The organism is Micromonospora sp. LOL_023 (assembly GCF_048060115.1).
Lineage (GTDB): Bacteria > Actinomycetota > Actinomycetes > Mycobacteriales > Micromonosporaceae > Micromonospora_E.
Genome location: NZ_JBHMIM010000047.1, coordinates 1 through 57,671 on the forward strand (window position 1 = coordinate 1; position 57,671 = coordinate 57,671).

Annotated in this window: 46 protein-coding genes and 4 pseudogenes (1 of these 50 running past the window's edge); 27 read left to right on the top strand and 23 right to left on the bottom strand. The window is 70.9% G+C overall.

Translation table 11 applies throughout. The features are described 5' to 3' along the window. Positions 1–882 (top strand): NAD-dependent epimerase/dehydratase family protein (locus ACFHVL_RS22815; RefSeq protein ID WP_416630471.1); only part of this gene is annotated, 882 nt, incomplete at its 5' end. 37 nt (positions 883–919) lie between these two features. Further along, complete coding sequence (locus tag ACFHVL_RS22820; RefSeq protein WP_416630472.1) at positions 920–1,780, top strand: SGNH/GDSL hydrolase family protein; 861 nt, start codon at positions 920–922, stop codon at positions 1,778–1,780. Between the two features lie 39 nt (positions 1,781–1,819). On the opposite strand, the gene ACFHVL_RS22825 is transcribed toward ACFHVL_RS22820, so the two are convergent. After that, positions 1,820–2,596: a peptidase M23 gene (locus tag ACFHVL_RS22825; RefSeq protein WP_416630473.1), complete on the bottom strand. Its 777-nt coding sequence runs from the start codon at positions 2,594–2,596 to the stop codon at positions 1,820–1,822. Positions 2,597–3,213: 617 nt separating this feature from the next. Here ACFHVL_RS22825 and ACFHVL_RS22830 point away from each other — a divergent pair. Beyond that, positions 3,214–4,137: a proteasome assembly chaperone family protein gene (locus ACFHVL_RS22830; RefSeq protein WP_416630474.1), complete on the top strand. Its 924-nt coding sequence runs from the start codon at positions 3,214–3,216 to the stop codon at positions 4,135–4,137. A 102-nt stretch (positions 4,138–4,239) separates the two neighbouring features. Continuing rightward, positions 4,240–5,007 carry an exodeoxyribonuclease III gene (locus ACFHVL_RS22835; RefSeq protein ID WP_416630475.1) on the top strand — a complete coding sequence of 256 codons (768 nt, stop codon included), beginning with the start codon at positions 4,240–4,242 and terminating at the stop codon, positions 5,005–5,007. Between the two features lie 76 nt (positions 5,008–5,083). Here ACFHVL_RS22835 and gndA read toward each other — a convergent pair whose 3' ends face one another. From gndA to ACFHVL_RS22850, 3 genes are all read right to left on the bottom strand, one after another. After that, positions 5,084–6,517, bottom strand: coding sequence for an NADP-dependent phosphogluconate dehydrogenase (gene gndA, locus ACFHVL_RS22840; protein ID WP_416630476.1), 1,434 nt, complete (start codon positions 6,515–6,517; stop codon positions 5,084–5,086). Between the two features lie 304 nt (positions 6,518–6,821). Then, positions 6,822–7,439, bottom strand: a complete 618-nt coding sequence (locus ACFHVL_RS22845) for a class F sortase (RefSeq protein ID WP_416630477.1) — start codon at positions 7,437–7,439, stop codon at positions 6,822–6,824. A gap of 21 nt (positions 7,440–7,460) precedes the next feature. Next, positions 7,461–7,973 carry a hypothetical protein gene (locus ACFHVL_RS22850; protein WP_416630478.1) on the bottom strand — a complete coding sequence of 171 codons (513 nt, stop codon included), beginning with the start codon at positions 7,971–7,973 and terminating at the stop codon, positions 7,461–7,463. 99 nt (positions 7,974–8,072) lie between these two features. On the opposite strand from ACFHVL_RS22850, the gene trmB reads away from it, so the two are divergent. Together trmB and ACFHVL_RS22860 are read left to right on the top strand one after the other, a co-directional pair. Next, on the top strand, positions 8,073–8,738 hold the full coding sequence (gene trmB / locus ACFHVL_RS22855) for a tRNA (guanosine(46)-N7)-methyltransferase TrmB (RefSeq protein WP_416630479.1): 666 nt from the start codon (positions 8,073–8,075) through the stop codon (positions 8,736–8,738). Positions 8,739–8,847: 109 nt separating this feature from the next. Next, a complete protein-coding gene (locus tag ACFHVL_RS22860; RefSeq protein ID WP_416630480.1) occupies positions 8,848–11,364 on the top strand; it encodes a DEAD/DEAH box helicase in 2,517 nt (838 codons plus the stop codon). A 7-nt stretch (positions 11,365–11,371) separates the two neighbouring features. Here the strand turns inward: ACFHVL_RS22860 and ACFHVL_RS22865 are convergent, their stop codons facing one another. Further along, positions 11,372–11,737 (bottom strand): hypothetical protein, encoded by a 366-nt coding sequence (locus tag ACFHVL_RS22865; RefSeq protein WP_416630481.1) that lies wholly within the window; start codon positions 11,735–11,737, stop codon positions 11,372–11,374. A gap of 156 nt (positions 11,738–11,893) precedes the next feature. On the opposite strand from ACFHVL_RS22865, the gene ACFHVL_RS22870 reads away from it, so the two are divergent. Both ACFHVL_RS22870 and ACFHVL_RS22875 read left to right on the top strand, forming a co-directional pair. Then, positions 11,894–12,679 carry a helix-turn-helix domain-containing protein gene (locus tag ACFHVL_RS22870; RefSeq protein ID WP_416630482.1) on the top strand — a complete coding sequence of 262 codons (786 nt, stop codon included), beginning with the start codon at positions 11,894–11,896 and terminating at the stop codon, positions 12,677–12,679. Next, complete coding sequence (locus tag ACFHVL_RS22875) at positions 12,670–12,891, top strand: DUF397 domain-containing protein (RefSeq protein WP_416630483.1); 222 nt, start codon at positions 12,670–12,672, stop codon at positions 12,889–12,891. The genes ACFHVL_RS22870 and ACFHVL_RS22875 overlap by 10 nt, the downstream gene beginning before the upstream one ends. Positions 12,892–12,962: 71 nt before the next feature. Here the strand turns inward: ACFHVL_RS22875 and ACFHVL_RS22880 are convergent, their stop codons facing one another. The 4 genes and pseudogenes from ACFHVL_RS22880 to ACFHVL_RS22895 form a co-directional block, all read right to left on the bottom strand. Then, a complete protein-coding gene (locus tag ACFHVL_RS22880; RefSeq protein WP_416630522.1) occupies positions 12,963–13,481 on the bottom strand; it encodes a hypothetical protein in 519 nt (172 codons plus the stop codon). A gap of 115 nt (positions 13,482–13,596) precedes the next feature. Continuing rightward, positions 13,597–14,115, bottom strand: a pseudogene (locus tag ACFHVL_RS22885) (pyridoxamine 5'-phosphate oxidase family protein); the annotation flags it as partial. Between the two features lie 26 nt (positions 14,116–14,141). Then, positions 14,142–14,696 carry a TetR-like C-terminal domain-containing protein gene (locus tag ACFHVL_RS22890; protein WP_416630484.1) on the bottom strand — a complete coding sequence of 185 codons (555 nt, stop codon included), beginning with the start codon at positions 14,694–14,696 and terminating at the stop codon, positions 14,142–14,144. Beyond that, positions 14,689–15,522, bottom strand: coding sequence for an alpha/beta fold hydrolase (locus tag ACFHVL_RS22895; protein ID WP_416630485.1), 834 nt, complete (start codon positions 15,520–15,522; stop codon positions 14,689–14,691). The genes ACFHVL_RS22890 and ACFHVL_RS22895 overlap by 8 nt, the downstream gene beginning before the upstream one ends. A 189-nt stretch (positions 15,523–15,711) precedes the next feature. Here ACFHVL_RS22895 and ACFHVL_RS22900 point away from each other — a divergent pair, with 189 nt between their 5' ends. Together ACFHVL_RS22900 and ACFHVL_RS22905 are read left to right on the top strand one after the other, a co-directional pair. Continuing rightward, positions 15,712–16,392, top strand: coding sequence for a hypothetical protein (locus ACFHVL_RS22900; protein ID WP_416630519.1), 681 nt, complete (start codon positions 15,712–15,714; stop codon positions 16,390–16,392). A 55-nt stretch (positions 16,393–16,447) separates the two neighbouring features. Next, positions 16,448–17,278, top strand: coding sequence for an RluA family pseudouridine synthase (locus ACFHVL_RS22905; protein ID WP_416630486.1), 831 nt, complete (start codon positions 16,448–16,450; stop codon positions 17,276–17,278). Positions 17,279–17,315: 37 nt separating this feature from the next. Here ACFHVL_RS22905 and ACFHVL_RS22910 read toward each other — a convergent pair whose 3' ends face one another. From ACFHVL_RS22910 to ACFHVL_RS22925, 4 genes and pseudogenes are all read right to left on the bottom strand, one after another. Further along, positions 17,316–18,002, bottom strand: a complete 687-nt coding sequence (locus tag ACFHVL_RS22910; RefSeq protein ID WP_416630487.1) for a hypothetical protein — start codon at positions 18,000–18,002, stop codon at positions 17,316–17,318. Positions 18,003–18,276: 274 nt separating this feature from the next. Beyond that, complete coding sequence (locus tag ACFHVL_RS22915; protein ID WP_416630488.1) at positions 18,277–18,903, bottom strand: histidine phosphatase family protein; 627 nt, start codon at positions 18,901–18,903, stop codon at positions 18,277–18,279. Positions 18,904–19,057: 154 nt separating this feature from the next. Continuing rightward, positions 19,058–19,258, bottom strand: a complete 201-nt coding sequence (locus tag ACFHVL_RS22920; RefSeq protein ID WP_416630489.1) for a DUF397 domain-containing protein — start codon at positions 19,256–19,258, stop codon at positions 19,058–19,060. Beyond that, a pseudogene (locus ACFHVL_RS22925) lies at positions 19,218–19,938 on the bottom strand (Scr1 family TA system antitoxin-like transcriptional regulator). Before ACFHVL_RS22925 ends, ACFHVL_RS22920 begins: the two are co-directional and overlap by 41 nt. On the opposite strand from ACFHVL_RS22925, the gene ACFHVL_RS22930 reads away from it, so the two are divergent. Together ACFHVL_RS22930 and ACFHVL_RS22935 are read left to right on the top strand one after the other, a co-directional pair. Beyond that, complete coding sequence (locus ACFHVL_RS22930) at positions 19,889–20,182, top strand: hypothetical protein (RefSeq protein ID WP_416630523.1); 294 nt, start codon at positions 19,889–19,891, stop codon at positions 20,180–20,182. The pseudogene ACFHVL_RS22925 and the gene ACFHVL_RS22930 overlap by 50 nt on opposite strands. Positions 20,183–20,397: 215 nt before the next feature. Beyond that, positions 20,398–21,138, top strand: a pseudogene (locus ACFHVL_RS22935) (class I SAM-dependent methyltransferase); the annotation flags it as partial. Positions 21,139–21,621: 483 nt separating this feature from the next. Here the strand turns inward: ACFHVL_RS22935 and ACFHVL_RS22940 are convergent. Further along, positions 21,622–22,101, bottom strand: a complete 480-nt coding sequence (locus ACFHVL_RS22940; RefSeq protein ID WP_416630490.1) for a hypothetical protein — start codon at positions 22,099–22,101, stop codon at positions 21,622–21,624. Between the two features lie 1,405 nt (positions 22,102–23,506). Here ACFHVL_RS22940 and hrpA point away from each other — a divergent pair. Further along, entirely contained in the window at positions 23,507–27,481 is a 3,975-nt protein-coding gene (gene hrpA / locus ACFHVL_RS22945; protein WP_416630520.1) for an ATP-dependent RNA helicase HrpA, read from the top strand. Positions 27,482–27,492: 11 nt separating this feature from the next. Here hrpA and ACFHVL_RS22950 read toward each other — a convergent pair whose 3' ends face one another. Further along, a complete protein-coding gene (locus ACFHVL_RS22950; protein ID WP_416630491.1) occupies positions 27,493–28,665 on the bottom strand; it encodes a hypothetical protein in 1,173 nt (390 codons plus the stop codon). 307 nt (positions 28,666–28,972) lie between these two features. On the opposite strand from ACFHVL_RS22950, the gene ACFHVL_RS22955 reads away from it, so the two are divergent. Next, on the top strand, positions 28,973–29,524 hold the full coding sequence (locus tag ACFHVL_RS22955) for a hypothetical protein (protein WP_416630492.1): 552 nt from the start codon (positions 28,973–28,975) through the stop codon (positions 29,522–29,524). Here ACFHVL_RS22955 and ACFHVL_RS22960 read toward each other — a convergent pair. Next, positions 29,500–31,833, bottom strand: coding sequence for a putative bifunctional diguanylate cyclase/phosphodiesterase (locus ACFHVL_RS22960; RefSeq protein WP_416630493.1), 2,334 nt, complete (start codon positions 31,831–31,833; stop codon positions 29,500–29,502). The genes ACFHVL_RS22955 and ACFHVL_RS22960 overlap by 25 nt on opposite strands. A gap of 190 nt (positions 31,834–32,023) precedes the next feature. On the opposite strand from ACFHVL_RS22960, the gene ACFHVL_RS22965 reads away from it, so the two are divergent. From ACFHVL_RS22965 to ACFHVL_RS22980, 4 genes are all read left to right on the top strand, one after another. Further along, positions 32,024–32,932: an acyltransferase family protein gene (locus tag ACFHVL_RS22965; RefSeq protein ID WP_416630494.1), complete on the top strand. Its 909-nt coding sequence runs from the start codon at positions 32,024–32,026 to the stop codon at positions 32,930–32,932. 2 nt (positions 32,933–32,934) lie between these two features. After that, a complete protein-coding gene (locus ACFHVL_RS22970) occupies positions 32,935–33,183 on the top strand; it encodes a hypothetical protein (protein ID WP_416630495.1) in 249 nt (82 codons plus the stop codon). A 40-nt stretch (positions 33,184–33,223) separates the two neighbouring features. After that, on the top strand, positions 33,224–33,622 hold the full coding sequence (locus tag ACFHVL_RS22975; RefSeq protein WP_416630496.1) for a PaaI family thioesterase: 399 nt from the start codon (positions 33,224–33,226) through the stop codon (positions 33,620–33,622). 95 nt (positions 33,623–33,717) lie between these two features. Continuing rightward, complete coding sequence (locus ACFHVL_RS22980) at positions 33,718–34,050, top strand: zinc ribbon domain-containing protein (protein ID WP_416630497.1); 333 nt, start codon at positions 33,718–33,720, stop codon at positions 34,048–34,050. A 29-nt stretch (positions 34,051–34,079) separates the two neighbouring features. Here ACFHVL_RS22980 and ACFHVL_RS22985 read toward each other — a convergent pair whose 3' ends face one another. Further along, positions 34,080–35,594, bottom strand: coding sequence for a deoxyguanosinetriphosphate triphosphohydrolase family protein (locus ACFHVL_RS22985; RefSeq protein WP_416630498.1), 1,515 nt, complete (start codon positions 35,592–35,594; stop codon positions 34,080–34,082). A 214-nt stretch (positions 35,595–35,808) separates the two neighbouring features. Here ACFHVL_RS22985 and ACFHVL_RS22990 point away from each other — a divergent pair, with 214 nt between their 5' ends. After that, a complete protein-coding gene (locus ACFHVL_RS22990; RefSeq protein WP_416630499.1) occupies positions 35,809–36,498 on the top strand; it encodes a GOLPH3/VPS74 family protein in 690 nt (229 codons plus the stop codon). Positions 36,499–36,649: 151 nt separating this feature from the next. Beyond that, the gene (locus ACFHVL_RS22995; RefSeq protein WP_416630500.1) at positions 36,650–39,058 is read left to right on the top strand and encodes a Tex family protein; all 2,409 of its coding nucleotides are present in this window, start codon (positions 36,650–36,652) and stop codon (positions 39,056–39,058) included. Positions 39,059–39,112: 54 nt separating this feature from the next. On the opposite strand, the gene ACFHVL_RS23000 is transcribed toward ACFHVL_RS22995, so the two are convergent. Next, positions 39,113–40,246 (bottom strand): hypothetical protein, encoded by a 1,134-nt coding sequence (locus ACFHVL_RS23000; RefSeq protein ID WP_416630501.1) that lies wholly within the window; start codon positions 40,244–40,246, stop codon positions 39,113–39,115. Between the two features lie 202 nt (positions 40,247–40,448). On the opposite strand from ACFHVL_RS23000, the gene ACFHVL_RS23005 reads away from it, so the two are divergent. Genes ACFHVL_RS23005 through ACFHVL_RS23015 form a run of 3 tightly spaced genes read left to right on the top strand, consistent with a single transcriptional unit; the run spans position 40,449 to position 43,203 of the window. After that, positions 40,449–41,168, top strand: coding sequence for a response regulator transcription factor (locus ACFHVL_RS23005; protein ID WP_416630502.1), 720 nt, complete (start codon positions 40,449–40,451; stop codon positions 41,166–41,168). Next, positions 41,161–42,606, top strand: coding sequence for a sensor histidine kinase (locus ACFHVL_RS23010; protein ID WP_416630503.1), 1,446 nt, complete (start codon positions 41,161–41,163; stop codon positions 42,604–42,606). Before ACFHVL_RS23005 ends, ACFHVL_RS23010 begins: the two co-directional genes overlap by 8 nt. A 51-nt stretch (positions 42,607–42,657) precedes the next feature. Continuing rightward, a complete protein-coding gene (locus tag ACFHVL_RS23015) occupies positions 42,658–43,203 on the top strand; it encodes a hypothetical protein (RefSeq protein ID WP_416630504.1) in 546 nt (181 codons plus the stop codon). 133 nt (positions 43,204–43,336) lie between these two features. Here ACFHVL_RS23015 and ACFHVL_RS23020 read toward each other — a convergent pair whose 3' ends face one another. From ACFHVL_RS23020 to ACFHVL_RS23030, 3 genes are read right to left on the bottom strand one after another with little or no spacing between them, the layout of a single operon-like run. Continuing rightward, positions 43,337–44,590: a hypothetical protein gene (locus ACFHVL_RS23020; protein ID WP_416630505.1), complete on the bottom strand. Its 1,254-nt coding sequence runs from the start codon at positions 44,588–44,590 to the stop codon at positions 43,337–43,339. Next, positions 44,587–44,790: a hypothetical protein gene (locus ACFHVL_RS23025; protein ID WP_416630506.1), complete on the bottom strand. Its 204-nt coding sequence runs from the start codon at positions 44,788–44,790 to the stop codon at positions 44,587–44,589. The genes ACFHVL_RS23020 and ACFHVL_RS23025 overlap by 4 nt, the downstream gene beginning before the upstream one ends. A 38-nt stretch (positions 44,791–44,828) precedes the next feature. Further along, complete coding sequence (locus tag ACFHVL_RS23030) at positions 44,829–45,305, bottom strand: hypothetical protein (RefSeq protein ID WP_416630507.1); 477 nt, start codon at positions 45,303–45,305, stop codon at positions 44,829–44,831. A gap of 109 nt (positions 45,306–45,414) precedes the next feature. Between ACFHVL_RS23030 and ACFHVL_RS23035 the strand changes: the two are divergent. Next, positions 45,415–46,558 (top strand): annotated as a pseudogene (locus ACFHVL_RS23035) (serine hydrolase domain-containing protein). 102 nt (positions 46,559–46,660) lie between these two features. On the opposite strand, the gene ACFHVL_RS23040 reads toward ACFHVL_RS23035, so the two are convergent. Continuing rightward, positions 46,661–48,217 (bottom strand): pectate lyase family protein, encoded by a 1,557-nt coding sequence (locus tag ACFHVL_RS23040; RefSeq protein WP_416630508.1) that lies wholly within the window; start codon positions 48,215–48,217, stop codon positions 46,661–46,663. Positions 48,218–48,481: 264 nt separating this feature from the next. Here ACFHVL_RS23040 and ACFHVL_RS23045 point away from each other — a divergent pair, with 264 nt between their 5' ends. After that, a complete protein-coding gene (locus ACFHVL_RS23045) occupies positions 48,482–51,415 on the top strand; it encodes an AAA family ATPase (RefSeq protein WP_416630509.1) in 2,934 nt (977 codons plus the stop codon). 345 nt (positions 51,416–51,760) lie between these two features. Then, complete coding sequence (locus tag ACFHVL_RS23050; protein WP_416630510.1) at positions 51,761–56,383, top strand: S8 family serine peptidase; 4,623 nt, start codon at positions 51,761–51,763, stop codon at positions 56,381–56,383. Between the two features lie 398 nt (positions 56,384–56,781). Here the strand turns inward: ACFHVL_RS23050 and ACFHVL_RS23055 are convergent, their stop codons facing one another. Further along, on the bottom strand, positions 56,782–57,294 hold the full coding sequence (locus tag ACFHVL_RS23055) for a hypothetical protein (protein WP_416630511.1): 513 nt from the start codon (positions 57,292–57,294) through the stop codon (positions 56,782–56,784). A 297-nt stretch (positions 57,295–57,591) separates the two neighbouring features. Here ACFHVL_RS23055 and ACFHVL_RS23060 point away from each other — a divergent pair, with 297 nt between their 5' ends. Next, a protein-coding gene (locus ACFHVL_RS23060; RefSeq protein ID WP_416630512.1) for an aldo/keto reductase crosses the window boundary here: on the top strand, positions 57,592–57,671 show its 5' portion. Its footprint extends 889 nt past the window's final position; the window shows 80 of its 969 coding nt (coding positions 1–80); the start codon lies at positions 57,592–57,594; its stop codon lies off the right edge, out of view.

Here is a 57,671-nt window from a genome sequence, read left to right on the forward strand (position 1 = left end):
GCGGGCGCCGCGGTCGTGTCGGTAGGTCGCCGGCCCGGGCCGATCGGGCGGCACGTGCCGTGGGACGCCGGCCGGGAGCTGCCCGACCTGCGGGGCGTCGACGCGGTGCTGCACCTGGCGGCGGCGGTCGGCGACCCGGCGCCCGCACCGGCGGCGGAGGCGGCGTACCACGCGGTGAACGTCGCCGGCACGGTCCGGCTGCTCACGGCGGCGGCCGACCGGCCGGTGGTCTGGGTGAGCACTGCCAGCGTCTACCGACCGGGCGGTGGGCCGACGCCGGTCCGCGAGGACCACCCGACCGACCGTCAACGCACGGTGTACGGGCGGACCAAGGCCGCCGGGGAGCGGCTGGCGTTGGCCGGCGGCGCGGTGGTGCTGCGGCCACGGGCGGTGTACGGGGCCGGGGACCGGCAGCTGCTGCCCCGGCTGCTGGCGGCCGTCCGGCGGGGGCGGGTGCCGCTGCCCGGCGCCGACGTGACGATGAGTATGACGGCGGTGGAGAACCTGGCCGACGCCTGTCTGGCGGCGCTCGACTGGCCGGCGGGGCCGTACAACGTCGCGGACGCGACGCCGTACTCGCGGGACGCGGTGGTCACCGGGGTGTTGGCGGCGCTGGGCCGACCGGCCCGGCCGCTACGGGTGCCGGTGCCGGTGGCGGTGGGCGCGGCGGCGGTGGCCGGGGTGGCCGCCCGGCTCGGCGTGCCGGGCACCGGCCGGTTGACCCGGTACGCGGTGGAGCAGCTGGCGTATCCGACGGTGCTGGACCTGTCCCGGACGTACGCCTGCGGTTGGCGGCCGGGCCGCACCTTGCCGGATTTCCTGGCGGAGCTCACGGCCGAGGTGACCCGAGGTCTGCCGCCGCGTCCACCCCAGAACATATAGTCATCCAGTAGTCACTCGATGCCACCGAGGAGGTGTGATGGCTCGACGATGGATGGCCGGTGCCGCCGCGATCTGCGCGTTGGTGGCCCTTGCCTGCGAGGCCGGCGAGGGTGGCGACCCACCCGGCGGGACGTCGCCGCCGGCACCGCCGACCGGCGACCTGCCGTCGTCGATGGCGGCGCTGGGCGACTCGATCACCGCCGGATACGGCTCCTGCCTCGTGCTGACCACCTGCCATCGCAACTCGTGGTCCACAGGAGATGGTTTCCGGGTGGAGAGCCTGTACCGGCGGATCTCCGACGTCAACGAGGCGATGAGCGGACAGGGACACAACTTCGCCGTGCCCGGTGCCCGAGCGGCGGCACTGGCCGACCAGGCGGCGTCGGCGGTCGACGTCTCAGCGGCGTACGTGACGGTCCTGGTCGGCGCCAACGACGCCTGTCGGGCGACGCCACAGGAGATGACCCCGGTGGCCACGTTCCGCGACGACGTCGACCGGGCGCTGTGGGTGCTACGCGACGGGCTGCCGCAAGCGGAGATCCTCGTCCTGAGCATTCCCGACCTCTACCGGCTCTGGGAGTTGGGCCACGACGAGCAACGGGTGGTGCGGGTCTGGGACCGGGGGGTGTGCCCCTCGATGCTGGCCGACGCGGGATCGACCGATCCGGCGGCGGCGCAGCGGCGTTCGTCGGTGCGCGAGCGGGTGGTGGCGTACAACGCCGAGTTGGCCGACGCCTGTCGGGCGTACGGCAACCGCTGCCGGTACGACGACGGCGCCGTGTACGGCACCGAGTTCACCCTGGATCAGTTGAACCCGTTGGACTATTTCCACCCGGACGCGGGCGGGCAGGACATGTTGGCCGAGTTGGCGTACGCCGCCAGCGGCCTGGCCGGGTGACCAGGCCGCCGACGGCGGTCGGCGCGGTGGGACCGGCGGTCAGCGGGCCGCCAGGATCTCGGTGACCACGGCATCGGCGGCTGACTCGTGCTTGGCGTAGTGCTCCGGGTAGGCAGAGACCTGCACGGCCTGAGCAGCCTCGGCCAGCCGCAGTTGTTCCCAGCCGGGCACCCGTTGCAGGGCCAGGTAGAACTGGGTCGCCGAGTAGGTGGGGTCCATCAGGTCGGCGACCGCGCCCCAGCCGGTGCTGGTCCGTTGCTGGAACAGCCCGACCGAGTCGTGGTCCCAGCCGGTGCCCTGGTGCGGGAAGTTCTTGGATTCCGGCAGCACCTCGCTGGCCCGGTTGAGCAGGGTGGACTCCTGCATCGCGGTGGCCACCGCGATCACCATCGCCTCGCGGGGCATCTGCAGGGTCAGACCGGCGTCGACGATCATCGTGGCGTTGTCCATCTGCACCTGGGACATTCCGGCCACCGGCTCGATGATGGGCGCCGGCTCTTCGGTGGGAGTGGCCGGCTCCTCGGCCACGTCCGGGTCGACGGCGGCCGCGGACCCGGTGGCGGTCGGGTCGGGTTGGGCGGCGGTCGGGTCGGGTTGGGCGGCGGTCGGGTCGGCGCGCTCGGCGCGGGAGGCACCGTCGAGCGCGTCGGCCCGCCGGAGCAGGTCCGCCTGAGCTGGCGGATTCGCGCTGCCGACGGCGGTGGAGCCCTCGGTCGACTCGACGGCGGCCACGACGCCGAGGGCACAGACGACGGCGAAGGCGAGCCCGAGGCGGGCCCCCGGGCGATTACGCAGGGTCGCGCCCAGGGCCGTCATGGTTCCACGGGCAGGTACGGGGTACCAGGAAGCGGGTAGCCGGTCGCGAAGCCGTCCCCACCCGGCGGTGGCCTGGGTCGCACCGGTTGGCGTGGTGTCGGAGGCGACATCAACCGAACGGCTATCGCGATCCAGGGTGGCGTCCTCGTTCCTTGTGGTGTGGTCATCAGGCATTCGACGAGGCTAGGCAGGCCAATGCGCGATCACCTAGAGTGATTTTGTGATGGGGACCACATTGTGGAGCCCAGTAATCGGTCAGGCTCGGAGGGGTGTCGACTTCGCCGGAACATGCGGATAAATGACAAATATCGGTAATGTAGCTGGCAATGGTTGGCCGAAGGCGATTACCTCGCGAAATCCGGGCACCGATGGGCGCCCCCGCTCCGGTCCCCCATTCGACGAAGCCCGCCAGCCGATCCACCGAACACCCCATCCCCCGGACGACTGGCACCCCGGCAACCCATTGACTCTGTGCAGTCATCTGCTGACTCTGAGTCACTATGGGGTGGAGATGGATCCGTGCCCGGGAACCGGAATGCGGGGGCATGGGGCTAGCGTTGCCGCAAACAGGGACGCTGTCCCACGCCGTACCGTTTCTTGTAAGGAGGTTGCGTCCGGTGCTCGACCCACACGAGCTCTACGACGTCGTCGATGAGGTTCCCGAGCTCGGCCAGCCGGTGCTCATCCAGGCGATGACCGGATTCGTCGACGCCGGCAACGCGACCCGACTCGCCCGCGAACACCTGCTCGCCTCCCTCGAACACGAGGTGGTGGCGACCTTCGACGTCGACCAGCTGCTCGACTACCGGTCACGCCGACCGGTCATGCTGTTCGTCGAGGACCACTGGGAGCACTACGAGGAACCCCGGCTCGAAATCCACCTGATGCGCGACGACGCCGGCACTCCCTTCCTGCTCCTCGGTGGGCCCGAGCCGGACCTGCAGTGGGAGCGGTTCACCGCCGCCGTGAGCGCGGTGATCGGCCGTCTCGACGTCGGGATGACCATCGGGCTGAACGCCATCCCGATGGCCGTTCCACACACCCGGCCGACCGGGATCACCGCACACGCCAGCCGCCGCGAGCTCATCAACGGCTACGAGCCCTGGCTGCAACGCGTGCAGGTCCCCGGCAGCGCCGGCCACCTGCTGGAGTACCGCCTCGGCCAGCAGGGCAACGACGCCGTCGGGTTCGCCGCACACGTGCCGCACTACGTGGCCCAGGCTGAGTACCCTGCCGCCACCGAGATGCTGCTCAACTCCGTTTCCCGCACCACCGGGCTCCTGCTGCCCACCGAGCAACTACACAGCGCGGCGGAATCGGTCCGCGAGGACATCGACCGGCAGGTGGCCCAGACAGAGGAGGCCGTCTCGCTGGTCAGCGCGCTGGAGGAGCAGTACGACACGTTCGCCCGCGGCCGCGGCAACCCCAACCTGCTCGCCGAGGCACGCGGGCCGCTGCCCACCGCCGACGAACTCGGTGCCGAGCTGGAACGGTTCCTCGCCGAGCAGACCCGCCCCGGCGACCTGCCCGGCCCCGGCTGAGCGACCCGCCGACCCTGCCCGGCCCCGGCTGAGCGACCCGCCGACCCTGCCCGGCCCCGGCCGAGCCGTCGACCCTGGTCGGCGTTGTGGGACCCTGACCGGGTGCGGATCGCCACCTGGAACGTCAACTCGGTCAAGGCCCGGCTCCCCCGGCTACTCGACTGGCTGGCCGACACCACCCCGGACGTGGTCTGCCTGCAGGAGATCAAATGCACGGCGGCCGCGTTCCCGAGCGCTGAGGTCGGCGAGTTCGGCTACGCGGTAGCGGCGCACGGCGACGGCCGGTGGAACGGCGTCGCGGTGCTCTCCCGGGTCGGCCTCGACGACGTACGCGCCGGCTTCGACAACGAACCGGGCTTCCCGCTGCCGGAGACCCGGGCCATCTCGGCGACCTGCGCCGGGGTCCGAATCTGGTCGGTGTACGTGCCGAACGGGCGCAGCCTCGACTCCGCGCACTACCCGTACAAGTTGGCGTGGCTGGCCCGGCTGCGCGACGCCCTGGCCGCCGAGTCCGCCCCGGAGCTCCTGGTATGCGGCGACTTCAACGTCGCACCGACCGACGCCGACGTCTGGGACCCGGCCGTGTTCGCCGGCTCCACCCACGTCACCCTGGACGAACGGGCCGCGCTGGCCGAGCTGCTCGCGCTCGGCCTGGTCGACGTGGTGCCGCAGCCGATGAAGGGGCCGCACCCGTACACCTACTGGGACTACCGGGCCGGCATGTTCCCCAAGAACAAGGGCATGCGGATCGATCTCGTCTACGCCAGCGCCGCCGTCGACCGCCGGGTCCGGGCGGCGTACGTGGACCGCGACGCCCGCAAGGGCCCAGGCCCGTCCGACCACGCCCCGGTCGTCGTCGACCTGGACTGAGCTCCGGGCCCGTCTGCGGCAGATCGCCGGGTGCCCCTCACACGAGGGGCACCCGGCGATCTGCCGACCAACGCGATCAGCTGGACGCGACCTCCCTGCGGTCACCGGCCCACAGCACGTGGAAGCTGCCCTCGGCGTCGACCCGGCGGTAGGTGTGCGCGCCGAAGAAGTCCCGCTGACCCTGGATGAGCGCGGCCGGCAGTCGCGGCGCGCGCAGCCCGTCGTAGTAGGCCAACGCGGAGGCGAATCCGGGTGCCGGCACGCCGAGCTGCGCGGAGGTGGCGACCACCCGGCGCCAGCCCTGCTGGGCACCGGCCAACGCCTCGGCGAAGTAGCCGTCGGTCAGCAGCGTCGGCAACTGCGGCGCCTCGGCGTACGCGGCCCGGATCTTGTCCAGGAACGCGGCCCGGATGATGCAGCCACCACGCCAGATTCGCGCCACCGCACCGAGGTCGATGTTCCAGTCGTACTCGGCACTGCCGGCCTGGATCTGGTGGAAACCCTGCGCGTACGCGACGATCTTCGACGCGTACAGCGCCTGCTCCACGTCGGCGATCAGCTCGTCGGCCGAGCCGGACCAGCTCTCCACCGGCCCGGGCAGGTTGGCGGCGGCGGCCCGGATGTCGGCGTGGCCGGACAACGCACGGGCGAACACCGCCTCGGAGATGCCGCTGACCGGCACGCCGAGGTCGAGTGCCCCCTGCACGGTCCACCGGCCGGTGCCCTTCTGGCCGGCCCGGTCGAGCACCACGTCGACGAACGGCTTGCCGGTGGTGGCGTCGGTGTGGCCCAGCACCTCGGCGGTGATCTCGATCAGGTACGACGAGAGCCGGCCGGAGTTCCAGCTGCGGAACACGTCGGCGATCTGCGCCGGGGTCAGCCCGCCGGCGCGGCGCAGCAGGTCGTACGCCTCCCCGATCAGCTGCATGTCGGCGTACTCGATGCCGTTGTGCACCATCTTGACGAAGTGGCCGGCGCCGTCCGGACCGATCCGCACACAGCACGGCGCGCCGTCGACCTTGGCGGAGATGTCCTCCAGCAGCGGGCCGAGAGCCGCGTACGACTCCTCCGACCCGCCCGGCATGATGCTTGGCCCGAGCAGGGCGCCTTCCTCACCGCCGGAGACTCCGGTGCCGACGAAGTGCAGGCCACGCTCGCGGAGTTCGGCTTCCCGCCGGCGGGTGTCCAGGAAGTGCGCGTTGCCGCCGTCGATGATCATGTCGTCCGGCTCCAGCAGAGGCGCGAACTCGTTGATCACGGCATCGGTCGCGGCACCCGCGTTGACCATGATGACCACGCGACGAGGGCGCTCCAGCGACGCCACGAACTCCGCCGAACTCTCCGCCGGCAGGAAGCTGCCCTCGTGGCCGAACTCGGCCATCATTTCCTTGGTACGCCCGATGGACCGGTTGTGGACCGCCACCACGTGGCCGTGCCGCGCCAGGTTGCGTGCCAGGTTGCGGCCCATCACCCCCAGACCGGTGACCCCGATCTGCGCCGTCTGGCTCATGATTCCTCCTCGGTGCTGCTGGTGTGCTGCTCATCTTTCCGCCTTCGCCGACGGCGGGACACCCCGGGGCGGCCGGCGAGTAGTGGAGGCTCGTCCCGCACGAGCCGCCCCGGGTGCGACCGGGGTGGGCAACAGCCGGCCAGCGCCCACCACGGCGGTCACCAAGCCCAGAGCTCCGACGCGGAGTCGAACCGGTACGCGAGCGGAGTCTCGGCGGTGACGTGGTGAGGTACGGCAGCGGCGCGGCAACGGTTCACCGCCACGCCACGCCGTCCTACCCGGTCGGTCGACGGCTGCTGGCCGCTCAGGTGTCGCGCACCTCGATCAGGGAGGCGAACACCACGATGTTGTCCGCGTACCCGATGCCGTCGCCGAGCCACCGACCGCCGCAGGTGATCAACCGAAGGCCGGGCCGGGCGTAGTCGCCGTACACCCGCTCGACCGGAAGCGCTTCCTTGTCGAAGTGCTCGACCGAGTTGACCTCGAACACCGCGACCGCCCGGTCCCGCCGGGTCACCTCCACGGTCGCGCCCGGCTCGATGTCGGCCAGGCCGTGGAAGACCGACGGCCCGTCGCGGGTGTCCGCGTGCCCGACGATGATCGCCGGCCCGAACTGCCCCGGCGTCGGCCCCCGGTCGTACCAGCCGGCCTGGTTGTGCCGGTGCAGCGGCGGCACGGCGATCGACCCGTCGTCGGCCACCCCGACCGAGTGCACCGGTGCCCGGACCTCCAGCGACGGGATGGCGATGCGGATCGGCCTGCTCGGCTCCAACACCGGGAACTCCCGTGGCGGCGGGTTGTTGCCGCCGGCCAGCAGGTCACGCCAACCGCCGTCGCCGCTCGCCCCGATCGCGAACACGCCGAACAGCACCAGGACCACCGCGGCCGGCCCGGTCCAGCTCCGGCCACCGCCCTTCGCCACGCCCGCGCTCCCCTCGCCCGGTCAGGACACGCGGCGGCGGCGCAGCGTGACCACGCCCAGCACGGCGCCAGCGACCAGCGCGGCCGCACCGACCCCGGCCAGCAGGCCCTCCGCGTCTGGCCCACCGGAGCCCAATCCGCCGGCGGTGCCACCGAACCCGGTGGCCGGCCCGCGGCTCGGCCGGTTCGGGTCGAGCACGTACAACGTGGTGGTGGTGGACCGGTCGTCGGGGCAGGTCAACCGCACCCGGTACCTGCCGGCTTCCGTCCCGGCCGGCACGGTCACCGCCGCGGTGAGCTCATCGAACTGTGGACGCACCTCGACCGTGCCGAACGCGTCGGACTCGACGGTGGCCGGCGCGGTGTTGTCGGTGCAGCTGGCCCGGATCCCCACCAGGTAGCCGGACTCCACCGTGCTCGGATTGAGATCGACGAACACGTCGGCGGCCTGGGCCGGGGTGGCGACGAGCACGGCACCGGCGACCGCGACGGTCAGGCCCGCCCCGGCAGCGGCCAGTGAACGGCGTACGGACATCGGTCATCATCCTTCCCGCAACGCTGCGGGGATTCTCTCACTCCGCTGCGCTCGATGACACCCCGGACACCCACGGTGTCGGATATAGGCTGCTGCGGCGTGAGCATCCGTACGTACCATCCGCGCGGTGGCCGACTCAGTGGCCGGCACCACGACGCCCTCGACCGGCTGTACGACGCGTACGCGCTGGCCGTCGCCGAACTGCCGACGCCGCTGGACCTGGCAGCGGCCTTCGGCCGCACCGCGCCCGTCGTACTCGAGATCGGTTTCGGCATGGGCGACGCCACCGCCGCGATGGCGGCGGCCGACCCCGGCCGCGACTATCTCGTCGTGGAGGTACACACCCCCGGCGTCGCCAACCTGCTCTCCCTGCTCGAACGCGACGGCCTGGCCAACGTACGGGTGGCCGTCGGCGACGCCCTCGACCTGGCCCGTCGCTGCCTGCCCGAGCAGAGCCTGGACGCGGTGCACGCGTTCTTCCCCGACCCGTGGCCGAAGTCGCGCCACCACAAGCGGCGGCTGATCCAGCCTGCCCACGTGGCGCTGCTGCGCTCCCGGCTGCGTCGGGGCGGGCGGCTGCACTGCGCCACCGACTGGGCACCGTACGCCAGGGTGATGCTGGAGGTGCTGACCGCCGACCCGGAGCTGATCAACACACACGACGGGTACGCGCCCCGGCCGGCGTACCGACCGGAGACGAAGTTCGAACGGCGCGGGATCCGCGCCGGCCGCCCGGCGATCGACCTGATCTTCGAACGCCGCTGACGCGACAGGGCCGGTATTCGAACGCCGCTGACGCGACGACGCGGATGCTCGTACGGTGGGTGACCCCGCGTTGGCGGCCGGCGACCGGGACGGGCACGATGGGACGACCATGACGCAGACCGCCTCCACCCTCACCGACCTGTTGCCCGGCAACGCCGACCCGGACGCCCTCTACGAGGTCTTCACCGAATGGGCCGCCGGGCGCGGGTTGGAGCTGTACCCGCACCAGGACGAGGCACTCATGGAGATCGTCTCCGGGGCGAACGTCATCCTGAACACCCCCACCGGGTCCGGCAAGAGCCTGGTCGCCACCGCCGCCCACTTCGCCGCCCTCGCCGACGACCGGGTCACCTTCTACACCGCGCCGATCAAGGCGCTGGTGTCGGAGAAGTTCTTCGCGCTCTGCGACATCTTCGGTGCCTCCGAGGTCGGCATGCTCACCGGGGACGCCAGCGTCAACGCGGACGCGCCGATCATCTGCTGCACCGCCGAGGTGCTGGCCAACATCGCGCTGCGCGACGGTGCCGGTGCCGACGTCGGCCAGGTCGTGATGGACGAGTTCCACTTCTACGCCGAGCCGGACCGGGGCTGGGCCTGGCAGGTGCCGCTGATCGAGCTGCCGCAGGCCCAGTTCGTGCTGATGTCGGCGACCCTCGGCGACGTCACCCGGTTCGTCGACGACCTGACCCGGCGTACCGGCCGGTCCACCGCCGTCGTCTCGTCGGCGCAGCGGCCGGTCCCGCTGATGTTCTCGTACGCGATGACCCCGTTGCACGAGACCCTCGAAGAGCTGCTCAGCACCCACCAGGCACCGGTGTACGTGGTCCACTTCACCCAGGCGGCGGCGTTGGAACGCGCCCAGGCGCTGATGAGCATCAACGTGTGCAGCCGGGCGGAGAAGGACGCGATCGCCGCCGCGATCGGCAACTTCCGGTTCACCTCCGGCTTCGGGCGCACCCTGTCCCGATTGGTCCGCCATGGCATCGGGGTGCACCACGCCGGCATGCTGCCCAAGTACCGGCGGCTGGTGGAGACCCTCGCCCAGGCCGGACTTCTCAAGGTCATCTGCGGCACCGACACTCTCGGGGTGGGGATCAACGTGCCGATCCGCACGGTGCTGTTCACCGGGTTGTCCAAGTACGACGGGGTGCGTACCCGGCTGCTCAAGGCCCGCGAGTTCCACCAGATCGCCGGGCGGGCCGGCCGGGCCGGCTTCGACACCATCGGCACCGTGATGGTGCAGGCCCCGGAGCACGTCATCGACAACGAGAAGGCTCTGGCCAAGGCCGGCGACGACCCGAAGAAGCGCCGCAAGGTGGTCCGTAAGAAGCCGCCGGAGGGCTCCATCGGCTGGGGCAAGCCGACCTTCGAACGTCTGGTCGACGCCGACCCGGAGCCGCTGACCTCCAGTTTCCAGGTCAGCCACGCCATGCTGCTCAACGTGATCAGCCGGCCGGGTGACGCGTTCGCCGCGATGCGCCATCTGCTGACCGACAACCACGAGGAACCGGCCGCGCAGCGCCGGCACATCCGTCGGGCGATCGCCATCTACCGGGCGTTGCGTGCCGGCGGGGTGGTCGAGCAGCTGGCCGAGCCGGACGCCGAGGGACGCCGGGTCCGACTCACCGTCGACCTGCAGCTGAACTTCGCGCTCAACCAGCCGCTGTCGCCGTTCGCGCTGGCCGCGATCGAGCTGCTGGACGTCGAGGCGCCGACGTACGCCCTGGACGTGCTGTCGATCATCGAGGCGACGTTGGACAACCCCCGGCAGATCCTCTCCGCGCAGCAGCACAAGGCGCGCGGCGAGGCCGTCGCGCAGATGAAGGCCGACGGCATCGAGTACGAGGCCCGGCTCGAACTGCTCGACTCGGTCACCTATCCGAAGCCCCTCGCCGAGTTGCTGGAGATGGCCTACGAGACGTACCGGCGGGGACACCCGTGGGTGGCCGACCACGAGTTGGCGCCGAAGTCGGTGGTCCGCGACATGTACGAACGCGCGATGACGTTCACCGAGTACGTCAGCTTCTACGGGCTGTCCCGGTCGGAAGGTCTGGTGCTGCGCTACCTGGCCGACGCGTACAAGGCGCTGGGTCAGACGGTGCCCGACGACGCCAAGACCGAGGATCTGATCGACCTCATCGAGTGGCTGGGTGAGCTGGTCCGCCAGGTCGACTCCAGCCTGATCGACGAGTGGGAGCGGCTGCGCAACCCGACCGATCCGGACGCCCCGGTGGTGGCCGACGACCGGCCGCCGGCGGTCACCGGCAACCTGCGGGCGTTCCGGGTGCTGGTCCGCAACGCCATGTTCCGGCGGGTGGAGTTGGCCGCGCTGCGCCGACACGCCGAGCTGGGTGAGCTGGACGCCGGGTCGGGGTGGGACGCCGACGCCTGGGCCGATGCCCTGGACGAGTACTTCGCCGAGCACGACGAGATCGGCACCGGCCCGGACGCGCGTGGGCCGGCGCTATTGATGATCACCCAGGAGCGGGAGCGTTGGCTGGTGCGGCAGACGTTCGCCGACCCGGCCGCCGATCACGACTGGGGCATCAGCGCCGAGGTCGATCTCGCCGCCTCCGACGAGGCCGGTGCCGCCGTCCTGCGGGTCACCGACGTCGGCCAACTCTGACTGCCAATCAGCCCTGCTGCGGATCGGTGCCGTCCGGTTCCGGCAGGCGGCTGTCCGGCCACAGCCCGGCGTATTCCAGGACTGAGCGAATTCGCCGCGCCCGGACCGGATCCCAACGGTCGAGGATCGCGATCGACTTCGTGAACGATTCACACATCGCCACCGCGCCGCAGACCCGGCATTCGCCGGTCAGGTCCGGCAGATGCGTGGTGACGATCTCCCGCGCCCGGCGCACCACCGCTTCCCCTGGGATCCGTCTTGCCAGCGGCTGGCGGTTCGGGGCCGGCTCAACCTGACGGCCCCCAGCCGGGGTGCCGATCGAGGTGTAGCGGGCCAGTCTCGGCGTACCGCCGATCCCGTCGTTTCTGATCATCACGTCCTCCATAAATGGCGTCGCACCCTCCCCGTCTTCCACCCTGGACCGTGGAACGCCACCAGCGGAAGATGGTCGGCGACCCGGTGTAGCCAAACGGTGATGCATCCAAGATCGGGCCATCAACCGCGGCAAATTGAGGGATGTGAAGGTATTGTGAGTGGAAGTGAATATCTGGTAGGGGAACTGCGCCGACTCCGGGAGATGCTCACTCTCACCCAGGAGGCCTGGGGCGAACGCGTACACTTCTCGACATCACACGTCGGTTCGATAGAACGCGGCGAACGACCCGCCCTACCCGACTACCTGACCGCAGTCGACAAATCCTTCGGCACCGCATTCGTGAAATTCTATCGCGAATTCGTCGTCGGTGAGCGGGCCCCGGTCTGGTATCGGCCGTTCATCGACCACGAGGGCAAGGCAACCCTGATCCGGACGTTCCAGCCGCTGGCCCTGCCGGGACTACTGCAGACCGAGGCCTACGCGCGGGCCATCCTGTTGGCGTACGGCGTCCGAGGCGAAGCCCTCGATGTCGCGCTGGCCACCCGACTCGGTCGCCAGGAGATCCTCTACCGCCAGCCCGAGCCCTGCCAACTGGTCGCCGTCATCGACGAGAGTGTGCTGCACCGCCGGGTCGGCGACCCGGCGATCATGCGCGAGCAGTTGACGGCGGTCGTCGCCGCCTGCGAGCACCCGAACATCCGGGTCCAGGTGGTGCCGGCCGACGCCGGGGCCTACCCGGGGCTGGACGGGCCGTTCGTGATCGCCACCGTCGACGGCCGATCCGTCGGCTACCTGGAGGGGTACCTACAGGGCCGAGTCGTCGAAAATCCGGACGACGCGGCCAGTCTTGAACGTACCTGGGAGAGCATCCGCGACTACGCTCTATCTGGCCCGCAGAGCCTAGATCTGATCATGAGGACGGCTGAGACATGGACTTGAGCACCGCGCCCCGGTGGCACAAGAGCACGCACAGCGACAGCACAAGCTGCGTGGAGGTCGCCGACAACCTGCCTGGGCGGGTGCTGGTCCGGGACACCAAGGACCGCGAAGGCGGCACCCTGACCTTCGCACCGGCAGCCTGGTCGGCCTTCCTCGACCTGGCGACGACCGACCGGACGCACGCTAGCCGCGCCGCCACCGGATCACAGTGATCAGTTGCTGTAAAACCGGCCGACACGCCGGTAGCTGCCCGGCAGAACATCAACTGATCATGGCGGTCACCTCACTGAGTCCGCCCGGCGATCGGGACAGACGTCTCGGCGGCAAGAACCACATCGGCCGGGCCCAGCGGGGTGACCAGCAACCTCCGCTCGTCCGACGCTGCCACCGCACCCGCGACGATGAACACCCCGTCGTGGACCCCAACGCGGACGGCCACGCCTCCCGGCGACCGCACCGAGACCGCACGAGCGTCGGGCGGGGGAACTGTCCCGAGGTACGCCTCGAACACCTCGGCGACGGTAAACTGATCACCCCTGCCGCCGGCGCCGATGCCGGCCTCGTGCTGCCCGGCGATCAGGCTCTGCACGTACCAGCCGCCCGGTTTCACCCACAGCCGCAACTCGCGGTCGCCGCCGAGGTCGACGGTGTCAGCGAGGACGTGGCCGGCGGGCGGGCGCCACGGATCGATCGGCCCCGGGATGTCGCGCGGCACCAGGCTGACGACCACCGCCAGCGCCACCGCGACCGCGGCGAGTCCGCCGACGGAACGGATATTGCCCCGGATCACCGCGCGCTCCACCCACCGATTCTCCCAGCCGGCACCAGCCCGGTCCACAGTGCCGCAGTCGGCGCGTGGGCTCCGACTGGAGTTGCCGGAGCTGCTTTGCTGTCTCCTCCGAAGAGGCGGCGAGGGCTTCGGCCTCTGGCAGCTTCCACACCTGTCGTGCGGCGAATCCCTCGCGCCGAAGCCAGTGCTCGGTATAGACGATGCGATCCGGTTCGATGACCACAAGGGTGTCAGGTGGCGGGTCGTCAAGCGGCCGGCCCTGCTCGGCGTGCTCGTTCTCCCAGCGGAACGCCGCCCAGTAGTGGGATCGTTCGACGTGATCGGGAGAGAGCACCCTGGCCTTGCCGAACAATTGGGCTCCGCGGCTGCTGGCCAGCCCGACCAGCGGGGCGAAGATGCCCACAGAGACTCGCGGGTCGGCTACGATGTTGCGCAGCTTCGGCGACTGGGGCGCGGCGGTGAACATGACCGCGAAGTCCAAGGGGTAGTAGCGCACGGGCGTGGCCAACGGCCCATCGCGCCCAGTGGTGGCCAGCACACACATGTTCTGCCCGGACAGCAGGTTGAGAATGCGCTCCTCCAGACGATCCTGAGGCAGCCGGCGGGTCGACTTGGGCTCTGCGAGCCAGGGATTGGTCAGGGGCATGCGAACTCCACGGACTGGCAGGCGGGTCAGGTGCGGCGTAGGCCACGGTCGAAGAAGTCGATCATCCAGGCGAAGCTCTCGTCGACATCCGCCGCCAGCTGAAAGCCGTTCGACTGCTCGAGGGTGGCAAAGCCGTGCAGCGCGCTGCGCAGCGTACGCAGGGCGTGCGTCTGCTCGGCCGGGTCGATCCGGTAGCCGTGTAGGACCGCCGACAGCGACTCCAGCACCCGCGCGCTGGACGCTTCGAACTCGGCGTCGTGCGCCGCGCCCACGGTGGCCGCGTACCGGCCCGGCTGGTCGGTCGCGTAGGAGCGGATCACCCAGGCGGCGGCGGTCAGCGCGTCTCGGCCGGCGACGCCCTGCAGGGCGTCACGCAGCGCGTCCCCCAGCTCGGTCATTGCCAACGCCGCGATGCCCTGCCGCAGCTCGGCAAGTCCGTCGACGTGCTTGTACAGCGAGGGGGTGCGCACCCCGAGCCGCTCGGCCAGCAGGGCCATGGTCAGCGCGGCGAGGCCTCGCTCGTCGGCCGCCGCGGCGGCGGCCGCGATCACCGTCGCCCGATCGAGGCCGGCCCTAGGCACGAACGGCCTCGGCGATGAACGGGAGCATCAGCGCCGTCAGCTGCTCGGGGAACTGGGTGTGCGGATAGTGTCCGGCTCCGTCGATCATCGCCACCGTACCCAGGCCGTCGGGGAGCGCGGCGGCGATCGCCTCGCCCTCGGCGCGCGGGTCGGCCCAGTCCGGGTCGAGCGTTCCTTCGACGATCAGCACCGGGCAGCGGATGTTGCCGAGCTGGGCACCGGCGTCGGCGGGGCTGGACTGGCCCATCTTCTGCAGCACCTTCATCCGACCGGGCTGCCGCAGGCGGGCCTCGGTCTGGGCCAGCTGCTCGGCCCAGTCGGCCGGCCGGTGCCCGGGGAAGGCGACGTCGAGGTAGCTGAGCCACTGCTTGACGCTGCCGAACATACCGGCGCCCAGCAGTCGGCTCATGCCCTGCCGGTACCGCTTGACCCGCAGGTCACCAAGGCCGATCGACTGTTTGCGGGTGAACGGCGCGAGCTCGACGACGGCGGCGATCGACTCGGGCGCGGTGGCCGCGGCGATGGTGGCCGCCCCACCGGAGATCGAGTGCCCGACCAGCACGGCGGGACCGCCCAGGCGCCGGATCAGCGCGACCAGGTCGCCTGCGATGTCGGTGCGGGAGTACGACGGCCAGTCGACGCTGGACTCGCCGGTGCCCCGCAGGTCGGTGGCGGCGACCCGGTAGCCGGCCGCGACCAGCTGCGGGACGACGAAACGGTACGCCGCGCGACTCTCGCCCATGCCGGGTGCGAGGACCACGAGCGGGCCGTCGCCGGTCACCTCGTAGGCGATTCGCCCGCCGTCGACGGACAGGTACTCGGTCATCGGAACCCCCAGATTTAGCTAACTTTTATAGCCCTTAGGCTAACAGCATTAGCCGACTTCGTCAACCGGAGCGGCGACGACACCAAGCACCAGTCGTCGCCGCAGAGTGATCAAAGACTAGGCGTAGCGTGACTTCTCGATTAGAATGGGTGTACTAATCCGGCTCCTGACCTGGGAAGGAACGCCGTGATCGCACCCCCTCCTGCCACCGCTTCGACCTCCACCGCAGCTCAGCCCAACCCCGCTCCGGTCCCCTACGCCACCCTGCTCGGTTTCACCCGGTATGTCGGGCAGTCCGGGCCGGCCAAGGCCACCTTCGTCGGCGGGCTACGCCGCCAGCGGGTCAGCCGCTCCGGCTTCAACCCGCACGGTCAGCTGGTGAAGGCGCTCAAGGCGGACATCCGGTTCCGGACCGGCGGCAGTCACCTCGCCGCCGTCGTCGGGCAGGTCACCCAGCGCTGGCAGCCGCTGTACGCGACCCTGGTCCCCGGCGCCCAGCGGTACCTGGCCTCGTTGGGCGAGCTGTCCCAGGTGGAGCTGGCGCAGACCCACGACGCGCTCGGCATGATCGGCAACCTGCCGGTCAAGGTCAACCCGCACTTCGGCCTGCGGTACGCCGACGGCCACGCCGAAGCCGTCCGGATCCACTTCGACGAGCAGCCACCCAACCCGGAGGCGCTCACCGCGACCCTGCACCTGATGGCCCGGCACATGGACCAGGTGCTACCGCACGCCGAGCCGGTCCTGGTCGACCTGCGGCGCGGCGCAGCCTTCCGCCGGCCCGACGTCACGTCCCGCCCCGACCAGGTGGAGCGCTGGCTGGCCGGCGAGGCCGCCGCCTTCACCGCCATCTGGTCCACCTCCGCCTGATCCCAGCGGGTGCGCCGGGGGTACGCCGCCGCACGCGGCGTATCCTCGGCGACCGGTGAACCTCTGGTCCGAGCTGCGCGCCGGCGCCGTCCTGTTCGAGGACGACGCCGCTCTGGTGCTGAACAAGCCCCCCGGCATCTCGGTGATGGGCGAACGACACGGCACCGACCTGGTCCGCCTCGCCGAGGAGTCAGGCGAGCCGGTGTTCCCGGTGCACCGCATCGACAAGAACACCTCCGGGGCGATCCTGTTCGCCAAGGAGCTGCGCCACCACGGCGACCTCACCCGGCAGTTCAACCGACGTACGGTCGAGAAGGTCTATCTGGCCGTGGTCACCGCGGACGCCGACGCCGCACCGCTTCCGCCGGCCGGCGTCATCGACCTGCCGCTGAGCGTGGGCCGCAAGAACCGGGTCCGGGTGGCCGGCAACCGTGCCGACATCGGCTTCGACGCCGCCGGCCGGTGGTCGCTCACCGCCGGCACCGAATTCGGCCACGTCAAGAGCTACCCGTCGCAGAGCCGGTTCACCGCCGTCGTCGCCGCCGGGTCCGACGCGGCCGACACCCCATCCGGTACGCCGGCAGCCGACGCCACGCACCGGCTGCTCGCCGTCGCACCGCTCACCGGCCGACGTCACCAGATCCGGGTGCACCTGGCCTGGATCGGGCACCCGATCGTCGGCGACCCACTGTTCGACCGGGCCGCCGCCGCCAACGGGTTGCGGACGTATCTGCACGCGTGGCGGCTCGGCTTCGACACCGCCGACGGCAAGCGGGTCGACGTGACGGCCGCCCCCGACGCCGACTTCTGGCAGCCGCTGCCCGGTGGCGCACCCACCCCATCGGAGCTGGACCAGGCACACCAACAGCTACGCCCTGCGGCCTGACAACCCTGAGTGGGACGGTCACGACGCTACCCGTCGGTCACGGCCACAACGTCGGGGGTGGGCCGAATGCGCGACGGCTGGCCCGCACTGCCAGTGCGGCGAGGGCGGCGTTGGCGCCACCACCGATCACCGCCCCGATTCCGAACGGTGCCACCCGACCGAGCACGATGATGCCCTGCCTGGTCCCGTACTTCGTGATGAAGTGTCTCCCCAAGACCTTGTTGATCTGACGCAACGACTCTGCAGGCACCTTGGCGACCACGTGACGTCCCCAGTGTTGCCCGGTACGCTCGGCGACCTTGGTGATTGTGGCGGAACCACTGCCGCCGAGCATTATTCCCATCACGATCGTTCGGCGGCGCTCAAGCTCGTCGATGGGGACTCCGTGAACCTCGGCGATCGAAAGTGCGAAGAGTGCACTCAGTTCGAGAGATGAGACGACTTCACCTGCCGACAGCGCAAGTGCGACTCCCGTGCCGACGCCGGGCGCGGCCGCTGTTCCGCCAACCGCAGCGCCCGTCCCGGTCAGGGCGCTGACGTACATCCGTTCCAGACTACGGATCACCTGTGCCGGTGTTGCCTCAGGGTTCCGCTGACGGGCCCGGGCAATGTTCTTGCGCACCAGCGGACCCTGGAAATCGATCGCCTTGTTCAGCAGGTCAAGGACTCGCGACCCGGGTAAGACAGCTGCCGATTCCGGGTTGTCGTGGGCACCAGTCGTCATGCCTTGGGCTCCTCAGGTCACCACGCCCCGGCTCAGTCTCCTGGGCAACCAGCTCAGCGACTGAGCCGTCTGCGGCATTGCCGGTGCGAGCAGCGTCCACCTGGGATCGCCGTCAGCCACGCTACGACGCGGCGCGCGACCAACGCCAGTCCTTCCTAGATGTCCAAACCAGACAGACCACTCTGCGATAGCCGCCACGTCTCCTCACTACCACCGGCCGACTCTCGGTCTACGGCTGCCTGCTCGGCTGGCCCGAACGCCGAGTGGTCCGGTCTCAGGCCAGATGGCCGAGGTCGTTGAGTTGGACGATCGCCCGGTTGTGGAAATAGTCGTCCTCGCGCAGCACGGTGACGCCTCCGGGCGAGAAGCGGAAACCAACCTGGCCCGCCGCGTCGATGGGCATACCGATCCACGCCGCGAGCAGGAACGTGGCTGTCCCGCCGTGGGTCACCACGACCTGATGCGCCACCGCCGAACGTAGGATGCGGTCCAGCGCGGCGTAGGCCCGCACCGCCAGCTCCCACTTCGTCTCCGCGCCGGGTACGCCCTCGTCGTGACGCATCCGCTCACCGGCGGCGGGCGGCGGTATGAAGCGTTCGTCCAGCCACGCCTGCGGACGCCCGCCTGCCTCGCCGTACGACTTCTCCCGCAGGTCGGCGTCGAGTAGCACACCGACCCCGAGCTGCTTTCCGACCACCTCGGCGGTCCGCCGGGCCCGCAGCAGATCCGACGAGAACACCTCGACCGCGGCATCGGCGGGCAGTCGGGCGGCCAGGGCATCCGCGATCCGCCCGGCGTGCACCAGACCGCGACCGGTCAGGTCGGAGTCGAACCACCCGCCGACCAGTCCGTCGGCATGGTGCGTCGCCTCCGGATGCGTGACGACGTGCAAAATCCGCACCTGTGCGCCTTCCCTGACCCTGAGCTCCGCCCCGACCGCACGCACCGCTGTCGGCTCGCCCGCAGGGGGAGGTATCCGTTCTACTGTGATCCCCCAGCGGGATCAAAATCCCCCTGGGGGATCACAGTAGAACAGACATCGGTGCCCACGGTTGTCAGGCGGCAGGGGTGGGGCGCTTGGCCGAGGCGACGAAGCTGGACCAGGCCGACGGGGCGAAGGTCAGCGTCACGCCGGCGCGGTCCTTTGTGTCCCGGACGAGAACCCGGCCGGGAAGGTTGTCGGCGACCTCGACACAGGCACCGCCGTTGCTGCTGCTACGGGTGGAGGTGCGCCACACTGGCTCGCTCATGTTCATCGATCACTCTCAGGATGAGGTCACGGGACTGGTCACAGGGTAGTGCCCGCGCGCAGATCTTCTCCCACGTGATCAGCAGGTGCTGGAGCTTGTCTGCGGTCTCGCAGACCCGCCCCGCCATCTGGTCGTCAATGTACGCGGCGGTCACGCCGTCCGGCATGGTCGCCAACACGAATGATCCGGCCAGCCCGCAAAGCGGACTCGCCCATGATCGCCGTCAACGGCACCGGGTACGGGTTCGCCCGCTCCAGCGCGGCTGTCTGCCGCTCCATGCGCTCCCGAGTCATCTCCGCCACCTGCACCTCGGGATGCGTGCCAGCAGAGATGACCTCCCGGGCGTACGCCTCGGTCTGCAGCAGCCCCGGGATCAGCGAATGCTCGAACCACCGCAGCTGCACCGCGCGGGCCTCGTTCAACCGCCACGGGCGCATCCACGGGGCGACCGCCTCGTCCCGCGCCCGCTCGGCCAACTCGCGCAGCTCGGCGCCGGTGCCGAGCACCTGGTCCAGGCTGATCGCCAGGTCATCCGGTGGCAGCGACCGGCCCGTCTCGTAGTGGCCGATCTGGGACCCGGTCACGTGCACCTGTGAGCCAAGGCATCCGAATCGCACTCTCCATCGAGGGGGAACAGTGCCTAGAAACGACGGAATCGGCGGGACGCCCCGGCTCGCCCGGTACACCTCGATCGGTACGCCACGCAACGTAGACCCGACCCCGAACCGGCCTCCGCTGCCGAGGCGTACCCCTGGGCAGACGGACCCCGACCGAGACTGGCCGTTTCAACTCACCGGCGTCCGGCCCCGGTCCCGGGCGCTGGAGGCGGCGGTCCGGCAGGCCAACGACACCGCCCGTACCCACATTCCGACCGGTTATCCGAGCGACAACGCAGGCAACGACCAGGGCGACGACGTGGACGACGAGTGACCGGCCTTCCATAGACACCCCGGGGTGCTCCGCTCCCCCGCTCGCCGCGATCGGCCCACGGCGCACCCTACCCAGCCCCCGTCCGGGAGGGTCCGCCACGACGGCCGGTCCAGCGCGGCCGACCGGCCGCATTCCCCGCCCGGGAAGCACCACGAATGGGCGGGCGACGGAGCACCCCGGGGCCGATCCCAGCCGGTAGCGTCAGTGACATGTCTGGCACGCAGTTGTACGACTCCATTGGGGTCGGGTACACCGTGACACGGCGGACTGAGCCGCGGATCGCCACGCAGGTCTGGGCCGCGCTCGGCGATGCGCGGACGGTGTTGAACGTCGGGGCCGGCACCGGCTCCTACGAGCCCACCGACCGGGACGTCACTGCGGTGGAGCCATCGGCGCTGATGCGCGTGCAGCGTCCCGCCGGTGCAGCACCCTGCGTCGCCGCTGCCGCCGAGCGCCTTCCGTTCGAGGACCAGTCCTTCGACGCGGCGATGGCGTTCGCCACGATCCATCACTGGCCGGACCCGATCGCCGGCCTGCGCGAGATGCGACGAGTGGCTCGCCGCGTGGTGGTCTTCACGCACGACACCAGTGACACCGGCTGGCATCGGCGCTTCTGGCTGACCCGTGACTACCTGCCGGAGGTCGCCGATCTTCTCATCGGCCGGCCTTCGCTGACCGAGCTGGCCGACGCGATCGGAGCACGCGCAGAACCGGTGCTCGTTCCCTGGGACTGTGTCGACGGCTTCTTCGAGGCCTACTGGCGCCGGCCCGAGGCATACCTCGACGATCAGATCCGTCGGGGAATCTCCGTCTGGACCAGGGTCGGGCCCGAGGTCGAACAGCGGGCGGTGCGTAGCCTCCGTGACGACCTTGCCTCAGGTCGGTGGGCTGAACGCAACCACGACCTTGTCGCGCTCGACGCGGCGGAGCTAGGTCTTCGCCTGCTCGTCACCTGACCCCGCACAGCTGGCTGGCGCGCGGCGCCCGTAGGGCGTGCCACGTCGCGCAGGTAGACGCGGTCGGCTGGCCGGTAGGGCGCAGAGCCCGCCGGTGTCTGGGCCGGGCACTGTTCAGTCACCACGGTAAAAAGTGCGTGACCCGCATTCTTGCGCGCCACGCACTTTTGACCTCACGTGTTGGTGTACCTGGCAGGCGCAGGCGCAGGCGCGGGCTCGGAATGGATCAACGAGGCGGTGGCCGAACTTGATACACGCCCTGGACCAGGAGTGGCCGGCACTGGGCTCCCACCCGCGCACGCACTGGGTCCACCTGCCGGAGGACATGAGCGTGAGCCCGTCCGGAGCGGAGCATGTACCGCATCGTTGATCAAGGGCGCCTCGGCTGGACCTCCGGCCTGGACACGTGGGAGGAGAACCCGATGCGCAAACAATCGCTGCGGCAGCGACTGGCCCGGACCATGGCAGGAGTGACGGCGCGGGCTAACGTCGGTTGGCCGGGGTGGGAGTCAGGAGGAACTCGTACCCGGCGTCATCGGAACCCTCGGCGTGGTCGTGACCTCGGACCTCGATGGCGTACCAGCCAGGTGGCACTGTCACCGGGCGGTGTTTCGGATGGCCTGGGGTCCAGTGGGTGAGGTGGCCGACGCCACAGAGCAGCAGCGAGCCGGTCTCCGTTCCCAGGACCCAGCCCGGCGAGGAGAACGCAGCCGCAGGCCACGGTGGATGATCTGCGAGGTGCCGCACCAGAACGGTGTAGTACCCAGCGGCCACGCCCATCAGCGGAATCGCGATGCCTTCCCGGACGACCGCGTCGCCGGCATCCGTCGTGGTGAACAGTGCCAGCAGGTCGCGACCTGTGCTGTCGGCACCGAGGTACTGGTCGAGGCGCACCGGGTCGAGCAGCACAAAGCCATCAGCCTCGGGGAAGCAACCGGTGAGGCGGACAGCCGGAAACGCCATGGCCTTGACGCTACCGGCAGCTACGCAAGGATCGGTGATCGGCGGGCGACGGTCGGCTAAACTCGACGACAGCGCGCCGGGGATCGCGCCGAGACTCGCCGGAAGCCTTGAAGCCACCCCACATGCTTTGGTTCGAGCGACGGACGCCGGAGCTCTGGACCGCCCGTGCGAGTCCGGGCGCAGAGCGAGGTTTCCCGTGAAGACGCTCCCCGACAACCCACACCTGGATCACCTGCGGCAACAGGCCAAGGATCTGCTGGCCGGGCTGCGCGAGGCTGACCCGTCGGTGACCCTGGCCGACGGGCAGGCGACGCTGGCCGACCAGTACGGCTTCCGTACCTGGCCGGATTTCAAAGCCGAGGTGGACCGGATGGGTGGGCGGGCCGACACCGCCGACCCGGCACTCGCCCAGGCCATCGCGGACCGCTTCGACCTCGGCAGCGTCGCTGGCCCGATGCGCTCCCTGGCCCGGCCCGACGACATGGGTCGCCGCTGGTCGGTCAGCACCGACCGGGGCAGCTGGCTGGTGCGCACCATGGACACCTGGTGGCCGATCGTCGACGCCGAGACCGATACCGCGCTGCAGCTGGCCGCCGCTGCGACAGGCCTGCTGCTGCCGGCACCGGTACGCAGCCGCACCGGCGAGATCATCGAGTCGATCGGTGGGCACCGCTGGCGGGCGTGCGAGCACCTGCCGGCCGGGCCGGCACTCGCGGCGCCGGTGAGCGCGGCCGTCGCCCGCTCGGTAGGCGGCGCGCTGGCCGCGATCCACGGGCTCGAACTGCCAGTGGACCGGATCAGCCCGTGGCACGCCGTCCGATTGAACAAGCTCAGCTGGGCCGACCTCGCCGCCACCGCCACAACCGCCACCACAACCGCCACCACAACCGGCACTGCCGCCGCTGCCACAGCCGGCACCTGGCCTGCGGCACTGCAGGCGGCGGTGCCCAACCTGGTCGACCTCGACAGCATCGGCCGGGACGAACCGGCACCCGAGCCGGTGCTGACGCACAACACGCTCGGACCGGCGCAGACCCGGCTCGACCGCGACGGCCGAATCGTCGTACTCGGTTGGGAACATGCCGGCGGTCAGCCGCCGGCATGGGAGTTGGCCAACGCGTTGCTGGACTGGACCGTCGACCCGGCCGGCCAGATCAATGTCGCGGGCACGCGGGCGCTGGTGGCCGGCTACCAGGACCGGGCGGGCCGGCTGCCCGCGCTGGAGCTGGCAGGCTTCCGGGGCGCGCTGACCAGTCTCGCGAACTACGTGTTCGAGCAGGTCGAGGCAGCGTCCGCCACCTGCTGGCGCACCTGCCGACCCGTACCACCCTGGAGCGCCTGCTCGACGCGGCAGGGTGAAACCCAGGCGACCCGGCGAGCAGCGGCGGGTATCGTGGTCAGCGCCATGAACCCGCCCTCCGCCGCGCGCTCCGCCCCTGAACTGCTGAAACTCCTCCCCGAGCTGACTCTTCGTGACGAACGGCGGCTGCACCGGCGTCTCGACGGGGTGCGCAAGGTCCGGGATCCGCAGGCCCGGCAGTCGGCGATCGACGAGATCGCGGCCGCGGTCGCCTCGGCCCAGCAGGCGATCCAGCGGCGACGTGCCGCCGTGCCGCAGGTCCGCTACCCGGACGGGCTGCCGGTCAGTGAACGCGCCGGCGACATCGCGGCGGCGATCCGCGACCACCAGGTGGTGATCGTCGCGGGTGAGACCGGCTCCGGCAAGACCACCCAGATCCCGAAGATCTGCCTGGAGCTGGGGCGTGGCGTGCGGGGGCTGATCGGGCACACCCAGCCGCGCCGGTTGGCGGCCCGCACGGTCGCCGACCGGATCGCCGAGGAGCTCGGCACCGAACTGGGCGAGGTGGTCGGCTACAAGGTCCGGTTCAACGATCAGGTCGGCGGCCGGACCCTGGTCAAGCTGATGACCGACGGCATTCTGCTCGCCGAGCTGCAGCACGACAAGATGCTGCGCCAGTACGACACGTTGATCATCGACGAGGCGCACGAACGCAGCCTGAACATCGACTTCATCCTCGGCTACCTCAAGCAGCTGCTCCCCCGGCGCCCCGACCTCAAGGTGATCATCACGTCGGCGACGATCGACCCGCAGCGCTTCGCCGACCATTTCAGCGAGCCGGGCCGGCCGCCGGCGCCGATCGTCGAGGTTTCCGGGCGTACCTATCCGGTCGAGGTGCGTTACCGGCCGCTGCTGCACGAGACGACGGACCCGGACGACCCCGACGCCACGCCGGGCACCGTCACCGTCGACCAGATCGACGGTATCGGCGAGGCGGTCGAGGAGCTCGCCGACGAAGGCCCCGGCGACATCCTGGTCTTCCTCAGCGGCGAGCGGGAGATCCGCGACACCGCCGACGCGCTGGGCAAGCTGGTCGCCAACCGCCCCCGGCTGCGCGACACCGAGGTCCTGCCGCTGTACGCCCGGTTGTCCGCCGCCGAGCAGCACCGGATCTTCCAGCCGCACCAGGGCCGGCGGGTGGTGCTGGCCACGAACGTGGCCGAGACGTCGCTGACCGTGCCGGGCATCAAGTACGTGATCGACCCGGGTTCGGCGCGGATCTCCCGGTACAGCAACCGGTTGAAGGTGCAGCGGCTGCCGATCGAGCCGGTGTCGCAGGCGTCGGCCAACCAGCGCAAGGGCCGCTGCGGTCGGACCTCCGACGGGGTCTGCATCCGGCTGTACGACGAGGCCGACTTCGAGTCGAGGCCGGAGTTCACCGAGCCGGAGATCCTGCGCACCAATCTTGCCTCGGTGATTCTGCAGATGACCGCGGTCGGGTTGGGCGACATCGCCGCGTTTCCGTTCGTGGAGCCGCCGGACCGCCGGCAGATCGCCGACGGTTTGGCCCTGCTGCACGAGTTGGGGGCGATCGAGCCGCCGGCGCCGGGCCTGCCGCCGCAGCTGACCGCAGTCGGCCGGCGGCTGGCCCAGCTGCCGGTGGACCCCCGGCTGGGTCGGATGGTGCTGGCCGCCGAGGGCAACGGCTGCGTCGACGAGGTCGCGGTGATCGCCGCCGCGTTGTCCATCCAGGACCCTCGGGAGCGGCCGGCTGAGCAGAAGCCCCAGGCCGACCAGGCACATGCCCGGTTCGCCGACCCCGAGTCGGACTTTGTCAGCTACCTCAACCTGTGGCGCTACCTGCGGGAACAGCAGCAGGAACGGTCCAGTAGCGCGTTCCGCCGGATGTGCCGCGCCGAGTTTCTCAACTACCTGCGGGTTCGCGAGTGGCAGGACATCCACAGCCAGATCCGTCAGGTGCTGCGCGGGATGGACGTGCCGGTGGACCGGGGCGGTGAGCCGGCGCCGCCGACCGCCGTACACCAGTCGCTGCTGACTGGCCTGCTGTCGCACGTCGGTCTGAAGGACCCGGCGAAGCCGGAGTACGTGGGTGCCCGCAACGCCAGGTTCGCGGTCTTCCCCGGCTCGGCGCTGGCCCGCCGGCCGCCGCGCTGGGTGGTGGCCGCCGAGCTGGTGGAGACGTCCCGCCTGTGGGCCCGCACCGTCGCAAAGGTCGAGCCGGAGTGGGTGGAGGCGCTCGCCGGGCACCTGGTGAAGCGCTCGTACAGCGAGCCGCACTGGGAGAAGAAGCAGGCGGCGGTGATGGCGTACGAGAAGGTCACCTTGTACGGCGTCCCGCTGGCCGCCGGCCGCAAGGTCGCCTTCGGCCGGGTCGATCCGGTGCTGAGTCGGGAGTTGTTCATCCGGCACGCTCTGGTCGAGGGCGACTGGCACACCCCGCACCGGTTCTTCCACGACAACCGGGCGCTGCTCGACGAGGTCGGCGAGTTGGAGGAACGGGTCCGCCGCCGGGACATCGTGGTCGACGACGAAACCCTGTTCGAGTTCTACGACCAGCGACTGCCCGCCGACGTCGTCTCCGGCCGGCACTTTGACGCCTGGTGGAAGAAGACCCGCCGGGACCGGCCCGACCTGCTGACCTTCGACCGGGACATGCTGGTCAACCAGGGCAAGGGGCGGGTCGATCCGGCCGACTATCCCGACGAGTGGCATTCGGACGGCATCGCGTTGCCGTTGACGTACCGCTTCGAACCGGGCACCGACACCGACGGGGTGACCGTCGACGTCCCGTTGGCGATGCTCAACCAGGTGCCGGACGACAGTTTCGGCTGGCACGTGCCGGGGTTGCGCGAGGAGCTGGTGGTGGCGCTGATCCGTACGCTGCCCAAGCAGCTGCGCCGCAACTTCGTGCCGGTGCCGGATTTCGCCCGCGCGGCACTGGCCGCCATCGTCCCTGGTCAGGAACCGCTGCTGGACGCGTTGGCCCGTGAGCTGCGCCGGATGACCGGGGTGCTGGTCCCGCACGACGCCTGGGAGCTCGACCGGCTGCCGGCGCACCTGCGGGTCACCTTCCGGGTGGTCGACCCCGACGGCAAGACGGTCGCCGAGGGCAAGGACCTGGCCGCGCTGCGCCGCCAGCTGACCAAGCAGGTACGCAAGGTGGTGGCGGCCGCCGCACCCGACGTGGAGCGGCGCGGGCTGCGGGACTGGAGCATCGGCGCGCTGGCACGCAGCGTGGAGCAGGACCGGGTCGGCTACCGGGTCACCGCGTACCCGGGTCTGGTCGACGAGGGCGACTCGGTGGCGGTTCGGGTGTTCGACGGCGCCGGTGCCCGGGACCGGTCGATGTGGGCCGGCACCCGCCGGCTGCTGCTGCTCGGTCTGCCGTCACCGGCGAAGTTCGTCGCCGGCCGTCTGTCCAACCAGGACAAGTTGGCGTTGAGCCGCAATCCGTACCGCAGCGTCGTGGAGCTGTTGGAGGACTGCGCCGGGGCGGCGGTCGACAAGCTGATGGCCGACGCCGGTGGCCCGGCGTGGGACGCCGACGGGTTCGCGGCGCTGCGGGAGCGGGTCCGCGCCGGTCTGGTGGACACGACCGTTGAGGTGGTGGGCCGGGTGCGCCAGGTGCTGACGGTGGCGTACGCGGTGGAGCAGCGGCTCGGGCGTACCGCCGATCTGTCCCTGGTGGCGGCGTTGAGTGACATCCGTGGCCAGCTCGCCGCGCTGGTCTATCCGGGGTTCGTGACGGCGACCGGGTATTCGCGGCTGACGGATCTGCCCCGGTATCTCACCGCGATCGAGCGCCGGTTGGACCGGCTGGGGCAGAACCCGAAACGGGACCGCGATCAGCAGGCCCGGATCGATGCGGTGAGCCGTGAGTATCAACAACTGCTCGACGGACTGCCGCCAGCACGACGGGGCAACGAGGCGGCCCGGCAGATCCGCTGGATGATCGAGGAGCTGCGGGTCAACGTGTTCGCTCAGGCGCTCGGCACCCCCTATCCGGTGTCTGAGCAGCGGATCTACCGGGTGATGGACGACGCGGAGCAGGCCGAGTAGTCGCCCGCCCGTCAGTTCCGTTGCAGGGTGAACACGGAGACTCCGGCGACGACGTCGATGTCGTAGCGGTCGGTTGCCGCGGCCCAGTCCTGGCCGGTGAAGACCTCGTCGCGGGCGATGCCGTCCCGGTCGCGGCCGTCGATGGTGGCGCCGCCCGCTCCGGCACCGAAGCGGACCTGGGCCGGTGCCCCGTCCGGCGCGGTGATCAGGAACTGGTTGGCCCCGCCGGTCATCCGGATCGGCATGGTGCCCTGCGGTGTGGGCACGGTCAGGTCGATGCGGACGGCGCCACCGGCGATGTCGACGCCGGCGATGTCGGCACCGCTCAGGTCGATGGTGTGCTGGGTGACACCACCGGTCAGCCGCAACTGCCAGCGGACCGCCAAGTGCAGTTCGATGTCGACGACGCCGGGGCCGGGCTGCCCGCTGGGTACGAGGTGCAGTTGGATGTCCTTCCCGTCGGCGATCACCCGGGGTCGCACGTCGGCGTCGATCGGGGTGGACACCCGGTACAGCTCGTCGCCGAGGTCGCTGACTCGAACGTTCACCGTGGAAGTGCCGCTGACCAGATCGAACCTGGCCTCCCGCAGTTCACCGAGGGGTCCGGTGACAAGTGGTTCGGTGGCGGGTTCAGGTTCGGGTTCGGGTTCGGGTTCGGGTTCGGTAGCGGGTTCGGTAGCGGGTTCGGGTTCGGTAGCGGGTTCGGTGGCGTCAGCGGGGCCGCCGCCGAGCAGCGGATCAGCGCCGCCGGGCTGTCCGCCGGCGGCATCACCGGGCGGCGCTGCGGTCGCGTCACCGGTGTCGCTGCGCATCGTCTCCACCACGCCGGCACCGACGAGGGCTCCGAGCAGGAACAAGGCGAGGAATCCAGCCAGAATCAGCAGGTACCGGCGTGGGCCACGCCGGGGGCGTTGTGGTTCGGCGGGCCCGGTCGCCTCGCGGTCGAACAACGGCACGGCGGGGGTGCCCAGTTCGGGCCGGTCCAGCTCCCTGGCCAGCCACGACGGTGGCGGCAGCCAGGGCGACCGCCCGGCCACCGGCCCGTCGTCGACAAACGAAACGGACGGATCGACCGCCTCGGCCACAGGTGTCACCGGTCCCGGCGACAGCCGGGTCTGTTCCGGGCGGTCCACGAGACCGAGGTCGATCGCGGCGGGCTGCTCCCCCTGTGCCGGTCGCTGCATGTCGGCCCTCCTCGACGCTCGTCGGGCACCTGCCTTGGAAGTGCCTGTTCCGAGGTACGGATCGAAGCGGCCTTTGGATCGGTTTCCCTGGTGAGAAGTCGGATGAGGTGCGTCAGGCCATCATCAGTGCGCCCACTCCCGGACGCCCCGCTGTGCCTTCCACAAAGGATCGGAGGCATGGCGGTCGGTAAGCCGTCGCGTCAGAGTCCGGGGCCGTCCTGATCTAACGCTCAACTGTCACCCATACTCAGGAGGTAGGGCCGCGCCTCACCCCCACCACCGTCCGGTGCGGCCCGGAGGGGTGGTCATGTACATAGAGGTCGACACCAGCATCCCGCCCGAGTTGTCCGACGCGGTGTGGCAGCTGTACACCAGCGCCTTCGACGAGCTCAGGACAGCCGCAGTGCAACGACACGTGATGCATCGCGCGGAGTTCGACGAAGTACTCAGCGACAAGCGGGTGCTGAAGTATCTCGGCCGGGACCCGCAACGGACCGACCAGGTGGCCGCACTGGCCACGTTCACCAACGAGCTCGATTCGCTACCACTGATCTCACCGGACTACTTCGCGCACCGTTGGCCGGACCTGTACGCACAGCAACGCATCTGGTACATCGGCTTCTTCGCCATCCATCCGCAGTCACGCGGATCCGGGTTGTTCGAGGCGGTCATCGCGGACATGTGGCAGCGGGTGGCGGCCACCAACGGCATCGCCGCGCTGGACATCTGCCGCCGCAACGATGAGATCGGCCTGGGCCGGGCGATCCAGCAGACCCTGATGTCACTGACCGAGGGCATGCGGGCCAGCAAGATGGACGAGCAGACCTACTGGCTCTACGAGTTGCCGCCGCGGACCTGAGCCGACTCCGCAGGCACCTGCCGCCCCATCGCCCACCGCTGCACGAACACCGCCGGCTCCACCGGCTCGCCCCACAGCTCACCCTGCCCGAACACGACGCCCAACACGGCGAGTACGCCCTGCTGCAGCGGCGTCTCGACGCCTTCGGCGACCACGGTGAGGTGCAACGCGCTGCTCATCGCCACCACCGCACGGACGATCTCCTCGTCCTTGGCGCTCGTGCCGAGCCCGGCGACGAACGCACGGTCCACCTTGACCCCGGTGACCGGATGACTACGCAGATACCCGAGGGCTGAGAATCCGGTGCCGAAATCGTCGACGACGATCCGAATCCCCCGCTGCCTCAGTTCGGACAGCACCTGGCCGATGACGCTGGTCGGATCGATCATCACCGACTCGGTGATCTCCAGCACCACTGCGGCGGCCGGCACGTCGTAGCGGGCCAGGGCGTCGTCCAACGCGCGGGCGAGACCCGCATCCCGGAGCTGGCGGGGTGACACGTTCACCGACATCCAGAAGTCGGCGCTGACCGTACCGTCCGCCCGCCACTGCGACAGCTGACGCAGCGAGTGGTCGAGCACCCACCGCCCGATGGGTGCGATCAGCCCGGTGTCCTCGGCGATCGGGATGAACACCGCGGGCGACACCGCACCACGTTCCGGGTGGTTCCACCGCAGCAGGGCCTCCGCGCCGATCAGGCTGCCGCTTTCCAGGTCGACGATCGGCTGGTACGCCAGCCGCAGATCGTCCTGGTTCAGCGCTGCCCGCAGGGCCTGCTCGATGTCCACCCGTTCCCGGACGCGTTCGTGCATGGACGCGTCGAACATCACCCAGCGCCCTCGGCCGTCCGCCTTGGCCTGGTACATGGCGGTATCCGCATCCCGCAACAACGCGTCGGCCGTCACCGGGGGTCCGCCCCCGTCCGGCAACGGGCCGAGTTGGGTGCCGGCGATTCCCACCGAGGCGGTGATCACCGCCTCGACCTGACGAATCTGCAACGGTTCGTTCACACAGTCGATGATCTGGTCGGCCAGAGCGATCGCCTCGGATCGGCTCCCCAGATGGACCACGACGAACTCGTCGCCACCGACCCGGGCGACCGTCGCCGCAGTCGGCAACGCCGCCCGCAGCCGGCCAGCCACCTCGGCGATCAACTGGTCGCCGGCGTGATGCCCCCATGAGTCGTTGACCAGTTTGAACCCGTCCAGGTCGAGGAAGAAGACCCAGATCCAGGTCGGCTGCGGCGGCCGCACCGTGAGCAGTCGACGCACCTCGGCGGCGAGCATCAGCCGGTTCGGCAGGCCGGTGAGGGGGTCGTGGGTGGCCCGGTGCTCGTAGCGACGCTGGGCGGCGGCATATCCCTGCACGGCGGAGACCGCCCGCAGCATCATCAGCACCACCATCGCCGCGCCGCCCACACCGAGCACCACCCGGTCGGCCATCGACCGGCCGGACACGAAGATGGTCAGCAGGAACGGAACGGCCAGGGCCGGGCCGATCAGCAACAGCCGCTGCCAGGACCAGGCCTGCACCGGCAGCCGGGCGGCACGTCCCAATTCGACCACGGACGGGTGCAGCGCCGCCGCCCCGATCAGCAGAAAGCCCAGCAGGAACGGCAGGTCCAGCAGGCGGGAGCCGGTGAGCTGGCCGGACACGCCGATGATGGCGTAGAGCACGTCACCGATCAGCAGCGAACCCATCGAGGCGACCAGCAACAGGTAGCTCGGTCGGCGAGCCGCCGTGGTGAAGGCCAGGCTGACCAGCACCAGCACCAGAATCACATCGAAGATCGGGTAGAGCGCGGCGAGGGCGGAGACCAGGGCCGGCCGGTCCGCGATGCTGCCCGCCGGCACCGCCAGCAGCAGCACCGAGCAGAGCGCCGCGCCGATGAACACGATCAGACCGTCGATCACCGCGTGCGACGGCAACCGGCCCCGGGTACGCAGCAGGCCGGCCAGCCCGAGCAGCATGAACAGGTAGCCGGGCACGGTGGCCGCGTCGGCGGCCAACGCCGGCCAGCCGTCCTGCTCGACCGCCCACGGCCGGCCCAGCGCGCCGGTGAGAAACAGCACACACGCGATGGCGAGCAGCCGCCACGCGAACCGGGGCTGCGCGCCGTGCCAGCGTGGGCCCGCCACCACGGCGACCGTGCCGCCGATTCCGGCCACGGCGAACGCCAGAGCGTTGACCAGTGGGGTGTCCACGGCGATGTAGAAGACCGCAGCGGTGACGCCGAAGGCAAGGAACGCCAGGGCCGGCAGCGGTGACGAGGTGGCGCGTCTCGTCCCCGGCGCCGTAGGTCGCGCCACAAGGGCCCCTGCGCACATGTCATCCACCGACTGATTCGTCAAACAGGCGCACACCATACCAAGCCAACCGCCTGCCCGGCCTGGTCAGGACCGGCCGCAATGTCCGGTCCGATCGGCGGAGGCGGATGACTGGCGCACCGGGTAACGACCGCCTCGTTTGACGCCGAGCCGTGCTGGACAATGCATGGTCGTGCCCGCCACTCCTCCCGCCCCGGGCCGGCTGCCGTCACTGACCGGACTGCGCTTCGCCGCCGCGCTGCTGGTGTTCGGGGTGCACGCGTACTCGTTCATCCCGCTGGCCGACCCACAGGACCAGCGGATCGGCGGCATCCTGTTCAACGCCGGCGACCTTGGCGTATCCGTCTTCTTTGTGCTGTCGGGATTCGTGCTCACCTGGTCGGTACGCCCCGGTTACCGTAAGGGCCGGTTCTGGCTGGGTCGGATCGTGCGGGTCTACCCGGCGCATCTGGCCGCGCTGATCCTGGCGATGGCCGGGCTGGCGGTCTCCGCCCGGATACCGGACATCTGGCCACAACAACTCGTCGGCTCCGCCCTGCTGGTGCAGGCCTGGCACCCCTCGGACGTCCACTACCTGGGTGTCAACCCGGTCACCTGGTCGCTCTCCTGCGAGATCGCGTTCTATCTCGCCTTCCCGCTGCTCTACGCCGGTCTGCGCCGGCTCGGCACCGTGGCACTGCGGGTCGCCGTGGTAGCCCTGCCGGCGGCGGTCTGGCTGATGCCACTGGTCGCCGAGGTCTTCGTGGCGGCCGAGCACCGACGGTGGTTCGTGTACGTGTTCCCGCCGGTACGCGGGTTGGAGTTCCTACTCGGCATCGTGCTGGCCCTGCTCGTGCTGCGCGGTGCGTGGCGCGGGCCCGGCCTGCCGTTGGCGACCGTGCTGTGGGTCGCCAACTACCTGGCCGTCGACTGGCTGCCGGCCTCGGCAAGGGACACCGCCGCGACGGTCGTCACGATCGCCCTGCTGATCCCCGCGGCCGCGTTGGCCGACATCCGGGGCAACGTTCCTGGTGCCGGGACCGGCTCGCCGTCCATCTGGGTGAGGTGTCGTACGCGTTCTTCCTCGTCCACATGGTGGTGATCGTGACCGTGATGCACCTCGTCGGCCGGGAACGACTCTGGAGCGCGCCACAGGCCGTCGCGCTGGCGCTGGCGTTCCTGGTCGGGTCGTACCTGCTGGCCGTGCCGCTGCACCGCTGGGTCGAGTTGCCGGCGATGCGACTGCTGAGCAGGCCCACCCGGACCGGGCCGAACGACCAGCGCGCCGATGCGCCCGACGCCGACTCGGCCGACTTGACCGGGGCAGCCGGGGCAGCCGCGCGGACTCGCTAAGCTCGCCGCGAGGCGGACGAGGCCTCGACAGGAGGCTGACATGGACCAGGTGGTGACCGGGCTGGACGGGCTGCTCGGCGTACGACTCGATGAGGCGTCGGCAGATCGGGTCCAGCTGCGGGTGCCGGTCACCTCGGCGCTGCACCAGATGTTCGGAATCGTGCACGGCGGGGTGTACTGCGCGCTGGTGGAGAGCGCGGCGAGTCTCGGTGGCGCGAGGTGGCTCGGTGCCGACGGCCGGGTGGTCGGGGTGTCGAACCAGACCGACTTCCTCAAGGCGGTCAGCGACGGCGAACTGATCGTCGTCAGCACTCCGGTGCACCGCGGCTTCAGCCAGCAACTCTGGGAAGTCAAAATCACCGACAGTGACGGTCAGCTGATCGCCCGAGGTCAGGTACGGCTGCAGAACCTGCGCCCCGGCGGCGGCCGGCCACGCTGAACCACCCAGTCGGGCCGAACCAGCGTCATCGACGCGCCCATCCGGCGAACCGGACACCGCTTTTGCCCGTACCCACTGGCAGGAGGCGATGAGACATGGGCATCATGGTCAACCCCGCACACCGTGACAAGACCGGATCCGACCTCTACATCCTGCGCGGACTGTTGTGGTGCTGCGGCGCCGCGCTGATCCCGGCCTGCTCCGACAACCACACCCGGTACTATGCCTGTCCCGAAACGGAGTGTGACCGCGACCTGGTCAACGCCGAGGAGATCGAGCAGCAGATCTGGCAGCGCTACGTAGCGCTCAACGCCGACGCGGCCGACATCGTCAGCCGGGACCAGCGGCGGGCGGCGCTGCTGAGCGTCCTGTCCCGGATCACCGTCGGCACCAGCCTGGCCGATCTCGACTACGGCTGGCGGGACTGATCAGGCGGACGGGGATCACCGTACGAGGGTCAGAGCACGAAGGCGTCGGTCCACAGCTGGCCGGACCGCCCGGTTAGCGCGCCGAGCAGGGCGACCGCCTGACCGTCGGTGAGCGACGCCACGTAGTCGACGATCGCCCGGCCACGGGCCGCCCCGGCCGGGTCGGAGACCAGCCCGGCCAGTTCGGCTTCGGCCAGCTCGACCAGGTCGTGCAGGCGGCGCGGCAGCCGGGCCTGTTCCTCCGGGTCGGCCAGCCAGGACGCCAACGCGTCGACCAGGGTGGCCAGCAGGTCGGCCTGGCCGCGCTGGTGCAACGCCAGGTCCGGGCGGGCGAGGACGAACCGGTGGTGGACGAACTTGAGCACCTGCACCTCGTGCCATTGGGCGGTGGCCAGTAGCACGTGCCCGGAGCGCACCGGCGGGTCGGCGATGACGCCGATCGCGTCGACCAGCCGGCGGGTCCACCGGGCGGAGAACTGGGTGATGTTCTCCTCTGCCTCGATCGACCCGTCGAACGGCACCATCAGCAGGCCCTCGACCAGCTCCCGCCGTACGTGCTCGACGGTAGCGGCGAAGACCTCGTCGGAAGCGATCCAGCTGTCCTTGCGGTGCAGCTGGCGCCGGAGCCGTTCCAGAGAGCGACCCGGCCGGTGCGCGGTGGCGGCGATCTCGGCGTCGGCCAGCGCGGCCAGCTCGGCGTTGGCCCGCTGCCAGGAGACCAGTTCGCCGGCAACCGCGCCCTGCTGCAGTACGCCGACCCGGTGGAAGTCCTCCACATCGTGGATGGCATACGCGATGTCGTCAGCCGTATCCATGATGGACGCCTCGACGGTCTGCTGCCACGGATCGATCAGCCCGGCGAACGGCTCCCGGGCCTGGCGCAGGTCAGCGGCCTCGGTGGTGTACGCGCCGAACTTCACCGAGCCGACCGACGGGTCGTCCGAGGCCACCGCCGCGCCGCGCGGCGCCGGGTGCAGCCCGCTCGGGTGCGGGTCCGGATAGGTGCGCCGGGTCCACGGATACTTCAGCATCGCCGCCCGCACCGCCGAGGTCAGGTCCAACCCGACCGCCGCCTCGCCGCGGATCTCGGTGCTGGTCACGATCCGGTACGACTGCGCGTTGCCTTCGAAGCCGTCGGGCAGGCCGAGCCGCTGCCGGGCCACCCGGTCCAGTACCCGCTCACCGAGGTGCCCGAACGGGGGATGCCCGAGGTCGTGGGCGAGCGCGGCGGCCTCGACCACGTCCGGGTCGCAACCACCGAGCTTGCCCAGCAGCGCCCGGTGCCGCTCGTCGGCGGTGAGCCGTTCGGCGATGGCCCGGCCCACCTGCGCCACCTTCAGGCTGTGGGTGAGCCGGTTGTGCACCAGCAGACCGGACCCACCGGGGCTGATCACCTGGGTCACCCCGCCCAGCCGGGCGAAGAACGGGGAGGAGACGATCCGGTCCCGGTCGGCCCGGAACGGACTCGCCGCCAGATCGCTGGCGGCGGCGGCCCGGCGACCGAACAGGCGGCGGGCACGGGGGTCAGCTGCCAGGTGGTCCACCAGCAGACGCTAACCCGGCCAGGGTCACCTCCGCGTTCGGGGTGGGGGTAGGTGGCACTGTTGGCGGAACATTTATCGGTGTCCAGCAAAGCAATGACTTGAGCGGATTGGTCCGGCGTCGTAAGGTCACGCTGCAGCAAGGTCATTCTTGCCGGGCCGCCCGCACCGGTCCGGCTCGGCTCGCGCACCAGAAACCGCCGCAAGGGACGATTCGATGCGCCGTGCTCGAACTCCGTCGGAGTTGACGCTGACCGAGGAGTTCTTCCTGGTCGCGCTCGACGACAGCACCGGCCGGCCGATGATCGGCCGGGATCCCCTCGGGGCCGGGCTCGCCGGCACCGCCGTCGCCACGCTGATCCTGGCCGGGCGGGCGGAGATCCACGACGACGGTCTGCTGGTGCCCATCGACGGGCAACCACTTGGTGACCCGGTCGCCGATCCGCTGCTCGCCGAGCTGCGCCAGGAACGCCGGCAGCCGGTGACGGAATGGATCGCGTTGATGCGCACCGGGCTGCCCGACGTGGTCGCCGAGGACCTCGAATCGCTCGGCGTGCTGCGTACCGAATTGGTCCGCCAGCCGGTGACCCGGCGGACCGTCACCCGGTTCCTGGCGATGGATCCGGTCCGGGCGGTCGGCCCCCGGGTCCGCCTCGGGCATGCCCTGGGCCGGGTGGTCGCGGTGGACGGGCGGACCGCCGTACTCGCGCAGATCGTCCGCGTCACCGGCGCGGCCAGCTGGTTCGTCACCATGTTCGGCCCGACCGTGCGCAGCCAGTTGACGGCGACCGCGGCCCACCTGGATCCGCAGCTGGCCGCGGTCGTCGCCGCGATCGACGCACCGACGCCCCGGTCGAAGACCGCGATCCGGCTGTGGCCGCAGCGGGACACCTCGATCGCGTGGTGACGCGACACCGGTCGCCGGGAGCCGGCAGAATGCATCCCGGACCGCGCACCGTGGTCCCCGTCGACCGGCTGGCCCGCTCGACGGGTCGCAGGCATCGGGCCCGGCGGGACACCGCCGCCGGTAGCCGGGGAGTTGGAGCGGGGCACGCGACGTGACCACAGCGATTGATCAACGGATCGCCGAGGAACTCGGAGTACGGACGGGACAGGTGGCGGCCGCCGTCGAACTGCTCGATGGCGGCTCGACGGTGCCGTTCATCGCCCGGTACCGCAAGGAACAGACCGGGATGCTCGACGACGCGCAGTTGCGCACCCTGGAGGAGCGGCTGCGCTACCTGCGCGAGATGGAGGAACGTCGGAGCGCGATCCTGGAGTCGATCCGCAGCCAGGGCAAGCTGGACGAGGCGTTGACCGCACAGATCATGGCGGCCGACTCGAAGGCGCGGCTGGAGGACATCTATCTGCCGTACAAGCCGAAGCGGCGGACGAAGGCGCAGATCGCCCGCGAGGCCGGTTTGGAGCCACTGGCGGAGCTGCTGCTCGGCGACCCGGGCCAGGATCCTTCGACGGTGGCCGGCGGCTACGTCGACGCCGACAAGGGGGTGGTCGACGCGGCGGCGGCGCTCGACGGCGCGCGGGCGATCCTGGTGGAGCGCTTCGCCGAGGACGCCGACCTGATCGGCGGGCTGCGCGAGCGGATGTGGTCGCGGGGCCGGCTCACGTCCCGGGTACGCGAGGGACGCCAGAGTGAGGGGGCCAAGTTCGCCGACTACTTCGACTTCGCCGAGCCGTTCACCAAGCTGCCGTCGCACCGGGTGCTGGCCATGTTCCGCGGCGAGAAGGAGCAGGTCCTCGATCTGAGCATGGAGCCGGAGGAGGTGCCGGCCGACGCCGCGCCGGGGCCGAGCAGCTACGAGCCGATCATCGCCGGCAAGTTCGGCATCGGCGACCAGGGCCGGCCGGCGGACAAGTCGCTGGCCGACACGGTCCGCTGGGCCTGGCGGACCCGCATCTTGATCCACCTCGGCGCCGACCTGCGAATGCGGCTGTGGCAGGCGGCCGAGGACGAGGCGGTACGGGTGTTCGCGGCCAACCTGCGGGACCTGCTGCTGGCGGCACCGGCCGGCAGCCGTACCACGATGGGCCTGGACCCGGGTATTCGGACCGGGGTGAAGGTGGCGGTGGTGGACGCCACCGGCAAGGTGGTGGCGACCGAGACGGTGTACCCGCACGAGCCGCGCCGCCAGTGGGACGCCGCCATCGACACCCTCGCCAAGCTGATCGCCGCGCACCGGGTGGATCTCGTCGCGATCGGCAACGGCACCGCGTCGCGGGAGACCGACAAGCTGGTCGCCGATCTGATCGCCCGGCATCCGGAGCTGACCCCGACCAAGGTGATGGTCTCCGAGGCGGGCGCGTCGGTCTACTCGGCATCGGCGTACGCGTCGCAGGAGCTGCCCGACCTGGACGTGTCGCTGCGCGGCGCGGTGTCGATCGCCCGCCGGCTGCAGGATCCGCTCGCCGAGCTGGTCAAGATCGACCCCCGGTCGATCGGCGTCGGGCAGTACCAGCACGACATCTCCGAGACGAAGTTGTCCCGTTCGCTCGACGCGGTGGTCGAGGACTGCGTCAACGGTGTCGGGGTGGACGTCAACACCGCGTCTGCGCCGCTGTTGACCCGGGTCTCCGGCATCGGTGCCGGGCTGGCGGAGAACATCGTGCTGCACCGCGACGCCAACGGGCCGTTCCGGTCCCGGGCCGCGCTCAAGACCGTGGCCCGGTTGGGGCCCAAGGCGTTCGAGCAGTGTGCCGGCTTCCTGCGCATCCGCGACGGCGAGGATCCGCTCGATTCGTCCAGTGTGCACCCGGAGGCGTACCCGGTGGTGCGGCGGATCCTCGCCGACACCGGGGCCGACCTGCGGACGTTGATCGGTGACGCGAAGACGCTGCGCCGGATCAAGCCGGAGAAGTTCGTCGACTCCGTCTTCGGTCTGCCGACCGTCACCGACATCCTCGCCGAGTTGGAGAAGCCCGGCCGGGATCCTCGGCCGGCGTTTCGCACCGCGACCTTCGCCGACGGGGTGGAGACCCTGGCGGACCTGCGCCCCGGGATGATCCTGGAGGGCGTGGTGACGAACGTGGCCGCGTTCGGCGCGTTCGTCGACGTCGGGGTGCACCAGGACGGTCTGGTGCACGTGTCCGCGTTGTCGAAGACGTTCGTCAAGGATCCCCGGGAGGTGGTCAAGCCCGGCGACATCGTGCGGGTGAAGGTGCTCGACGTGGACGCGCCGCGCAAGCGGATCTCGTTGACGCTGCGGTTGGACGACGAACCGGGCAGCGGCCGGGCCCCGGGCCAGCGCGACGGCGTGGCCGGGGGCGGTCAGGGCCGGGGCGGTCAACCCCGCCAGCAGGGCCGCGACGGCCAGCGGGGCAAGGGCGGTCAGCCGGGTGGCCGGGGCGGTGCCGGTGGCGGCCGGCAGTCCTCCGGTGGCGGCCGGGCGGGCGGCGGCCAGCCCGACGGCGCGCTCGCCGACGCGTTGCGCCGGGCGGGCCTGGCCTGATTCCAACCCGTGCGCGGGGTCGGGGCGGGTGGTCACCCGCCCCGACCCGCCCGGTCAGACGTTGGACGAGTAGGTGAGGAAGAAGTTGTTCGGTGTCTGGGCCCCGGCCGCGTTGAAACAGATCACGTTGCGGACGAAGACCGTGCTGCCGGACAGGAGCCAGGGTGCCTGCAGGTTGCAGTAGTCCGGGGTGGTGCCGAAGGCGGTGACCTGCACCGTGGTCATCCGGAAACCGACCAGCGGCAGGGTCACCAGGTACTGCCCGACACCGGAGACCATGATGCTGTTGACCCCGCCGGCGGAGTTGAAGTCGGTGGCGCCCCCGAGCGCCGGGCTCCAGAGGTAGGCGAAGCGGTTGGGTGGTCCGACCGCGCCGAAGATCGGCCGCTGCCGGTGGTAGGTGAGGTTGAAGAAGCTGTCGGCCATCGCTCCGGCGGGGTCGAAGCAGAACACGTACGCCAGGATCGTGCCGCCGGTGGAGGTCCATCTGGCGATCTTGCAGCGGCGCGGCAGGTTCGGATGCTCGGCGGTGGCCTGCAGGTTGCCGTCCAGCAGGGCGGTGCCGAGGCCGTTGAGTCTCACCTCGTAGAAGCCGGTGCCGAGCTGGCTGACCAGATTGCCGGCACCAACGGAGTTGTAGGAGGAGATGAGGCCACCGACCGGGTTCGCCTTGACGTAGCCGAACGCGTCCGGGCCGGGTGGCAGCACCCCGGAGGCGGCGGTGTAGTCGACGACGAACCGGGAGTTGTCCGGTGCTCCGCCAGGTCGGTAGCACTGGACGATGACGATCTGGTCAGTGCCGGACGGGAAGGTCTGGAATACCTGGCACCAGCGGGGGGCGTTGTCGACCGCGGTGACATGGGCGGCACCGTTGAGTGAGGCGGTCAACGGGAACCTCACCCGGTAGCGACCGATGCCGATCTGGTCGACGGTGGCCCACAGTGCGGGAGCGCCGGCCTTCCAGCCGCCCCACTGGCGGGTGGTTTCGAGAATGGTGCCGGGTGCCGGGGTCGGGGTCTGCAGATAGGCGAACCCCCACCGGTCGGGGACCGCCGCCTGGGCCGGTACCGCCCCGGCAAGAGCGGCGGTGACCGCCAGAAGCGCCGCGGCGAGCAGGGCAACGCCCCGCTGGGCGATGCCCCGGAGCGGGTGCGCACGACCGGGACTGGAACCAGTGCGGACAAACACTGATCCACCTCCATCTATTGAGCGGACTATGCGACTCAGCCTAGTGAACACATATTGTGCGCGTACAGTTATTGACCGTGATCTGATTTGATGCGGCATTCGGTCCGGCTGACAATCCGGGAATCACCCGCCACCAGCGACTTTTACCTGATCCGTACCGGAACCTGATGTCGTAGTGGCCGGACCGCGCCATGATTGGACGGTGACCACCGCACACGCGCCGGACCCGCCCTCCCCCGCCCGGGACAGCTGCGGACTGGTCCTCGTCGTCGAGGACGAACGCCCCATCTCCGACCTGATCCGGCTCTACCTGACCCGCGACGGCTTCGGTGTGCACACCTGCGCCGACGGGCCCGCCGGGCTCGCCGCCGCCCGTCGGCTCCGCCCGGTCCTCTGCGTGCTGGACATCGCGCTGCCTGGGATGTCCGGCACCGAGATCTGCCGGCAACTGCGCGCCGACGGCGACTGGACCCCGGTCATCTTCCTCACCGCCCGCGACGACGAGGCCGACCGGATCGTCGGGCTGGAACTCGGCGCCGACGACTACGTCACCAAGCCGTTCAGCCCGCGCGAACTGGTCGCCCGGGTCCGCGCCATCCGCCGCCGCGCCCTCGGCCCACCCGACGCCGAACCGGTGCACACGCTCGGCCCCATCGCCCTCGACCCGGCCCGACGTACCGTCACCGCCGCGCAGGGCCCGGTCGCCCTCACCTCCACCGAATTCGACCTGCTGGCACACCTGATCCGCCGACCCGGCCGGGTCTTCACCCGCGACGAACTGCTCGCCGCCGTCTGGGGGTACGCCGCCCACGCCGGCACCCGCACCGTGGACGTGCACATCGCCCAGGTGCGGGCGAAACTTGGCGAAGCAGCCGGCGTGCTCCGGACGGTACGCGGCGTCGGATACACCGCCGATGGCTGACCCCGGCCACGCCGCCGGCCAGCCTCGGTCCACTGGGCACCGGCTCACCGGTACCCTCACCGCACGTACGGTCGGCGTCGCCTGCGCCGTCGCCGTCCTGTCGGTGCTGGTCACCGCGGCGGTCGCGATCCCGCTCGGAGTCCGGGGCACCGAACGGGGAGCCCGAGCGGCCCTCGCCGCCAGAGCCGACCTGGTCGAAGTGGTCCTCGCCGACGCCGCCGGCACCGACCGCGCGGCGCTGGCCGGCCGGCTGGCCGCCAAGTTCGACGGACAAGGCGTCGAACTGCTGTACGTCGACCGTGGTGCGGCGGCGCCGCCGCGACTGCCGGCCGCGGTGGTACGCCGGCTCGCCGCCGGCGAACCGGTCAGCCAGCGGCGACCGGTCCGCGTCGACGGGCAGCCGGTCCTGCTCGAAGGCCGTCCCTTCGCCGACGGGACGGCCTTCGTACTGGTCCAGCCGCTGCGCGCCGGTGCCGGCCGGCTCGTCTGGAGCAATCTGTGGCTGGCGTTGGCCGCCGGGCTGGCCGCCGGGCTGATCGCCGGGGTGCTGCTCGCCGCCCGGCTGTCCCGACCGATCCGGGCCGCCGCCGACGCCGCGGTCCGGCTGCGGGCCGGCGACCGCACCGTACGGGTGCCGGTCGAACCACCGGTCGAGGCCGAACAGTTGGCCCACGCGCTCAACGATCTCACCGCCGCGCTCGCCGTCAGCGAGGCCCGGCAACGCGACTTTCTGCTCTCCATCTCGCACGAGCTGCGGACCCCGCTGACCACCCTGCGTGGCTACGCCGAGGCGATCGCCGACGGCGTGGTCGACGTCGACGACGCCGCGCAGACCGGCCGGATCATGCTCGGCGAGGCGCACCGGCTGGACCGGCTGGTCAGCGACCTGCTGGCACTGGCCCGGTTGGAGGCCTCCGACTTCGCCCTGGAGCTGACCGAGGTGGACCTCGGCACGGTGCTGACCGACGCGGTCGACGCCTGGCGGCCCCGGTTCACCGGCAACGGCGTGACACTGACCGCGTCGCCGCCGACGACACCCGTGCTGGTCCGCACCGACCCGGGTCGGCTGCGACAGGTCCTCGACATCCTGCTGGACAACGCGCTGCGAGTGGTGCCGGCCGGCGGCACGGTGCGGCTCGGCGTACCGCCGGTCACGGTCGCCGCGGACCCACACACCGTCGCAATCCAGGTGCACGACGACGGCCCCGGTTTCACCGACGACGACCTGGCGGTGATTTTCGAGCGCGGCGCGTTGCAGCACCGGTACCGGGGCGAACGGTCGGTCGGCTCCGGGATCGGCCTGGCGCTGGCCGCCGGGCTCACTCGACGTCTCGGCGGCCAGATCATCGCCGGACACTCCCCCGGTGGCGGCGCCGCCTTCACCGTGCGCCTGCCGCGCCGGCCGACGGCTCCCGGCCGGGCCGACGGCCTTACCTGATCCGAACATCATCCTGACCGGACCTTCGCCGGCACCGCCGAAGCTTGCCTCATGAGACATTTACTTGGCAGGACAGCACTGGTCGGCACCGCGGCGGGGGCGGTCACCCTGCTGGCGCTCACCGGCTGCGGGGTCAGCCGGACGACCGACGGGCCCGACGGGGTGGATCCCGTCGCTGTCGCGGCGGTGGACACCCTCGACTACGGCGACTTCGACTTCGCCGGCGACGAGCATCCAGGCTGGCGGGACGGATTCCCCGGCCGGTGGTCGGGGCGGCACGGTGGCGGGCCGCGCGGCGCGGCCGGGCTACACGGCGCCAGGCTGCACGGCGAGCTGACCGTGCAGACCGACGACGGCCCCCGCACCATCGTCATGCAACGTGGCACGGTCCAGTCCGTCGACGGCACCACGATCGCCGTCGAGTCGTCGGACGGCTTCGTCCTCGACTGGACCTGCGCCGACGAATGCCGGGTGGTCGACGACGGCGACGAGGTGGAGCTGTCCAGCCTGGACGTCGATGCCGAGGTCGGCGTGGCCGGGCTCCGCGACGGTGCCGACCTGGCCGCCCGGGTCGTGCGTCAGCCGAAAGCGGAGTGACCCGACCTTACGGGCAGCCCCAGTAGTGGCGGCCGCCGGATGGGCGTGGAGCAGCGCGACCGCTCAACGCCCGTCCGGCGGCCGATCGTTGAGGACCCGCGCAGCCCAGCACCCGGAAGCGAAACAGGATCCATCACCCTGGCAGGCTGGCCCGGCGCAACGACATGGCCAGCCAGGGCAGCAGCGCGGCCAGCAGCAGAATCGACAGCAGCGGCAGCCGCCAAGCCCAGGAGACGGTCGCCGGTGGTGGGTCCGGCGTGCCGGCGACCCACGGCCGGGCGGTCTTGGACCAGGCGAGGAACCCGTCGCCGACCGGGAGCAGGCCGAAGGCGTACCGCCTGGTGTTCGGGGTGTCCACCGGCAGACCGACGAACTCGCCGTAGTTGGCCAACGCGCCGGCCAGCGTGGCGTCGCCGTGCAGTTGCGCGGCGCCGAGGGTCACCACCGTCGCCGACAGGCTCACGCCCAGCGGCAGCGGCCCGGAGTCGACGTCGGCCGGCCCGTCGGTCCCGGCCCGGTACTCCAACACCGCCGGACCGAGCCACAACGGCGAGGCCACGAACTCCCGTCGGAACCTCAGATACTGCTCCCGGGCGAACGCCGCGTCGATCTCCGGCAGGAAGCGGTGAATCAGAGCCTGTGAGGTGCCCCGGGCCACCTCGGCCGGGTCTCCGGTCGCCGAATTCACCCGGTGCGGCAGCAGCCCGGTGGCCGGGTCGAGCCGCTGCCGTACGTCGACCAGCCAACGGCCGACCGTGGCATCGAAACGGGCCGGCAGTAGGTGGTCGTGCAGCCGCAGCGACGCCATCGCCACCGTCGAGTCGACCGGCCACGCCTGCCCGTGGTACGCCGGCAGGAACGGCGTCCCGGCCGCGTCGAAGGCCCCGCCGAGCGCCACGGCGGCATCGGTGAACCGGGCCAGCTCGCCCGGATCCCGACCGTCCGCCGGTTGCAGACTGAGTACGCCGCCGCGCAGCCAGTTGGTCCAGCCCTGGTAGAAGACGCCGTACTCGGGGGTCAGGTCGGCCGGAAACGGTGCCCGCCCGGCGGGTGATTCCAATCGCGACAACGCCCAGCGGGCCTCGGTCAGCGCCTGTGCCCGCTGCGCCGCCGGGGCGCGCAACCCCAGGTCGACCCAGGCCAGTCCGTACAGGGCGTGGCTGAAGAAGTAGCCCTCCGGGAAGAGCTGCTGGGCCTGTTCGCCGGCGCCGTCGTCGAGCGCGGACCGCAGAAAGGTCAGCTGCCGGCGTACGCCCGACGGCTCCCCATCAATTCCGGCGGTGGCCGGTGCGACCAACCGCACCGCCCCGACGACGGCCGCCGCGGTGACCAGCAGTGCGACGACCAGCCGCAGTGCGCGGCCGACACCTGCGGCAGTTGAGGTCACGCGGTCAAGTATGTCCGGCCGCCGTGCCGCCCACCGATCTGCTCCCGGACCTCGACCAGTTGCCGGCGATCGCGGACGTCGTCGGCATCGATCTCGCGCCGGGCGTCACGCGGGCCTTCCCGCCCGGACTGCCCCGACTCGTCGTGCACACCGCGACGCGGATCCACGTACCGGTAGAAGACCAGCCGGCTTGCGGCCATCAACGAGGTTCGCCTCGGCACCTAGCCGGGCAGGACCGTCAGCCGGCCTGTTTGCGCGGGGCGACGCTACGGAACCGTTCGTGTGCCGACTGTCGACTGATGCCGAGCGCGTTACCGATCTCGGCCCAGGACAGCCCGGCCTCGCGGGCCGCCACCACGGCCCGTTCGATCAGTGGTCGCTGCCAGCGTTCCACCTCGGCGAGGACGGCAAGCGCCTGTAGTGGCCAGGTGGTGGCCAGCTCGGCGACGTTGTCCCGCAGCGTGTCGGAGCGGTTCAGCAGCCAGCCCGGCGGCGCGGCGGCCAGAATCGGTCGCAGGTGGACACCCCATTCGGAGGTGGCCATCCAGCGCCCTTCGTCGGCGGCGGGATAGTCACTGGCGCCGGTCCATCCACAGCGGCATCGCGCCCGGTAGCCGACCGTACCGGCGGGCTCCACCGCGTCGATGCTCAGCGTCCCGTCCGGCAGCCGGAACCCGATGAGGCTCTCGTGCCCTGGGACCAGTTCCTCTGCCATCCCGCAAGCATATGTTCGTCAGGTTGTCCTGACATCATGCGTCAGGCTAGCCTGACACGATCACTCACCGCGGCCATCCGGTGGCCCACTTCCCGACTGGAGCATTGCGTTGACTGTCATCGACGGCGAGGTCGCAACCGGCTTCGAGCCGGTCCGGGAGGCTTTCGTGCTTCGAGCAGCGGGCGGAGATCGGAGCCGCCGTCAGCGTCTATCGGCACGGCCAAGAGGTGGTGCGGCTCTGGGGTGGGGTCGCCGACCCGCAGACCGGTCGGCTCTGGCAGGAGGACACCCTCCAGGTGGTCTTCTCGGCGACCAAGAGTGTGCCGGCGGCCTGCGCGCATCTACTGGTCCAACGAGGAAAGCTCGACCTGGCAGCGCCCGTGGCCGAGTACTGGCCCGAGTTCGCGGCCGCCGGCAAGAATGACATCCCCGTCCGCTGGCTGCTGTCGCACCGAGCGGGGCTGCCGGTGCTCGACCAACCGGTTCCGCTGGCGGACGCGCTGACCTGGGAGCCGGTCGTGACCGCGCTCGCGGCCCAGACACCCACCTGGGAGCCGGGCACCGCGCACGGATACCACGGGCTCACCTACGGCTGGCTGGTCGGCGAAGTCGTACGCCGCGTCAGCGGCCGCAGCGTCGGCACCTACTTCGCCGAGGAGATCGCCGGACCGCTCGGCCTGGACTTCTGGATCGGCCTACCCGACACCGAGACACACCGGGTCGCCCCACTCGTCGAGCAACGGATCCCCCCATCCGACGCCGCGCCCGACACAGCGCCGGAAGCGCTGGCCGCGTACGCCGAGCCGGCCTCGCTGCTCGTTCGGTCGATGATGGTGACCGATCCGCCGCTCGACCTCGCCGACCCATCGACATGGGCTGCGGAGATTCCTGCGGTCAACGGCATCTGCACCGCCTCGTCGCTGGCCCGCTTCTATGCCGGTCTGATCGGTGCGGTCGACGGCGTCCGGATCCTCGACTCTGCCACCCTCGCCGCCGCGACCCGGCAACAGGCCGACGGAGTCGACCGGGTGCTGCTGACTCCGACCCGGCCGGCGCTCGGCTTCGGCCTGCCGGTGCCCGGCCAACCCTGGTGGTCACCGACCGCGTTCGGCTTCCCTGGCCACGGCGGCTCGCTCGGCTACGCGGACCCGGCCAGCGGGATCGCCTTCGGGTACGTGACGAACGGGCTGCGCGTCACGATGGGTTCCGATCCCAGGGTGGCCGCCCTGGTCGAGGCGCTGCGGGAACGTTGAGTTCCTTGTCGGGGGCGGAGGCCGTCAGACGCGACGGCCCCCGCCCGTACCGGCTGGGTCAGCACGGCGGCGCTCACCGGGCGGTGGCCCGGCGTGCGGTTGTCAGGCGTACGTTTCGAACTCGGCGACCCGGGGGGTGCCGCTCGCGCCGGTGATCTCGAAGTTGATTTTGTTCAGTGAGGTCGCGCTGAAGGTGATCACGCCGGCCCCGCTGCCGGTGGCCAGGACGGCACCGTTGTCGTTGTTGACGACCCGCCAGGAACCGATCACTCCGACCGCACCGGACGCCTCACGGATGTTGATGCTGGAGACCCGGGTGGCGGAATCCCACTTGATCGAGATGCGGCCGGTCGAGCCGTTCGGCGACCAGTAGCTGCTCAGGTCGCCGTCGCGCACGTCGCCGTAGCTCGTGCCGCTGGCCTTGCTCGATCCGTCGGAGCCGGCCCCGATGCTGAGGTTGGTCCCGCCGGGCGGGTTCGGCCCGGGGGTGGTCGGGTTGGGACCCGGAGTGGTCGGGTTGGGACCCGGAGTGGTCGGAGCCGGGCTCTGTGGCGTGCAGCTGCCGTTCGACACCCGGTTGCCCTTGTTGGCGCCGGCCAGCTGCCGGACGAGGTTCGGCACACAGCTCGCACCGTCGAGGGGGTACGAGTACGGGATGCTGACGCTGGTGTTGGACTGCGGGTTCGGGCCGGCCGGGTTGGTGTCGCCGCCTCGACTCGACCAGGTCACGTTGTCGAAGATGTTGCCGCTGACCTGCCAGTAGCCGGCTTCGCTGGTGTAGAAGGTGCCCAGGACGTCCTTGGCGTCCTCGAAGTAGTTGTTGTCCACCTTGGCTCGGGCACCGGCCCGGGAGTTGATGCCGGACTCGTGCAGGTCCACGTAGTAGTTGTTGTACATGTGCCCGATACCGCCACGCAGCAGTGGGGTGCGGGAGTCGATGTTCTCGTACAGGTTGTGGTGGAACGTGACGTACCCGTTCGAGCGGTCGCTCTCGCTGGAGCCGACCAGGCCCCCGCGGCCGGAGTTGCGCAGGATGCTGTAGGACAGCGTCACGTACTGGGTGTTGTTCTTCATGTCGAACAGTCCGTCGAATCCTTCGGACTCTCCGCCCGAGGCTTCCAGGGTGACGTGGTCGACCCAGACGTTGCGGACGGTGGCCTCCATGCCGATGGCGTCACCGCCGTTGGAAGTCGGCGAGCCGGACTTCTTGACGTTACGGACCGTCACGTTCTGAATAATGATGTTGCTGGCCTCGCGGATGTGGATGCCGATCTCGTTGAAGACGGCTCCGCCGCCCACCCCGACGATCGAGACGTTGCTGATCTGCTTGAGCTCGATCACGTCATCGGCGGTGTTGCAGCTGTTGCCGGACACCTTGCTGGTGTTGCCGTGGTTGATGGTCCCCTGCACCTCGATGATGATCGGGGTGCTGCTGCTGGCCCGGTTACACAGGGCCGCGTGCAGGGCGGTGCCGGTACTGACCCGTACGGTCTGTCCGCCGGCGCCGCCGGTGGTGCCACCGTTCTGGGTCGCGTAGCCGGTGGCGCTGCCGGTGACCGAGGCCGATGCCTGGGGGATCGACAGCGCCACGCCGATCGTTGCCGCCACGGCGGTCGTTGCCGCCGCGGCGAGGAGTCGCAGTGCGACTGGTCGTCTCATCGTTGCTTCACCTTCTCCTGGTGTGGTCGCGGCGCGGGGACATTGCCCGTTCTGCCCACCGGCCGGCACTGATGTAACTCGATATGCCTCCCACCCGGCCCTGGCGTGAAACATCAACGAAACGTAATCGTAGGAAACCGCTTTCCTCAGGGCAAGAGCTGCCGTGTGCAGGTTTGTTGCATCTGTGAACCGTTCTTCGTCTCGTTCGCACTTCGACCCATATACGTCACCATCGGAGGGTCGGGGCGGAGTTAGCCTGCGACGATGCGGGTGAGTGGGCACGCGGTGGCGGTCTGCCCGCCCCGGTTCGTGGGCCGGGCGAGCGAGACCGCGGCGCTGATCGATGCGCTGAACCGGCCCTCGTCGATGGTGCTCGTGCGGGGCGAGGCAGGGATCGGGAAGAGTCGCCTGGTCCACGAGGCGTTGGCGGCGCTGCCGGCGCGCCGCGCCAGCACCCTGCTGGCGGTCTGCCCGCCGTTGCGGGAGTCGCTGACACTGGGCCCGATCGTCGACGCGCTGCGCGACGCCCGGCGCCGACTCGCTGGGGTACGGCTGAGCCCGCTCGCCGGCGCGCTGCGGCCGCTCGTACCGGAGTGGTCGGCCGAGCTGCCCCCGGCCCCGGAACCGATCGACGACGCCCGCGCCGCCCGGCACCGGTTGTTCCGGGCACTCGACGAGGTGATCGGCGCGCTCGGGGCGGATCTGCTCGTCGTCGAGGACGCGCACTGGGCCGACGAGGCGACCCTGGAGTTCCTGCTCTTCCTCGCCGCCCGCCGGCAGCCGGGCGGGCCGGCCCTGGTGCTGACCTACCGGCCGGAGGAGGTCGACGACCGGTCGCTGCTGCTGCGTCTGTCGGCGCGGCCGTCGCCCACCGGCGCACCGGTACGAATCACCCTGACCCCGCTGGACGTGACCGACACGGCGGCGCTGGTGTCGTCGATGCTCGACGGCAACCCGATGTCGGCCGAGTTCGTCAGCTTCCTGCACCAGCGCACCAGCGGGGTCCCGCTGGTGGTCGAGGAGTCGGTCCGGTTGCTCTGCGACCGGGCGGACGTGGTCTACCGCGACGGACGATGGGTCCGGCTGAGCCTGGACGAACTGCAGGTGCCCGAATCTGTGCGCGACGCGACCCGGGAACGGGTCGGCCGGTTGACCCCGCCGGCCCAACGGGTCCTGCGGGCCGCGGCAGTCCTGGCCGAACCGTGCGACGAGGCCACCCTCGCGGCAACCGCCGGGCTGCTGCGCCGGGCCTGCCGTACCGCTTCGGCCGAGGCCGCGGGGGCCGGCCTGTTGCAGTGCGACGGCGACGGCCCGGCCGACCGGTGGTGGTTCCGCCACGCGCTCGCCGCCACCGCCACCTACGACGCCATCCCTCGGGCCGAACGCCGCGTCCTGCACCTGCGCGCCGCCCACGCGGTCGAGGCGCTCGACCCGCCGCCGGTCGCCCGCTTGGCCCGGCACTTCCGGGAAGCCGGCGAGACCGCCGACTGGGCCCGGTACGCCGAGCAGGCCGCCGTCCGGATGATCGCCGCCGGTGACCACACCTCGGCCGTGGTCACCCTCGACGAGGTGCTGGCCACGGTGCGGCTCGCCGCACCCGAGCAGGCCCGGATCGCCCGTACGGCGGCCGTGGCGGCGCTCGGTCGACGGGAACCGGTCGACGACGTGTACCACCGGGTGGTCGCCACCCTGCGTACCGTCCTGGGCCGCACCAAGCTGACCTCCCGGCAGCAGGCGGACATCCGCAACCCGCTGGGCCGGCTGCTGATCATCGGTGGTGAGGCACAGGCCGCGCTGACCGAACTCGGCAACGCCGTCGACCATCTCGACGATCCACTGGAGGCTGCCCGGGCGATGACCTACCTCGGCTGGGCGTACGCCGGCCCGTGGCCGGCCGCCACCCACCTGCGCTGGCTGCGCCGCGCCGCCGCGCTGATGCCCGACATCGTCGCCGCCGCCGACCGGCTGTCGCTGACCGGCAACCGGGCGGCCGCGCTGCTGATGCTCGGTGAGCCCGAGGCGTGGGAGCTGGTGGCCAGGCTGCCCGTCGACGGCGCGACCTCGGCCGAACGACACGACATCGCCCGGATCCACGCCAACATCGGCACCGGCGCGCTGCTCTGGGGCCGGTACGCCGACGCGGCACGGCACCTGCAGGTCGCGTTGGCCCTCGCCGACGTCGAGCAGTTGACCCGGCTGCGGTACAACATTCTGATCGAACAGGCCAACCTGGACTGGTACGCCGGGCGGTGGGACGGTCTGGCACGCCGCGCCGGCGACCTCGCCGAGGCCGACCGGGACCGCCCCGGTGTCTACCTGGCCGGGGTCCGCCTGGCCGGCCGGCTGGCCGCCGCGCACGGCCGGCGGCACACCGCCGAGCAGCAGTTCCAGCTGGCGTTGGACGAGGCGACCGGGCGCGGCGCGGTCGACGACACGATGGAGCCGGCGGCGGCGCTGGCCCGGCTGTGGCTCGACGACGGTCAGATCGACCGGGCGGTACGGGTCACCGAGGCACCGATGGCGACCGTCGCCGCGAAGCGGGTATGGGTGTGGGCCACCGACATCGCGCCCGCCCGGGTCGCGGCGCTGCTCGCCGCCGGTCAGCCGGGCGCGGCCGCCGAACTGGTCCGCCGGTTCGCCCGGGGGTTGGCCGGCCGCGACGCGCCCGGCCCGCAGGCCGCACTCGCGACGTGCCGGGCAACGCTGGCCGCCGCCGCCGGTGACCACGACCGGGCCGCAGCCGGTTTCGACCGGGCTGCCTGCGCCTGGACGGCCCTGCCCCGTCCGTATGACGCCCTGCTGGCCCGCGAGCGGCAGGCGGCGGCGCTGCTGGCGGCCGGTCGGGCCGGGTCGGGCCAGGAGTTGCTGGCCGAGATCCACGCCGCGCTGTCCGACCTCGGTGCGCGCGGCGACGCGGACCGGGTGGCGACGCGGCTACGCGCGCACGGCGGGCAGGTGCCGCGCCGCTGGCGTGGCGGCCGCAAAGGGTACGGCGACCAACTGTCCCCACGGGAGCTGGACGTGGTCCGGTTGGTGGCGGCCGGACACACCAACCGGGAGATCGGCCGGATCCTGACCAAGTCGTCTGCCACGGTGGACCAGCAGCTGCGGTCGGCGATGCGCAAGTTGTCGGTGTCCACCCGGACGGCACTCGCGGTCGCCGTCGTGGAGGCCGGTGTCCTCGCGACGGACGACTGAAACGGCTCGGCAACCAGGCCGACACCGAACCGCGCACATCGACCGCGACCGGTCGAATCTTTGACGTATCTACTGGATAGCTAGCCATCCGCCGGCTCAGCAGCATGACTTGCATGCACGAGCCACCAGGGCGGTCCACGGATGGACCCGGCCCCGACCCCGAATCCGACCTACCCGGTCCGGGCGGATCCGTACTCGATGAACCCGAGCCGGGCGCGGAGGCGGCACCCGACGGTGGCCCCGGTACCGGCGCGACCTGCAGCGCGGAACGTCGTGACCCTTACCAACCCCTGTGACGGGCGCGGCGTGCCCACCCGCGTGGCCGATCCCACGGAAGGAACCCCGATGAGACCCATCGCACGAGCGTTGTCGCTGGTGCTGCTGGCCGGTGTGGCGTTTGCCGCGCCGCACCCGGCGGCGGCGGCGGTACCCTGGCCCGGCCCCGATCCGGGCGGTGACCCGACACGCGCCGTCGGCGACAAGATCCAGCCCGAGCTGGAGCAGTCGCTGCAGGCCGACGGCAGCACCGACCTGTGGATCCGCTTCGCCGAGCGGGCCGACCTGGCGCAGGCACGGCAGATCGACGACTGGACGGCGCGCGGCGAGGCGGTCGCCGAGGCGCTGCGGACCACCGCCGCCACCAGTCAGACAAACGTCCGGCACCTGCTCGACACCGAGGGTGTGACCTACCAGGCGTTCTGGGCCAGCAACGCGATCTACGTACAGGACGGCTCGTCGATGCTGGCCCAGGAGCTGGCGGCTCGGCCCGACGTAGCAGGCCTCTACCAGCCGGTCGAGTACCACCTGATCGAACCGACCCCGAATGGGCCGGCCCGCGACGAAGCCGACGGTGCGGGTGAGCGCGGGATCGATGCCGAGGACGTCGAGTGGGGCATCGCCAATATCAACGCCGACGACGTGTGGGGGAAGTTCGGCACCAGGGGCGCCGGCATCACTGTCGCCAACGTGGACACCGGTGTCCAGTTCGACCACCCGGCGCTGGTCGCCCAGTACCGGGGCAACCTGGGCAATGGTGCGTTCGACCACAACTACAACTGGTTCGACGCGGACAGCCGGTGCACCGCGGCACCGTGTGACCGGGGCTCGCACGGCACCCACACGATGGGCACGATGGTCGGCGACGGCGGCCCCGGCAACCGGATCGGCGTCGCCCCCGAGGCGAACTGGATCGCGGCGAACGGCTGCTGCCCGACCGACGCGGCGTTGGTCGCCTCCGGCCAGTGGCTGCTGGCACCGACCGACCTCGACGGCCAGAACCCCGACGCCGGCAAACGTCCGCACATCATCAACAACTCGTGGGGCAGTACGCAGCCCTCCCTGGACCCGTTCATGGAGGACGTTTCGCTGGCCTGGGACGCCGCCGGCATCCTCGGCATCTGGTCCAACGGCAACAGCGGCGCGCAGGGCTGCCAGTCCAGTGGGTCGCCTGGTAGCCGCTCCGTGAACTACTCGGTCGGCGCGTACGACGTCGACAACCGGATCGGCTCCTTCTCCGGCCGTGGTCCGGGCCAGGACGGCGAGTTCAAGCCGAACATCTCGGCCCCCGGCGTCGACGTGCGTTCGTCTGTTCCAGGCGGCTACCGCGCCACCGACGGCACCTCGATGGCCGCCCCGCACGCCGCCGGCGCGGCGGCACTGCTGTGGTCGGCGGCACCGGCGCTGATCGGTGACACCGACGCCACCCGGGAGCTGTTCGACCGCACCGCGATCGACACCGCCGACCCGCAGTGCGGCGGCACCGGCGCGGACAACAACGTGTACGGCGAAGGCCGCCTCGACGCGCTGGCGCTGCTGGAGGCGGCTCCGGTCGGTGACACCGGCACCCTGTCCGGTGTGGTCACCGACGCGGCGACCGGTGCGCCGGTCGAGGGCGCGACGGTTGCCATCGGCAGCGAGACGGTCCGGGAGCGGGTCACCGCGGCGGACGGCTCCTACTCTGCCCGGTTGACCGTCGGGACCTACCCGGTGACGGTCACCGCGTTCGGCTACGCCGAGCAGAGCACCGAGGTGACCATCACCCTGGGCGCCACGACCGTCGAGGACGTGGCGCTGACCGCGCTGCCGACGATGACGCTCAGCGGGCTGGTCCGGGACGGCTCCGGGCACGGCTGGCCGCTGTACGCCAAGGTCAGCGTGGCCGGCACCGAGGTCAGCACCTTCACCAACCCGTTCAACGGCCGGTACCGGCTGGTCCTGCCGACCCACGCGACGTACACCCTGGTGGTGGAGCCGCAGTACGACGGCTACGGCACCGTCGAGCAGCCGGTGCAGGTACACGGCGGCAACCGGACCATGGACGTGGCCGCGCCGGTGCAGCGGTGCGCCTCCGCACCCGGCTACGCCTTCTCCGCCGGGATCGGGATCCTCGGCGACGAAAACGGGCAAATCGGTTCCTTCCTCGACGACCAGGGCGTCCCGACCACCGAGGTCGGCTGGGACACCGACGTGTCCGGCTACGACGCGATCATCGTCAACCGGCCGAGCAACCCCGGCGAGGAGACGTTCCTGCGGTTCCTGGCGGACACCGACGCGGCCGGCGTGGGTGTGCTGTTCCTGGACACCTGGTCCAACGTGGGTGGTAACGGCATCTACCTGCTCAGCCAGTACACCGGTAACCCGGGGGCCCGCAGCAGCGGCATCGTCTACGACACCGAGGGCGACCTGTCGTACCAGGTGATGCAGGAACACCCGGTGGTGGAAGGGTTCCCGCTCGGCGGACGGATCGCCTTCGACGAGACTGACAACTACTCCAAGTACTACGGCTTCTTCGACGCCTACGGCGGCGAGGGTCGGATGGTCGTCGCCAACGCCGTCACCTCGGAAGTCGGCACCGTCGGGGTCGGCATCGGGGTGCAGCAGCGGACGAACAACCGGCACGTGCTGCTGTCGATGCACGCCGCCAGCTACAACACCGGGCCGCAGACCTGGCACGACGACAGCGCCCGGGTCTTCAGCAACGCGGTGGACTGGATCGCCGAGACCGAGTTCGAGTGTGTGAAGGTCGAAGGCGGGCTGGCCGTCGGCTTCGTCCGGGACGCCAACACCGGCACCGGGCTGGCCGACGCCGCGGTGACGCCGGTGGACGGCTCCGTCGGCACCCGTACCGTCGCCACGCCGCAGGACCCGGACCTCGACGACGGCTTCTACGCCCTGTTCTCCCCCGCCGGCCGGCACCGGATCACCGCTTCGGCGAACCAGTACGCGGAGCTGGCCCGGTGGGCCGAGATCACCGAGGACTGGACCACCCGGCACAACTACAAGCTGGCCGCCGGGCAGCTGACCGTCACCGGCACGCCGGTCGAGGCGACCGTGCCGCTCGGTGCGGCCACGACCACCGAGCTCACCGTCACCAACACCGGCGGCGCGCCGGCCGAGGTGGAGCTGAGCGAACGGGCCGGCGAGTTCGAGATCGCCCGCGCCGACGGCACCGTGGTCGGGTCCCGGGCGATCGCATCGGCACCGGGCGCGCCGGTGCGGCGTGTTCCGGTCGACGTGCCGATCGAGCGGCTCTCCGGCGCGGACCCGGCTGCCGGGTTCGGGCCGACCGCCGCACCGACGGCGACGGCGACGCCGACCCCGGCCGCTGAGCCGTGGCTCAGCCTGCCAGGTCTGCCCCGGACGGTGATGGACAACAGCGCGGTCACCGTCAACGGCAAGCTGTACTCGTTCGGCGGGTCCACCGGATTGTCGTCGCTGGCAGAGGTTCACGCCTTCGACCCGGCCGCCCAGTCCTGGACCCGGCTCGCCGACATGCCCCACGGTGCCCGCAGTCAGGCCGCCGAAGGCGTCATCGACGGCAAGGTCTACCTGGTCAGCGGCTGGAGCACGCTGAACACCGACACGCTGATCTTCGACCCGGCCACCAGCGGATGGCGCAAGGGCGCCGACGTGCCGGCCGCATCGGCCGCCGCCGGCTCGGCGGTGCTCGACGGCCAACTGTACGTGATCGGCGGCTGCACCACGACCAGCTGCACGCCGAACAGCGACCAGGTGTTCCGCTACGACCCACGCGGCGACACCTGGGAAACCGTGGCCCCGTACCCGGTGCCGATCGGCTGGCAGTCCTGCGGCGCGGTCGGCGGCGGGATCACCTGCGCCGGCGGGCTGTCCAACAGCCAACCAGTGACCGCCAGCTACTCCTACGACCCGAACAGCGACGCCTGGACGCCGGTAGCGGACCTGCCGGTGAACCTGTGGGGCTCGGCCTACCACAGCGCCGACAACCAGCTGCTGATCTCCGGCGGCGGCACCGGCAACCAGGCGATCACCAACCAGGGGTACGTCTACGATCCGGTGACCGACGCGTGGTCGAGCCTGCCAGCGGCCAACAGCCCCGGCTTTCGGCCGGGTAGCGCCTGCGGGCTCTACCGGGTCGGCGGATCGGCGGTCGTCGGATTCCAGCCGACGACCACGGTGGAACTGCTGCCCGGCTTCGACCAGTGCGGGTCGTCAACCGACACCGAATGGTTGACGGTGGACCCGGGCAGTGCCACGATCGCCCCCGGTGAGAGCCTCACGGTGACGCTGACCCTGACCGCCGAGGTGGCCCAGCCGGGCGTCTACACCACCGGTGTCACCGTCTTCGAGAACACTCCGTACGCGGTGGACGCGGTGCCGGTGACGATGACGGTCACCCCGCCGGACACCTGGGGCAAGATCACCGGAACGGTCTCCGCCGTGGGCTGCGACGGCGACCGGACCCCGATCACCGGGGCGACGGTGCAACTGAGCACGTGGACGATGGAGCTGCCGTTGACCACCGGCGCCAAGGGCGACTACGCCCACTGGCTCGACCACCGGCACAACCCGGTCACGATGATCGTCGCCAAGGACGGCTACATGCCGCAGACCCGCCAGACCCAGATCACCGCCGGTGGCGTACGGGTCGAGGAATGGGCACTGCGCCAGGTGTGCGGCCGATCGGCGGGTGCGCTGGAGACCAGCTGACCCGTGACCCGGCACACCGGTAGATGACCCGTCGACGGTGAGCAGCGTGTGTACGCCCCGAGGAGACCCCTCGGGGCGTACACCATTGTCTGCCGCGACCCGGCATGTGTCACCACCAGGACGGTTGTCGCCATCAGGCCCCAGCTGTGGTCCCGCTCGACGCGGGCGCCGGGCAGCCAGCGGTCCAGCAACATCCGCTGCTGGCAAGTGAGCTTGCTCAGCGCCGGGTCCACCGCCCAGATCCTACGGCCGGTGGCACCGACCTGCGGCCACGCAGAGTCGGCCGCCGGGCGGCCACGACGGCGGCGAGGCGCGTCGTTGGTGCCGTAGCCGGTGATGTACGACTGTCCGAGTGCGTTGCGGGCGTGTCACACCCCGGCCTGCCGAATGCCGGCTTGTCAGTTCGTGCAGAGCGCGCTGACCGTGACGTTGTAGACATGCCAGGAGCCGTTCGGCGCGGTGAACACATTGCTGGCGTTCGTCGCCCAGTTCGCGCAGGCCACGCCGACGGTGAGAATGTCGGCGCGAGCAGCCTGGGCCCCGTTCTGGATCGCGCTGGTCGAGGTGGCACCACTGCCCTGCCGGGTGGCCGAGCGGGCAACGGTGTACGACGGCGGCGGCGGGGCCGGTACACAGTAGCCGGTGGCTGTCGCCTCGTAGACGTACGCCGAGCCGTCGGGCGCGGTGTAGAGGTGTCGCGGCGCAGGGACCGTGACATTGCTGCAGGTCTCACCGAGGTTCGCGGCGAGCGAGGTGAGCGCCGCGCGGGCGTTGTTCGCCGCGTTCTGCTGTCCGGCGGCCGGGCTCGGCCCCCATCCGGTGGATGTCGCCGACCGCCACGAAGCAGCCTGCGCTGCTGCCGCCGGGAGCACGAAGAGCCCCATGGTGACAGCCAGAGCGACAACCGTCAACCGGCGAAGCGGCCAGCTGATCAGCCCGCCCTTTTGCCTGTCGAAACCATTCACGTGTCTGTCCCTTTCCGACGGATGAGCATCGCATTGTCCTGACGCCCCGAAGGTCATCACTGTGATACTAGTCAATGTCTTGGGAATATCGAACAGCCGGAGACGGCGCGCACGACGACGGACGCGCCCGGCCGCACTGATCACCTCGTAGGGTGACCGAGCCGGTCCACGGTTGACTTCGAGCGTGCTCGAAGTGGGAGGCTTCGGCCGCACCAGAGATCGCGGCGGAAGGAACATAGGGCGATGGAGAAGCGTAGCCTCGGCAGCATCGGACCGGTCAGCGTCCTCACCCTCGGTGGGGGCGGGCTGGGCCAGGTGTGGGG

Coding starts and splice junctions, on each gene's coding strand:
- ACFHVL_RS22820 (WP_416630472.1), top strand. CDS start 920: ATGGCTCGACGATGGATGGCCGGTGCCGCCGCGATCTGCGCGTTGGTG.
- ACFHVL_RS22825 (WP_416630473.1), bottom strand. CDS start 2,596: ATGACGGCCCTGGGCGCGACCCTGCGTAATCGCCCGGGGGCCCGCCTC.
- gndA (WP_416630476.1), bottom strand. CDS start 6,517: ATGAGCCAGACGGCGCAGATCGGGGTCACCGGTCTGGGGGTGATGGGC.
- ACFHVL_RS22850 (WP_416630478.1), bottom strand. CDS start 7,973: ATGTCCGTACGCCGTTCACTGGCCGCTGCCGGGGCGGGCCTGACCGTC.
- ACFHVL_RS22860 (WP_416630480.1), top strand. CDS start 8,848: ATGACGCAGACCGCCTCCACCCTCACCGACCTGTTGCCCGGCAACGCC.
- ACFHVL_RS22865 (WP_416630481.1), bottom strand. CDS start 11,737: ATGATCAGAAACGACGGGATCGGCGGTACGCCGAGACTGGCCCGCTAC.
- ACFHVL_RS22875 (WP_416630483.1), top strand. CDS start 12,670: ATGGACTTGAGCACCGCGCCCCGGTGGCACAAGAGCACGCACAGCGAC.
- ACFHVL_RS22895 (WP_416630485.1), bottom strand. CDS start 15,522: ATGACCGAGTACCTGTCCGTCGACGGCGGGCGAATCGCCTACGAGGTG.
- ACFHVL_RS22910 (WP_416630487.1), bottom strand. CDS start 18,002: ATGACGACTGGTGCCCACGACAACCCGGAATCGGCAGCTGTCTTACCC.
- ACFHVL_RS22920 (WP_416630489.1), bottom strand. CDS start 19,258: ATGAACATGAGCGAGCCAGTGTGGCGCACCTCCACCCGTAGCAGCAGC.
- ACFHVL_RS22940 (WP_416630490.1), bottom strand. CDS start 22,101: ATGGCGTTTCCGGCTGTCCGCCTCACCGGTTGCTTCCCCGAGGCTGAT.
- hrpA (WP_416630520.1), top strand. CDS start 23,507: ATGAACCCGCCCTCCGCCGCGCGCTCCGCCCCTGAACTGCTGAAACTC.
- ACFHVL_RS22950 (WP_416630491.1), bottom strand. CDS start 28,665: ATGCAGCGACCGGCACAGGGGGAGCAGCCCGCCGCGATCGACCTCGGT.
- ACFHVL_RS22955 (WP_416630492.1), top strand. CDS start 28,973: ATGTACATAGAGGTCGACACCAGCATCCCGCCCGAGTTGTCCGACGCG.
- ACFHVL_RS22975 (WP_416630496.1), top strand. CDS start 33,224: ATGGACCAGGTGGTGACCGGGCTGGACGGGCTGCTCGGCGTACGACTC.
- ACFHVL_RS22980 (WP_416630497.1), top strand. CDS start 33,718: ATGGGCATCATGGTCAACCCCGCACACCGTGACAAGACCGGATCCGAC.
- ACFHVL_RS22990 (WP_416630499.1), top strand. CDS start 35,809: ATGCGCCGTGCTCGAACTCCGTCGGAGTTGACGCTGACCGAGGAGTTC.
- ACFHVL_RS23010 (WP_416630503.1), top strand. CDS start 41,161: ATGGCTGACCCCGGCCACGCCGCCGGCCAGCCTCGGTCCACTGGGCAC.
- ACFHVL_RS23015 (WP_416630504.1), top strand. CDS start 42,658: ATGAGACATTTACTTGGCAGGACAGCACTGGTCGGCACCGCGGCGGGG.
- ACFHVL_RS23025 (WP_416630506.1), bottom strand. CDS start 44,790: ATGGCCGCAAGCCGGCTGGTCTTCTACCGGTACGTGGATCCGCGTCGC.
- ACFHVL_RS23030 (WP_416630507.1), bottom strand. CDS start 45,305: ATGGCAGAGGAACTGGTCCCAGGGCACGAGAGCCTCATCGGGTTCCGG.
- ACFHVL_RS23040 (WP_416630508.1), bottom strand. CDS start 48,217: ATGAGACGACCAGTCGCACTGCGACTCCTCGCCGCGGCGGCAACGACC.
- ACFHVL_RS23045 (WP_416630509.1), top strand. CDS start 48,482: ATGCGGGTGAGTGGGCACGCGGTGGCGGTCTGCCCGCCCCGGTTCGTG.
- ACFHVL_RS23050 (WP_416630510.1), top strand. CDS start 51,761: ATGAGACCCATCGCACGAGCGTTGTCGCTGGTGCTGCTGGCCGGTGTG.